The 57,671-nt window shown below is 55.9% G+C and carries 58 protein-coding genes; 39 read left to right on the forward strand and 19 right to left on the reverse strand.

Annotation, left to right across the window (positions count from 1 at the left end; translation table 11 throughout):
- Positions 1-391: 391 nt before the first annotated feature.
- Positions 392-1,081: a FadR/GntR family transcriptional regulator gene (locus tag VGC33_RS21180; protein ID WP_132924143.1), complete on the forward strand. Its 690-nt coding sequence runs from the start codon at positions 392-394 to the stop codon at positions 1,079-1,081.
- 82 nt (positions 1,082-1,163) lie between these two features.
- Here the strand turns inward: VGC33_RS21180 and kup are convergent, their stop codons facing one another.
- On the reverse strand, positions 1,164-3,032 hold the full coding sequence (gene kup, locus VGC33_RS21185) for a low affinity potassium transporter Kup (protein WP_132924142.1): 1,869 nt from the start codon (positions 3,030-3,032) through the stop codon (positions 1,164-1,166).
- 239 nt (positions 3,033-3,271) lie between these two features.
- Here kup and ravA point away from each other — a divergent pair, with 239 nt between their 5' ends.
- From ravA to phoU, 28 genes are all read left to right on the forward strand, one after another.
- Positions 3,272-4,771, forward strand: coding sequence for an ATPase RavA (gene ravA, locus VGC33_RS21190; protein WP_203524211.1), 1,500 nt, complete (start codon positions 3,272-3,274; stop codon positions 4,769-4,771).
- Positions 4,772-4,777: 6 nt separating this feature from the next.
- Positions 4,778-6,247 carry an ATPase RavA stimulator ViaA gene (gene viaA / locus VGC33_RS21195; RefSeq protein ID WP_132924140.1) on the forward strand — a complete coding sequence of 490 codons (1,470 nt, stop codon included), beginning with the start codon at positions 4,778-4,780 and terminating at the stop codon, positions 6,245-6,247.
- 60 nt (positions 6,248-6,307) lie between these two features.
- A complete protein-coding gene (gene asnC, locus VGC33_RS21200) occupies positions 6,308-6,769 on the forward strand; it encodes a transcriptional regulator AsnC (protein ID WP_132924139.1) in 462 nt (153 codons plus the stop codon).
- Positions 6,770-6,858: 89 nt separating this feature from the next.
- Positions 6,859-7,305 (forward strand): FMN-binding protein MioC, encoded by a 447-nt coding sequence (mioC, locus tag VGC33_RS21205; RefSeq protein WP_203524212.1) that lies wholly within the window; start codon positions 6,859-6,861, stop codon positions 7,303-7,305.
- A 376-nt stretch (positions 7,306-7,681) separates the two neighbouring features.
- Entirely contained in the window at positions 7,682-9,571 is a 1,890-nt protein-coding gene (mnmG, locus tag VGC33_RS21210; RefSeq protein WP_203524213.1) for a tRNA uridine-5-carboxymethylaminomethyl(34) synthesis enzyme MnmG, read from the forward strand.
- A 45-nt stretch (positions 9,572-9,616) separates the two neighbouring features.
- Positions 9,617-10,237, forward strand: a complete 621-nt coding sequence (gene rsmG, locus VGC33_RS21215; RefSeq protein WP_203524214.1) for a 16S rRNA (guanine(527)-N(7))-methyltransferase RsmG — start codon at positions 9,617-9,619, stop codon at positions 10,235-10,237.
- A gap of 635 nt (positions 10,238-10,872) precedes the next feature.
- Positions 10,873-11,253, forward strand: coding sequence for a F0F1 ATP synthase subunit I (gene atpI, locus VGC33_RS21220; protein ID WP_203524215.1), 381 nt, complete (start codon positions 10,873-10,875; stop codon positions 11,251-11,253).
- 8 nt (positions 11,254-11,261) lie between these two features.
- Positions 11,262-12,083, forward strand: a complete 822-nt coding sequence (gene atpB / locus VGC33_RS21225) for a F0F1 ATP synthase subunit A (protein WP_132924134.1) — start codon at positions 11,262-11,264, stop codon at positions 12,081-12,083.
- Between the two features lie 50 nt (positions 12,084-12,133).
- Positions 12,134-12,373 (forward strand): F0F1 ATP synthase subunit C, encoded by a 240-nt coding sequence (atpE, locus tag VGC33_RS21230; RefSeq protein ID WP_132924133.1) that lies wholly within the window; start codon positions 12,134-12,136, stop codon positions 12,371-12,373.
- Between the two features lie 63 nt (positions 12,374-12,436).
- Positions 12,437-12,907 (forward strand): F0F1 ATP synthase subunit B, encoded by a 471-nt coding sequence (gene atpF, locus VGC33_RS21235; protein WP_331122753.1) that lies wholly within the window; start codon positions 12,437-12,439, stop codon positions 12,905-12,907.
- A 14-nt stretch (positions 12,908-12,921) separates the two neighbouring features.
- Positions 12,922-13,455 (forward strand): F0F1 ATP synthase subunit delta, encoded by a 534-nt coding sequence (atpH, locus tag VGC33_RS21240; protein ID WP_331122754.1) that lies wholly within the window; start codon positions 12,922-12,924, stop codon positions 13,453-13,455.
- 12 nt (positions 13,456-13,467) lie between these two features.
- A complete protein-coding gene (gene atpA / locus VGC33_RS21245; protein WP_331122755.1) occupies positions 13,468-15,009 on the forward strand; it encodes a F0F1 ATP synthase subunit alpha in 1,542 nt (513 codons plus the stop codon).
- Between the two features lie 50 nt (positions 15,010-15,059).
- Positions 15,060-15,926, forward strand: a complete 867-nt coding sequence (atpG, locus tag VGC33_RS21250) for a F0F1 ATP synthase subunit gamma (protein ID WP_331122756.1) — start codon at positions 15,060-15,062, stop codon at positions 15,924-15,926.
- A gap of 32 nt (positions 15,927-15,958) precedes the next feature.
- Positions 15,959-17,341 carry a F0F1 ATP synthase subunit beta gene (gene atpD / locus VGC33_RS21255; RefSeq protein ID WP_331122757.1) on the forward strand — a complete coding sequence of 461 codons (1,383 nt, stop codon included), beginning with the start codon at positions 15,959-15,961 and terminating at the stop codon, positions 17,339-17,341.
- A 20-nt stretch (positions 17,342-17,361) separates the two neighbouring features.
- The gene (locus tag VGC33_RS21260; protein ID WP_331122758.1) at positions 17,362-17,784 is read left to right on the forward strand and encodes a F0F1 ATP synthase subunit epsilon; all 423 of its coding nucleotides are present in this window, start codon (positions 17,362-17,364) and stop codon (positions 17,782-17,784) included.
- A gap of 338 nt (positions 17,785-18,122) precedes the next feature.
- Positions 18,123-19,502, forward strand: a complete 1,380-nt coding sequence (gene glmU / locus VGC33_RS21265; protein ID WP_331122759.1) for a bifunctional UDP-N-acetylglucosamine diphosphorylase/glucosamine-1-phosphate N-acetyltransferase GlmU — start codon at positions 18,123-18,125, stop codon at positions 19,500-19,502.
- 272 nt (positions 19,503-19,774) lie between these two features.
- Positions 19,775-21,607: a glutamine--fructose-6-phosphate transaminase (isomerizing) gene (glmS, locus tag VGC33_RS21270; RefSeq protein WP_331122760.1), complete on the forward strand. Its 1,833-nt coding sequence runs from the start codon at positions 19,775-19,777 to the stop codon at positions 21,605-21,607.
- 475 nt (positions 21,608-22,082) lie between these two features.
- Positions 22,083-23,774 (forward strand): solute:sodium symporter family transporter, encoded by a 1,692-nt coding sequence (locus tag VGC33_RS21275; RefSeq protein ID WP_414636973.1) that lies wholly within the window; start codon positions 22,083-22,085, stop codon positions 23,772-23,774.
- On the forward strand, positions 23,771-25,285 hold the full coding sequence (locus tag VGC33_RS21280; RefSeq protein ID WP_331122822.1) for a sulfatase-like hydrolase/transferase: 1,515 nt from the start codon (positions 23,771-23,773) through the stop codon (positions 25,283-25,285). Before VGC33_RS21275 ends, VGC33_RS21280 begins: the two co-directional genes overlap by 4 nt.
- Entirely contained in the window at positions 25,260-25,877 is a 618-nt protein-coding gene (locus VGC33_RS21285) for a Crp/Fnr family transcriptional regulator (protein ID WP_331122761.1), read from the forward strand. The genes VGC33_RS21280 and VGC33_RS21285 overlap by 26 nt, the downstream gene beginning before the upstream one ends.
- Positions 25,878-25,912: 35 nt before the next feature.
- Positions 25,913-26,272 carry a YidH family protein gene (locus VGC33_RS21290; RefSeq protein ID WP_331122762.1) on the forward strand — a complete coding sequence of 120 codons (360 nt, stop codon included), beginning with the start codon at positions 25,913-25,915 and terminating at the stop codon, positions 26,270-26,272.
- A 7-nt stretch (positions 26,273-26,279) separates the two neighbouring features.
- Positions 26,280-26,636: a DUF202 domain-containing protein gene (locus tag VGC33_RS21295; RefSeq protein WP_331122763.1), complete on the forward strand. Its 357-nt coding sequence runs from the start codon at positions 26,280-26,282 to the stop codon at positions 26,634-26,636.
- Positions 26,633-27,853, forward strand: a complete 1,221-nt coding sequence (locus VGC33_RS21300) for an anaerobic sulfatase maturase (RefSeq protein ID WP_331122764.1) — start codon at positions 26,633-26,635, stop codon at positions 27,851-27,853. The genes VGC33_RS21295 and VGC33_RS21300 overlap by 4 nt, the downstream gene beginning before the upstream one ends.
- A gap of 167 nt (positions 27,854-28,020) precedes the next feature.
- Positions 28,021-29,061, forward strand: a complete 1,041-nt coding sequence (gene pstS, locus VGC33_RS21305) for a phosphate ABC transporter substrate-binding protein PstS (protein ID WP_331122765.1) — start codon at positions 28,021-28,023, stop codon at positions 29,059-29,061.
- 62 nt (positions 29,062-29,123) lie between these two features.
- On the forward strand, positions 29,124-30,083 hold the full coding sequence (gene pstC, locus VGC33_RS21310; RefSeq protein WP_331122766.1) for a phosphate ABC transporter permease PstC: 960 nt from the start codon (positions 29,124-29,126) through the stop codon (positions 30,081-30,083).
- A 20-nt stretch (positions 30,084-30,103) separates the two neighbouring features.
- The gene (gene pstA / locus VGC33_RS21315; RefSeq protein ID WP_414636975.1) at positions 30,104-30,976 is read left to right on the forward strand and encodes a phosphate ABC transporter permease PstA; all 873 of its coding nucleotides are present in this window, start codon (positions 30,104-30,106) and stop codon (positions 30,974-30,976) included.
- 44 nt (positions 30,977-31,020) lie between these two features.
- On the forward strand, positions 31,021-31,797 hold the full coding sequence (gene pstB / locus VGC33_RS21320) for a phosphate ABC transporter ATP-binding protein PstB (RefSeq protein WP_331122768.1): 777 nt from the start codon (positions 31,021-31,023) through the stop codon (positions 31,795-31,797).
- Between the two features lie 14 nt (positions 31,798-31,811).
- Positions 31,812-32,579 (forward strand): phosphate signaling complex protein PhoU, encoded by a 768-nt coding sequence (phoU, locus tag VGC33_RS21325; protein WP_331122769.1) that lies wholly within the window; start codon positions 31,812-31,814, stop codon positions 32,577-32,579.
- Positions 32,580-32,766: 187 nt separating this feature from the next.
- Here the strand turns inward: phoU and yieH are convergent, their stop codons facing one another.
- Positions 32,767-33,459 (reverse strand): 6-phosphogluconate phosphatase, encoded by a 693-nt coding sequence (gene yieH, locus VGC33_RS21330; RefSeq protein WP_331122770.1) that lies wholly within the window; start codon positions 33,457-33,459, stop codon positions 32,767-32,769.
- A 337-nt stretch (positions 33,460-33,796) separates the two neighbouring features.
- On the opposite strand from yieH, the gene VGC33_RS21335 reads away from it, so the two are divergent.
- From VGC33_RS21335 to VGC33_RS21355, 5 genes are all read left to right on the forward strand, one after another.
- Positions 33,797-34,078, forward strand: coding sequence for a PTS sugar transporter subunit IIB (locus tag VGC33_RS21335; protein WP_331122771.1), 282 nt, complete (start codon positions 33,797-33,799; stop codon positions 34,076-34,078).
- Positions 34,079-34,082: 4 nt separating this feature from the next.
- A complete protein-coding gene (locus VGC33_RS21340) occupies positions 34,083-35,456 on the forward strand; it encodes a PTS galactitol transporter subunit IIC (protein WP_331122772.1) in 1,374 nt (457 codons plus the stop codon).
- A gap of 2 nt (positions 35,457-35,458) precedes the next feature.
- Positions 35,459-35,914: a PTS sugar transporter subunit IIA gene (locus VGC33_RS21345; RefSeq protein WP_331122773.1), complete on the forward strand. Its 456-nt coding sequence runs from the start codon at positions 35,459-35,461 to the stop codon at positions 35,912-35,914.
- 57 nt (positions 35,915-35,971) lie between these two features.
- Positions 35,972-36,256, forward strand: coding sequence for a DNA-binding protein (locus VGC33_RS21350; RefSeq protein WP_331122774.1), 285 nt, complete (start codon positions 35,972-35,974; stop codon positions 36,254-36,256).
- Positions 36,257-36,407: 151 nt separating this feature from the next.
- Entirely contained in the window at positions 36,408-37,094 is a 687-nt protein-coding gene (locus VGC33_RS21355; RefSeq protein ID WP_331122775.1) for a hypothetical protein, read from the forward strand.
- A 79-nt stretch (positions 37,095-37,173) separates the two neighbouring features.
- Here the strand turns inward: VGC33_RS21355 and VGC33_RS21360 are convergent, their stop codons facing one another.
- From VGC33_RS21360 to apeA, 16 genes are all read right to left on the reverse strand, one after another.
- On the reverse strand, positions 37,174-38,406 hold the full coding sequence (locus tag VGC33_RS21360) for a beta-ketoacyl-ACP synthase (protein ID WP_331122776.1): 1,233 nt from the start codon (positions 38,404-38,406) through the stop codon (positions 37,174-37,176).
- Complete coding sequence (locus VGC33_RS21365) at positions 38,403-39,134, reverse strand: 3-ketoacyl-ACP reductase FabG2 (RefSeq protein WP_331122777.1); 732 nt, start codon at positions 39,132-39,134, stop codon at positions 38,403-38,405. Before VGC33_RS21365 ends, VGC33_RS21360 begins: the two co-directional genes overlap by 4 nt.
- A 4-nt stretch (positions 39,135-39,138) precedes the next feature.
- Positions 39,139-39,600 carry a hotdog family protein gene (locus tag VGC33_RS21370; RefSeq protein ID WP_331122823.1) on the reverse strand — a complete coding sequence of 154 codons (462 nt, stop codon included), beginning with the start codon at positions 39,598-39,600 and terminating at the stop codon, positions 39,139-39,141.
- A 10-nt stretch (positions 39,601-39,610) separates the two neighbouring features.
- Positions 39,611-40,795, reverse strand: a complete 1,185-nt coding sequence (locus VGC33_RS21375) for a beta-ketoacyl-[acyl-carrier-protein] synthase family protein (RefSeq protein WP_331122778.1) — start codon at positions 40,793-40,795, stop codon at positions 39,611-39,613.
- Positions 40,796-40,798: 3 nt separating this feature from the next.
- On the reverse strand, positions 40,799-41,362 hold the full coding sequence (gene apeN / locus VGC33_RS21380; protein ID WP_331122779.1) for an ApeN family LolB-like membrane protein: 564 nt from the start codon (positions 41,360-41,362) through the stop codon (positions 40,799-40,801).
- Entirely contained in the window at positions 41,362-43,680 is a 2,319-nt protein-coding gene (gene apeM / locus VGC33_RS21385; RefSeq protein ID WP_331122780.1) for an ApeM family transporter, read from the reverse strand. The genes apeN and apeM overlap by 1 nt, the downstream gene beginning before the upstream one ends.
- Positions 43,652-44,266, reverse strand: a complete 615-nt coding sequence (apeL, locus tag VGC33_RS21390; protein WP_331122781.1) for an ApeL family LolA-like protein — start codon at positions 44,264-44,266, stop codon at positions 43,652-43,654. The genes apeM and apeL overlap by 29 nt, the downstream gene beginning before the upstream one ends.
- Complete coding sequence (locus tag VGC33_RS21395; protein WP_331122824.1) at positions 44,263-44,685, reverse strand: acyl-CoA thioesterase; 423 nt, start codon at positions 44,683-44,685, stop codon at positions 44,263-44,265. Before VGC33_RS21395 ends, apeL begins: the two co-directional genes overlap by 4 nt.
- A gap of 4 nt (positions 44,686-44,689) precedes the next feature.
- Entirely contained in the window at positions 44,690-46,429 is a 1,740-nt protein-coding gene (locus VGC33_RS21400; protein WP_331122782.1) for a glycosyltransferase family 2 protein, read from the reverse strand.
- Positions 46,420-48,213 (reverse strand): ApeI family dehydratase, encoded by a 1,794-nt coding sequence (locus VGC33_RS21405; RefSeq protein WP_331122783.1) that lies wholly within the window; start codon positions 48,211-48,213, stop codon positions 46,420-46,422. The genes VGC33_RS21400 and VGC33_RS21405 overlap by 10 nt, the downstream gene beginning before the upstream one ends.
- The gene (locus tag VGC33_RS21410; protein WP_414636974.1) at positions 48,177-48,776 is read right to left on the reverse strand and encodes a COG4648 family protein; all 600 of its coding nucleotides are present in this window, start codon (positions 48,774-48,776) and stop codon (positions 48,177-48,179) included. The genes VGC33_RS21405 and VGC33_RS21410 overlap by 37 nt, the downstream gene beginning before the upstream one ends.
- Positions 48,777-48,780: 4 nt before the next feature.
- Positions 48,781-49,026: an acyl carrier protein gene (locus VGC33_RS21415; RefSeq protein WP_331122784.1), complete on the reverse strand. Its 246-nt coding sequence runs from the start codon at positions 49,024-49,026 to the stop codon at positions 48,781-48,783.
- 39 nt (positions 49,027-49,065) lie between these two features.
- A complete protein-coding gene (gene apeE / locus VGC33_RS21420; protein WP_331122785.1) occupies positions 49,066-49,329 on the reverse strand; it encodes an ApeE family acyl carrier protein in 264 nt (87 codons plus the stop codon).
- Between the two features lie 17 nt (positions 49,330-49,346).
- Positions 49,347-50,150 carry a lysophospholipid acyltransferase family protein gene (locus tag VGC33_RS21425; RefSeq protein WP_331122786.1) on the reverse strand — a complete coding sequence of 268 codons (804 nt, stop codon included), beginning with the start codon at positions 50,148-50,150 and terminating at the stop codon, positions 49,347-49,349.
- Complete coding sequence (locus tag VGC33_RS21430; protein WP_331122787.1) at positions 50,150-50,872, reverse strand: beta-ketoacyl synthase chain length factor; 723 nt, start codon at positions 50,870-50,872, stop codon at positions 50,150-50,152. Before VGC33_RS21430 ends, VGC33_RS21425 begins: the two co-directional genes overlap by 1 nt.
- A 268-nt stretch (positions 50,873-51,140) precedes the next feature.
- A complete protein-coding gene (gene apeA, locus VGC33_RS23360) occupies positions 51,141-51,518 on the reverse strand; it encodes an ApeA family protein (RefSeq protein WP_524535658.1) in 378 nt (125 codons plus the stop codon).
- Between the two features lie 232 nt (positions 51,519-51,750).
- Here apeA and VGC33_RS21440 point away from each other — a divergent pair, with 232 nt between their 5' ends.
- The 5 genes from VGC33_RS21440 (at position 51,751) to VGC33_RS21460 (ending at position 56,143) form a co-directional block, all read left to right on the forward strand.
- Positions 51,751-52,347, forward strand: a complete 597-nt coding sequence (locus VGC33_RS21440) for a DUF3313 family protein (protein WP_331122789.1) — start codon at positions 51,751-51,753, stop codon at positions 52,345-52,347.
- 196 nt (positions 52,348-52,543) lie between these two features.
- The gene (gene rfbA, locus VGC33_RS21445; RefSeq protein WP_331122790.1) at positions 52,544-53,425 is read left to right on the forward strand and encodes a glucose-1-phosphate thymidylyltransferase RfbA; all 882 of its coding nucleotides are present in this window, start codon (positions 52,544-52,546) and stop codon (positions 53,423-53,425) included.
- On the forward strand, positions 53,422-53,985 hold the full coding sequence (rfbC, locus tag VGC33_RS21450; RefSeq protein WP_331122791.1) for a dTDP-4-dehydrorhamnose 3,5-epimerase: 564 nt from the start codon (positions 53,422-53,424) through the stop codon (positions 53,983-53,985). Before rfbA ends, rfbC begins: the two co-directional genes overlap by 4 nt.
- 4 nt (positions 53,986-53,989) lie before the next feature.
- Positions 53,990-54,856, forward strand: coding sequence for an SDR family oxidoreductase (locus tag VGC33_RS21455; RefSeq protein ID WP_331122792.1), 867 nt, complete (start codon positions 53,990-53,992; stop codon positions 54,854-54,856).
- 9 nt (positions 54,857-54,865) lie between these two features.
- The gene (locus tag VGC33_RS21460; protein ID WP_331122793.1) at positions 54,866-56,143 is read left to right on the forward strand and encodes a rhamnosyltransferase WsaF family glycosyltransferase; all 1,278 of its coding nucleotides are present in this window, start codon (positions 54,866-54,868) and stop codon (positions 56,141-56,143) included.
- A gap of 43 nt (positions 56,144-56,186) precedes the next feature.
- Here the strand turns inward: VGC33_RS21460 and rfbB are convergent, their stop codons facing one another.
- On the reverse strand, positions 56,187-57,245 hold the full coding sequence (gene rfbB, locus VGC33_RS21465; RefSeq protein WP_331122794.1) for a dTDP-glucose 4,6-dehydratase: 1,059 nt from the start codon (positions 57,243-57,245) through the stop codon (positions 56,187-56,189).
- Between the last annotated feature and the right edge of the window lie 426 nt (positions 57,246-57,671).

A 57,671-nucleotide genomic window follows, 5' to 3' on the forward strand; every position in this document is an offset into this window, starting at 1 on the left:
TTGTGTTTCGATACGGTCTTGTGAGTGCCCACACAGATTGTCTGATAAATTGTTAAAGAGCATGGCCGGGGAGGTCTAAATCTCACCTGGCGCGGGTTGCGTATATTACGTTTTCCCGCTGAAGAGTCAAGCTTTTATTTGCTTTAGCAAAGCGCTTTTCCCTTCCCGACCCGGCCCGTCGCAGCGGTTAATCCCGGTCAGTGGAGGCGCATTATAGGGACTTATTAACGTCTGACAAGGCTTTATCCGCAAAAAAATACTGATCGGTTTATTTTTCGACAATGAATGTAAAAAATCAGGGATCGCCGCTGCATTTACAACATTTGTCCCGCCATCGAGACGCGCGAAAGTTTACTATGAAGTGAATTAAATCAGTACAGGACAGGCCACGATGCACTTAACAGCGCAACAGCAAGCCGCACAGCGAAACCTTTCCTATCTTCTGGCCGAGAAGCTGGGGCAGCGTATTTTGGCCGGTGAGTATGTAGCTGGGGATATATTGCCCGGAGAAATAGAGCTGGGCGATCTTTTTGGCGTCAGCCGAACCGCGGTGCGGGAAGCGGTGAAAATATTGGCCGCCAAAGGGATGCTTTTACCCAGGCCGCGTATCGGTACCCGGGTGTTGCCGCGCCATCAGTGGAATTATCTCGACCAGGAATTGCTGAGTTGGTGGGTGACCCGGGAAAACTTCGACGATGTCATGGCGCACTTTCTGATTATGCGCACCAGTCTTGAACCGCAGGCCTGCGCATTGGCCGCCATCAATGCGGCGGAAGACGAGAAGTATAAACTGGTGCTGCTTATGGAAGAGATGAGCGCGCTGCACAAGCGTTTTGACCGGGAGCGTTGGATAAGCGTCGACGCCCAATTCCATCGGCATATTTACGAAATAAGCGGAAATCCGTTTCTTTCCTCGTTTGCCAATCTGTTCAGTTCCATTTACCAGAACTATTTCCGCGCCATCGTCAGCGATGAAGTCGTTAAGTTAGGTTCCCACCAGGCGATCGTAGACGCCATATTGGCATCCGATTCTCCTGCAGCCTTGGCAGCCTGCCAGCGGTTGCTGGCGGAAAATGACTGATAAGGCCCAGACAGCAGCAGCGGTGAAATAGCGAACCGGTATGATATGGCACTAGCCTATAAGTGACACCGGACTGGGGACATCAGATTTCCACCTGGGTGCCCAGTTCAATTACCCGGTTAGGTGGAATCAGGTATTGATCAGGAGCCCTTAGCGCATTTCGGCTCAGCGCAATAAACAACTTGCCACGGATAAGCAGATACCACGGCCGTTTACCCAGAATCAGCGATTCATGGGACATAAAAAATGATGTTTCCATCATCCGGCAGGATAAGCCTTCCAGACCGCACCTGTGGAAAATTTCTTCCATATCAGGGGTCTCTTTGAAGCCGTAATTGGCCACAACCCGCCAGAAAGTCGGCGAAAGCTGTTCAATGGTGACGCGCCGGACGTTATGTACAAACGGCGCATCTTCCGTTCTGAGTGTCAACAGTACCACCCGCTCATGCAGGACCTTGTTATGTTTGAGGTTATGCAGTAACGCAAACGGAATGACATTCATGGCGCGAGACATGAACACCGCCGTACCGGACACTCTTACCGGCGGTGATTTTTCCAATGACGCAATCATGGCCTCAAGGGAATTGCCATGCTCATGCAAGCGGCGCAATAGCCGAAAACGTTCGCTTTTCCAGGTTGTCATGACGATAAACATCAGGAAGCCCAGCAGCAACGGCAGCCAGCCGCCGGAAAATATCTTGAGGACATTGGCGGAAAACATCGGGACATCCATTCCCAGCAGCACCACCAGCAAAATAATCACCAAAAAACGATTCCAATGCCAGTTTTTCACGGCGACGGTACAGGACAGAATGCTGGTGATAACCATGGTGCCGGTCACGGCAATGCCGTAAGCCGCCGCCAGATTGCTTGAGTGCTCGAAACTCAGGATCACCAGCACCACCGCCGTATAAAGCAGCCAATTGATAAAAGGAATATATATCTGGCCGGATTCCATTTCGGAGGTATGGACGATACGCATAGGGGGCAAATATCCCAAACGAACCGCCTGGCGCGTTAAGGAGAAAACTCCGGATATCACCGCCTGGGAAGCAATAACCGTGGCGAGGGTAGCCAGAATCAATAGCGGAATCAACGCCCAGTCAGGTGCCAGCAAAAAGAACGGATTTTTTATCGCAGCGGGGTGCTTCAGCAATAACGCCCCTTGGCCGAAATAATTCAATACCAGCGAAGGTAATACCGCACTGAACCATGCGAGGCGAATAGGCAGCTTGCCGAAATGTCCCATATCGGCATACAGCGCTTCTACCCCGGTAATGGCCAGCACCACTGCGCCAAGTGCAAAAAAGGATACTGCTTTATATTGGATAAAAAAATCCACCGCCCACTTGGGATTTAATGCATAGAGCACTTCAGGATTGATCCAGATTCCCCTGATGCCGAGAACAGCTAAGGTAAAAAACCACAACACCATGACAGGGGCGAATAATTTACCGATTCCGCCGGTTCCTTTTTTCTGTATGGCGAACAATAAGGTCAGAACCAAAACCGACAATGGAACGATATAGGTGTCCAGGGAGGGAGCGGCAATTTGCAGCCCTTCAATGGCCGAAAGCACTGAAATAGCCGGCGTTATTACTACCTCGCCATAGAAGAAGCTGCCGCCGATGAGGCCCATGATAACCAGAACCCAGGTTAAACGGGCAGAAGTGTTCCTGCCGGCCAGCGACATCAGCGTCAATATCCCCCCTTCGCCGGAATTATCCGCTTTCATTACGAAGGTCAGGTATTTAAACGAAACGATGAGTATCAGCAGCCAAAATATCAATGAGAGGAAGCCGAATACTGCTCCCCGCTCAACGCCAAAGCCATAATGACCGGCCAGGCATTCTCTGAGGGTATATAGAGGACTGGTACCGATATCTCCATAAACCACGCCAATTGCGGCTAAGGTGACCGCCGGCAAGGATTGCTTTATCTCTCTGCTCATAACCTCTTCGCGCTGTAGTGTATCCGTAAGCGTTTGGTGGGCTTCGTCCTGAGCTCATCAAAAAGCGCACAGTATGCATGAAACTTGAAGAATACCTAATTTAATATCATCTTTATGAGTATAAAAAACGGTCGGCCAGTCCATCGACCCGCTGATGGACATATCTTTTCTCACCTATCATTCTAAAAATGAGTGGTTTATTGTTCTGGAATCACTCTTTTTGGGTTAACGCATTCATTATGGCTCATTCATCACTTCTGGTTGAGAGAATTTATCGTCTGAGCAATGCTTTGGAAAGCGGACTTTATGAGCGGCAACATACTATCCGTCTCTGTCTGCTGGCGGCATTGTGCGGTGAAAGCGTCTTTTTACTCGGGCCGCCCGGTATCGCCAAAAGCCTTATTGCCCGGCGGATTAAACTGGCGTTCAGCCACGCCAGGGCCTTTGATTATCTCATGACCCGCTTCTCCACGCCGGAAGAGGTATTCGGTCCCCTGTCACTGCAGGCGCTAAAAGAAGATGGTCGTTATGAACGGCTGACCAAGGGATATTTGCCGGAAGCGGAAATCGTTTTTCTCGATGAAATCTGGAAAGCAGGTCCGGCTATTCTGAACACATTATTAACTGCCATTAATGAACGGCGGTTTCGTAACGGTGATAAAGAGCAAGCACTTCCGATGAGGTTGCTGATTACCGCCTCCAATGAATTACCGGATGCTGAAAGCGGCTTGGAGGCCCTTTATGATCGCATGCTGATTCGTCTGTGGCTGCATAAGGTAAAAGATAAATCCAATTTCCACGCCCTGCTGACCCATCCGGCGGAGCCGGGTGGGCAAACCATCCCTGAGTCGGTGAGAATCAGCGATGAGGAGTATCGGTCCTGGCAGTCGCAAATCGATCAGGTCAGCTTATCATCGGAATGCTTCGAATTGATTTATCAATTACGCCAGCGCCTGGACGCGCTGACGGATGCGCCCTACGTTTCCGATCGGCGCTGGAAAAAAGCGCTGCGTTTATTGCAAGCCTGCGCTTTTTTCAGCGACCGGCAAGCCATCGCACCGGTGGATATCATTCTGCTCACCGAATGTTTATGGCATGACCCCGATAGCCTAAGCCTCATAGAGCAGCAGGTGGAAGGGGTGATTCTGGAACACGGTTACCAACAGCAGGCCATGCTGTTAAAAATCCAGGAAATTATCCGGCAAAAAATAGAGCATCGGCATAGGCACAGCGCCAGTGAATCTATAACGGTGGATGCGAAAAAGGGATTGATGGCCCGTCGGCCTGTCTACTCTCTGCCGGAGGCGCTCAATGACAAAACGCTGGTGCTGGTATTACAAACTCCATTGGTTTTACAGGATATACAGGTCACCCATATCGCCGTGGAGCGGGATACTTTACAGCAATGGCTGGTGAAAGGCGGGGCGTTGAAAGCACGACTGAATAACATCGGTTTTGCCCAACCGCTGGAGGCGCGGATAAACGAGCAGCAGCAATTGGAAGTGCTGGATATCAGCCGGCGGGCCTCGTTGCTGGCGCGTGAGAGCAGGCTTTCCACTGAGGAGTTGCCCTCGGAGCTCAATGAAGCCCTGGTCGGTGTGGAACGGCAATTTAACCAGCAACGCAGTCGTTTCAGCGAACACCAATCCTGTCTGTTTATCACTAAAGACTGGGTGGCTAAAATCGAAGCCAGCTTATTGGAAGTCTCACAACAGCTTCAACTGGCCAGACAAGGCTAACCTATCATGCTGGCTTTAACCACGCTGGACATGTTTTTGTCGATTAACGACAGTGAACTGCTGGATAACTTTATCCTGACGCTGCTTGCCAGTCCGCAATTAGCGGTTTTCATGGAGAAATACCCTTCGCTTAAGAAAGCCCTTCTACATCGAACCCCGCTGATAAAGCAGCGATTGGAACAAACGGTAAAAGAGACCAGGGTGCCGCCGGAACTGGCTGCTGAGTTCCAGGCGTTTCAAGAGTGTCAGTTAATGGCGCAGAACGCCTTTAATGCGGCATTGCCGCAGATATTGGCCCGGCTGGAACGGCTGGGTTCGCCTTTTTCCTCTCAGGCCCGGACGTTGACCAGAAACGCAACCCTGAACAACACGCGGCCCGAAAGCAGCTTCCAGGTACTTTTTCTCCAGCGCTGGCGGCTAAGTCTGACCTTTCAGGCCACCACGCTGCATCAGCAGTTGCTTGAACAGGAACAGGATATATTGCTCGAGGAACTACAGCAGCACCTGGCGGCCAGCGCCGCATTGGTGCCGTTACTGGCGGAAAACGACAATTCGGCGGGAAAGTTGTGGGATATGACCGCCGGACAGTGGCAGCAGCTGGATTATCGTCAGCTGGTGCATTATGGCGAATTCTTGCGGCAACAACCCGAGCTGCAGGCCCTGGCTGATCAGTTGGGCCGCAGCCGCCATGCGAAAACCCATGCAGTAGCGGAAGCCACCCAGCAATGGGTTCGATTGATGATCCGCGAACCGGCGATACTTCCGGAGGAAGTCAATGGTATTCATCAAAGCGACGATCTGCTGCGATTGCTGCCTTCCGAGCTGGTTACCCTTGGGATAAGCGATCTTGAGTTTGAGTTTTATCGCCGTCTGCTGGAAAAACGCCTTTTGACCTATCGATTACAAGGGGATACCTGGAGGGAGCGTATCAGTCAGCGGCCGGCACGGAGCGAGCGTATGGAATCGCAGCCCCGGGGACCCTTTATCGTTTGCGTAGATACATCCGGTTCCATGGGCGGCATTAACGAGGAATATGCAAAGGCATTTTGCCTGGCATTAATGCGCATTGCCCTGACGGATGACCGCCGTTGTTATGTCACTCTTTTTTCGACCGGAATGGTGAGCTATGAGCTCACGGCGCCGTCGGGACTGGAACAGGCAATTCGTTTTCTCGGACAAAGCTTCCGGGGAGGGACCGATCTCGTCGCCTGCCTGAGCGCGCTGGCGGATAAATTGGATACTCCACCCTGGAGGGACGCGGATGCGGTGGTGATTTCCGACTTTATTGCGCAGCGGTTGCCAGATGAACTGATTACCCGCATCAGGCATCAGCAGCAGCGGCAAACGCAGCGTTTTCATGCTGTCGCCCTGTCAGCGATGGGAAAACCGGGTATTCTGAAGATATTTGATCATATCTGGCGGTTCGATACCGGTTTAAGAAGCCGGTTGATGCGTTTCTTGCGCCGCAGAAACTAAGCAATGCCTGGCGATATGCCGCGATGACGCGGACCGTTCATCGGCTATACAGAGGAAACCATGTCGGACCTATACCAGATAGATGACCTTGACCGCGCTATTTTAAAGGCATTAATGGCCAATGCCCGTACCGCTTATGCCGAACTGGCCAAGCAGCTTGCGGTCAGTGCCGGTACTATCCATGTGCGGGTGGAAAAGATGAAGCAGGCGGGCATTATCACCGGCGCCCGGGTGGATGTCAGCGCCAGGCATCTGGGCTACGACGTGTGCTGCTTTATCGGCATTATTTTAAAAAGCGCCAAGGACTATCCTTCGGCGCTCAAGAAACTCGAGGATCTGGAGGAAGTGGTGGAAGCCTATTACACCACCGGCCACTACAGTATCTTTATCAAAGTCATGTGCCGCTCCATCGATGCCCTGCAACAGGTACTTATCAACAAGATCCAGACCATTGATGAAATTCAGTCAACAGAGACGTTGATCTCGCTGCAGAACCCCATCAGCCGTACCATTGTGCCTTAAAGGTTATTTCTTATACCCCTATTATCCACAGGTAGATCCCAGGCCGTACACAGCGTACAATATCGGCTCATTTATCAGGTGGGAATAATATGGCCGATGTAACGTTAATCTCCGGCAGTACCCTGGGTAGCGCCGAATACGTGGCCGAGCATATCGCCGGTCTGTTGGAGCAGCAGGGATTCACCACCGAGATTTTGCACGGTCCCGAATGGGAAGAGCTGAGTCCGCAGGGGCTTTGGCTGATTATCACCTCCACCCATGGCGCCGGAGAGTTGCCCGACAACCTGCAGCCTTTATTTGAACAAATGGCCGCCGATCGCCCCTCGCTTTCTGGTGTGAAATATGGCGGTATAGGGATCGGCAGCAGTGAATACGATACCTTTTGCGGCGCCATCGAAGAGGTTGATCGTCAAATGATCGCATTAGGCGCGGCACGGATCGGTGAGATATTGAAGATCGATATCACTCAGCATGAAATTCCCGAGGATCCGGCTGAAGAGTGGGCCAAAAAGTGGATCGGTTTGATTAAATCGTAAAAAATATCTTCTTTTTATGTGTATAACATAGTTTAAAACCGGCTTATAACCGGTAGTTATCCACTGTATAACCTTTGCTCGCTTATTGAGCTGTGCATAAGTAGCGATCTTGATCCCAGCTTATACCGTGCAGGATCACCATTCATTCACAGCAATCGATCGTCCGCAATAAGTTGTTTTTCATGATGAAAAACGGCTTATCCACAGAAGATCGCGATCCTAGTAGTAGAGGTAATAAAGAGATCTTTAAATAAAAAGATCTTTCTTTAATTACTCAGGGATCCCCGGGGCTTGTATCACTTTCAAAGTTGAGTAGAATCCACATTCCCGGAAGATCCAGACGATCCTTTGCTCCCAGAAACGAGGTTTATGCAACATGTTTTATCCCGATCAGTTTGACGTCATTATCATTGGTGGCGGCCATGCCGGAACTGAAGCGGCCATGGCGTCGGCTCGTATGGGATGTAAGACCCTGTTATTGACGCATAATATCGATACCCTCGGGCAAATGTCCTGTAATCCGGCCATCGGCGGCATAGGGAAGGGCCATCTGGTGAAGGAAATTGATGCTATGGGCGGTCTTATGGGAAAAGCCATCGACCGTGCCGGCATTCAGTTCAGGATACTAAACGCCAGTAAAGGACCTGCGGTTCGAGCTACCAGGGCTCAGGCGGATCGGCTGCTTTACCGATTGGCGATCCGGACCGCTCTGGAGAACCAGCCCAACCTCATGATCTTCCAGCAGGCGGTGGAGGATCTGATCGTTGAAAACGATCGGGTGGTGGGCGCGGTGACGCAGATGGGGCTCAAATTCCGCGGACGTTCGGTGGTGTTAACCGTCGGCACCTTCCTGGACGGCAAGATCCATATCGGCATGGATCATTACAGCGGCGGCAGGGCCGGCGATCCGCCGTCCATCGCCCTGTCAAAACGCTTGCGTGAATTGCCGTTCCGGGTCAAGCGGCTGAAAACCGGCACCCCGCCCCGCATCGATGCCCGCACCATCGATTTTAGCGTCCTGGCCACGCAACAAGGCGATAACCCGCTGCCGGTCTTTTCGTTTATGGGGTCAGTGACGGACCATCCCCGCCAGGTGCCTTGTTATATTACCTATACCAATGAACGGACCCATGAGGTCATCCGTCAAAATCTCGATCGCAGCCCGATGTATACCGGCATCATCGAGGGCGTGGGTCCGCGATATTGTCCTTCCATCGAAGATAAGGTCATGCGCTTCGCCGATCGCGATTCCCACCAGATTTTCCTTGAACCGGAAGGGCTCACCAGCAACGAGGTCTATCCTAACGGCATCTCCACCAGTTTGCCCTTCGATGTGCAGATGAAAATCGTGCATTCCATGAAAGGCCTGGAAAACGCCCTGATCGTCCGCCCTGGCTATGCCATCGAGTATGATTTTTTTGATCCCCGCGATTTGAAACCGACGCTGGAAAGCAAATACATCGCCGGCCTGTTCTTTGCCGGACAGATTAACGGCACTACCGGTTATGAAGAAGCCGCTGCCCAGGGCATGCTGGCTGGTATCAACGCAGGGCGCGCCGCCAAGGATTTGGAGGGATGGTTCCCAAGGCGGGATCAAGCCTACTTGGGAGTTCTGGTGGACGATTTATGCACCCTGGGGACGAAAGAGCCTTATCGTATGTTCACTTCTCGTGCCGAATACCGTTTGCTGCTGCGTGAAGATAACGCTGATTTGCGGCTTACCGAAACCGGCAGGGAGTTGGGGCTGGTGGATGACGAGCGCTGGGCGCGCTTTAGCGAAAAACAGGAAGGTATCGAACGGGAACGCCAGCGCCTGCGCGACCTGTGGGTACACCCTCGCACCGATGAAGTGGAAAAGATCAACTCCCTGCTGAAAAGCCCGTTGACTCGCGAGGCCAGCGGCGAAGAGCTGCTGCGCCGCCCCGAAATGACCTATGACATTCTCACGTCATTACCGATGTTTTCGCCGGCGTTAGCCGATGCGCAGTCAGCGGAACAGGTGGAAATCCAGGTCAAATACCAAGGCTATATTTCACGACAGCAGGATGAAATCGACAGGCAGCTGCGTCATGAAAACACCCTGCTGCCGGTTGATTTGGATTACCTGCACGTGGCGGGCTTGTCCAACGAGGTGATTGCCAAACTCAACGATCATAAACCGGGTTCTATCGGCCAGGCGTCCCGCATCTCCGGGGTGACGCCCGCCGCAATCTCGATTTTGCTGGTCTGGCTTAAAAAGCAGGGTTTGTTGCGCCGCAGCGCCTGACATGCTGTTAGGTCAGGCGCTGCGGCACCGTTAAAGGATGTATGCATGTTAGCTAAACTGGATGCCCTGCTGGCTCAGGGGGGAATTATGCTGTCCGATCGGCAAAAACAGCAATTGCTGCTTTACGTTCAGCTGCTCGACAAATGGAACAAGGCTTATAACCTGACGTCGGTGCGCGATCCCGAACAGATGTTGATACGCCATATCATGGACAGCATCGTGGTGAATGCCCATTTACAGGGACAGCGCTTTATCGATGTGGGCACCGGGGCCGGCTTGCCGGGCGTTCCCTTGGCCATTGTCCGACCCGCGTCCCGTTTCACCCTGCTGGACAGCCTGGGCAAGCGTATCCGGTTTTTACGCCAGGTGCAGCATGAGCTGCAATTGGAGAATATTGAAACGGTGCAAAGCCGTGTTGAGGATTATATTCCGCCGGCGCCTTATGACGGTATCATTAGCCGCGCGTTCGCTTCCGTTAACGATATGCTGTCCTGGTGTGAACATTTGGCCTCGCCCGGCCAGGGCCGGTTTTATGCCCTTAAAGGAACGATCCCGGCAACCGAACTGGCGGAACTGCCCGCGGGGTTCGAGATGGAGTCAGTGATAAGACTCGATGTTCCAACGTTGGCGGAAGAGCGTCATTTGGTGATTATGGGGCGGCGCTAAAATTGTTTTTTATCAATAAAAAGTCGAATAGCACCGTAGGGATAATTCAGTCAATGAACAGGTAGTGAAGTAATAATATTTCAAATATTGTTCACTATTATTTAACATTTAAAGATCATCTTTGTGGGCATAAATTTAGTTTTAACTCTAATAGTCACTATAGAAAATATATGTGTCGAAAAATGTCAATGATATTCCCTTATAGGATGGGAAAAAAAACTCCTGGTATTTTCCCTTTGACCGGATTGGCGGCCTATAAAGCCTATTTTATAATAAAAAATATATAACTTAATGATATTTATCATTTTTATTGGAAATGATTTGCTGAAGTCGACAAGGTGTATTGAGCTGACAGAGAGACTTCCTTCTTATAAATGTGATCATGCGCACAGTTTGATATGTAATAATTGCTCAAGCAGTATGAAGTTATGCATGGTATGATTCCTGCGCTTTATAGCGAAAAACGGGCAAAACGAACTGATTTAAATTATTGTTCACCTTTTCGCTACTTATGGATTGAATTCATAGTATCGACCCGTATAATTTGCACGTTTTTAGCTGCTTGACTCATGACGCTAAAGGCAGTTTTATACACCTTCAGTCTGACCAGAACGGGTGCGGAGAGAAGTTAAGTCATGTCCTTATCCCTCTACAGCGGGAAAGTCGCCGGAAAGTTGTTATTTATCCAGCTAATGACTTTTGTTCTGGTAAGCGCACTGTTTGCGCTGTTCAATTCGCATTGGAGCGCTTCCGCCCTGAGCGGTGGGCTGGCGGCTTGGCTGCCGAACATATTGTTTGTGCTGTTTGCCTGGCGCCATCAGGTAAATGTTCCGGCCTCGGGACGTGTTGCCTGGTCGTTTGCCATCGGAGAGGCGCTCAAGGTCGTCGTTACGATAGTCTTGCTTATCGTGGCGCTTGAGGTGTTCAGGGCTGCGTTTGTTCCATTGGGCCTGACCTATTTATCGGTGCTGATTGTGCAGATATTGGCACCGGCCGTAATTAACAACAAAGGGTAAGAGGCATCATGTCTGCATCAGGAGAAATCTCTACTCCACAGGAATACATAGGGCATCACCTGAATAACCTTCAGCTGAACCTGCGTACTTTCGAACTGGTTAATCCCCACAACGGCCCGGCAACATTCTGGACGCTGAACATTGACTCCATGTTCTTTTCCTTGCTGCTGGGCGTGATCTTTATCTGGATTTTCGGTCGTGTCGCCAAAGGCGCCACCAGCGGCGTTCCCGGTAAACTGCAAACCGCCGTTGAACTGATTATCGGGTTTGTTGATGGCAGCGTACGGGATATGTTTCACGGCAAAAGCAAGCTTATCGCTCCGTTGGCGTTAACCATTTTCGTCTGGGTTTTTCTGATGAACCTGATGGATTTGCTGCCAATCGATTTGCTGCCTTATATCGGCGAACATGTTCTCGGGTTACCGGCGTTGCGCGTTGTTCCTTCCGCCGACGTGAATATCACGATTTCTATGGCCTTGGGCGTATTCATCCTCATTTTGTTCTACAGCGTGAAGATGAAAGGCATCGGCGGTTTTATCAAAGAACTTACCATGCAGCCGTTCAACCATTGGGCCTTTATCCCCATCAACTTTATTCTCGAAGGCGTTAGCTTGCTGTCCAAACCGGTTTCATTGGGCCTTCGGTTGTTTGGCAATATGTACGCGGGTGAGTTGATTTTCATCCTGATTGCCGGTCTGTTACCGTGGTGGTCTCAATGGATTCTCAATGTGCCCTGGGCCATTTTCCATATACTGATCATTACGTTACAAGCCTTTATCTTTATGGTGCTGACGATTGTCTATCTTGCGATGGCGTCTGAAGAACACTGATACTTTTTACAATAATGTTGCGTTTAATCTGAAACAAACTGGAGACTGTCATGGAAAACCTGAATCTCGATCTGCTGTACATGGCTGCCGCTGTGATGATGGGTCTGGCGGCAATCGGTGCTGCGATCGGTATCGGCATCCTGGGTGGCAAATTTTTGGAAGGGGCAGCGCGTCAGCCGGATCTGATTCCTCTGCTGCGTACTCAGTTCTTTATCGTTATGGGCCTGGTTGACGCCATCCCCATGATCGCTGTGGGTCTGGGACTGTACGTGATGTTTGCCGTAGCGTAATGTGTACCATTGCGTGTAATTAATACAACATCAAACCGTTAACTTTATAAGAGGCATTGTGCTGTGAATCTTAACGCAACAATCCTCGGCCAGGCCATCGCGTTCATCCTGTTTGTCCTGTTCTGCATGAAATTCATATGGCCGCCGCTCATCGCTGCCATCGAGAAGCGTCAGAAAGAAATTGCTGATGGCCTCGCTTCTGCGGATCTGGCTAAAAAAGAGGTGGACATAGCGCAAGCCAATGCGACCGATCAACTGAAGAAGGCCAGAGCCGAAGCCCAGGTAATCATCGAGCAAGCCAACAAGCGCAAAGCTCAGATTATGGATGAAGCAAAAGCGGAAGCGGAAGACGAACGTAACAAAATCGTAGCGCAGGCTCAGGCAGAAATTCAGGCCGAAACCAAACGGGCTCGTGAAGAGCTGCGTAAGCAGGTCGCGCTGCTGGCTTTAGCGGGTGCCGAGAAGATCATCGAACGTTCCGTGGATGAAGCTGCCAACAGCGACATCATAGATAAACTGGTCGCTGAACTTTAGGGAGGGAGGGGCTGATGTCTGAATTAGTAACCGTAGCTCGCCCCTACGCCAAAGCAGCTTTTGACTTTGCCGTCGAGCACCAAAGCGTTGAACAATGGCAAGCTATGTTGTCGTTTTCCGCCGAGGTCAGCCGCAACGATCAGATGGCTGAACTGTTATCCGGTGCGGTTGCACCAGAAACACTGTCGGAAACGTTTATCGCGGTATGCGGCGATCAACTCGACCAGGCAGGCCAAAATCTTATCAAGGTCATGGCCGAAAATGGACGATTGGCGGTTTTGCCGGATGTGCTGGAACAGTTTATGGAGATGCGCGCCGCGCACGAATCAACTGTGGAAGTGGAAGTCATTTCCGTAAGCCAGCTAAAAGACGAGCAACTGGCGAAAATTACTGCCGCGATGGAACAACGTCTGTCACGCAAAGTTAAGCTGAATTGCAAAATTGATAAGTCTGTCATCGCCGGCGTGGTTATTCGCGCGGGTGATATGGTCATAGACGGCAGCATACGCGGCCGTCTTGATCGCCTGACAGACGTATTGCAGTCTTAAGGGGACTGGAGCATGCAACTGAATTCCACCGAAATCAGCGAACTGATCAAGCAGCGCATTGCTCAGTTTAATGTAGTGAGCGAAGCTCACAATGAAGGTACCATCGTCTCCGTGAGTGACGGGATTATCCGTATTCACGGCCTGGCCGAAGTGATGCAGGGTGAAATGATCGCCCTGCCGGGCAACCGTTTCGCCATCGCCCTGAACCTGGAACGCGACTCTGTCGGCGCCGTGGTTATGGGCCCTTACGAAGATCTGGCTGAAGGCATGAAGGTCAAGTGTACCGGCCGCATTCTGGAAGTGCCGGTTGGCCGTGGCCTGTTGGGCCGCGTGGTCAATACGCTGGGCGCGCCCATCGATGGCAAAGGCCCGATCGAGAACGACGGCTTTTCCGCCGTCGAGGCGATTGCGCCGGGCGTTATCGAACGTCAATCCGTTGATGAGCCGGTGCAGACCGGCTATAAATCCGTGGATGCGATGATCCCCATCGGCCGAGGCCAGCGTGAGCTTATCATCGGTGACCGCCAGACCGGTAAATCGGCCCTGGCGATCGATGCGATTATCAATCAGCGCGAATCCGGCATCAAGTGCGTCTATGTCGCCATCGGCCAGAAAGCCTCTACCGTGGCGAACGTCGTGCGTAAGCTCGAAGAGCATGGCGCGCTGGCCAACACCATCGTCGTGGTGGCCACCGCGTCCGAATCCGCCGCCCTGCAATACCTGGCGCCGTATTCAGGCTGCGCCATGGGCGAGTATTTCCGCGATCGCGGCGAAGATGCGCTAATCATCTATGATGATTTATCCAAACAAGCCGTGGCATACCGTCAGATTTCCCTGTTGCTCCGTCGTCCGCCAGGACGCGAAGCCTATCCAGGGGATGTGTTCTATCTTCACTCCCGTTTGCTGGAACGTGCGTCGCGCGTCAATGCCGAATACGTTGAAGCTTTCACCAAGGGTGAAGTGAAGGGCAAGACCGGGTCGCTGACCGCATTACCGATCATCGAAACCCAGGCTGGCGACGTTTCCGCGTTTGTTCCGACCAACGTGATTTCCATCACCGATGGTCAGATCTTCCTGGAATCAAGCCTGTTCAACGCCGGTATACGTCCCGCCGTTAACCCCGGTATTTCCGTATCCCGTGTGGGCGGCGCAGCCCAGACGAAGATCATGAAAAAACTGTCGGGCGGTATTCGTACGGCGTTGGCCCAGTACCGCGAGCTGGCCGCGTTTTCACAGTTCGCCTCCGATCTGGATGAAGCAACGCGTAAGCAATTGAATCATGGACAGAAAGTGACTGAATTATTGAAGCAGAAACAATATGCTCCAATGTCCGTGTCACAGCAGTCCCTGGTGCTGTTTGCCGCTGAACGTGGTTACCTGGAAGATATCGAACTGGCAAAGGTCGGCGATTTCGAGGCCGCGCTGCTGGCCTACGTAGACCGCGAGCAAGGCGATTTGATGCAACAAATCAACCAGACCGGCGCTTATAACGATGAGATCGAAGGCAAGCTGAAAGGCATCCTCGATAACTTCAAGGCAACCCAGTCCTGGTAACGCGATATGGCCTGTTTCGGCAGGCCATGACGCCATGAGGAGAAGCAGAGATGGCCAGCGCCAAAGAAATACGTACTAAGATCGCCAGCGTGCAAAACACGCAGAAGATCACCAAAGCGATGGAGATGGTTGCCGCATCCAAAATGCGCAAATCGCAGGAGCGTATGGCGGCCAGCCGTCCTTATGCGGAAACCATGCGCAATGTGATTGGTCACCTTGCTTTGGGTAATCTGGAATACAAGCATCCTTACCTGGAAGAGCGCGATGTCAAGCGCGTCGGGTATCTGGTGGTGGCCACCGACCGTGGTCTGGCCGGCGGCCTGAACATTAACCTGTTCAAAAAAGTGCTGACGGACATGAAAGCCTGGAGCGAGAAGGGCGTTGAGTCTGAACTGGCGCTGATCGGTTCCAAGGCGGTGTCATTCTTTAACGCCGTCGGCAGCAACGTGGTGGCCCAGGTCACCGGCATGGGGGATAACCCCACGCTGTCTGAACTGATTGGTCCGGTTAAAGTCATGCTGCAGGCGTATGACGAAGGCCGCCTGGATAAGCTCTATGTTGTCAGCAACAGATTCGTTAATACCATGTCCCAGGTTCCGCAACTGCTTCAGGTCCTGCCCTTGCCGCCCGCGGAAGATGGGGAAGAGCTGAAGAAGAAAACCTGGGATTACCTGTATGAACCCGATCCCAAGGCGCTGCTGGATACATTGTTGCGCCGTTATGTGGAATCGCAGGTTTATCAGGGCGTCGTTGAAAACCTGGCCAGCGAACAGGCCGCGCGAATGGTAGCGATGAAGGCCGCAACGGACAACGGTGGCAATCTTATCAAAGATTTGCAACTTGTTTACAATAAGGCTCGCCAATTCAGCATCACTCAGGAACTCACCGAGATCGTTTCGGGAGCCGCCGCGGTTTAGGTTAGGGTTACGAATTACGTAGAGGATTCAAGATGGCTACTGGAAATGTTATCCAGGTTATCGGCGCCGTGGTCGACGTCGAGTTCCCGCAGGATGCTGTACCTAAGGTGTACAACGCTCTTGAAGTGGAAAACGGTGCCGCCAAATTGGTGCTGGAAGTAGAACAGCAGTTAGGCGGCGGCGTCGTCCGCTGCATCGCCATGGGCACGTCCGACGGTTTGCGTCGCGGCCTGAAAGTGACCAACCTTGAACGTTCGATTGAAGTGCCGGTGGGTAAAGCCACGCTGGGACGCATCATGAACGTGCTGGGCGAACCGGTTGACATGAAAGGCGAAATCGGCGAGGAAGAACGGTGGTCCATCCATCGTCCGGCGCCGAGCTATGAAGATTTGTCCAGCTCGCAGGAGCTGCTGGAAACCGGCATCAAGGTTATCGACCTGATGTGCCCGTTTGCCAAAGGCGGCAAAGTCGGCCTGTTCGGCGGCGCCGGCGTGGGTAAAACCGTCAACATGATGGAGCTTATCCGTAACATCGCCATCGAGCATTCAGGCTATTCGGTATTTGCCGGCGTGGGCGAACGTACCCGTGAAGGGAACGATTTTTACCACGAAATGACCGATTCGAACGTTATCGATAAAGTATCGTTGGTGTACGGCCAGATGAACGAGCCGCCGGGAAACCGTCTGCGCGTGGCGCTGACCGGGCTGACCATGGCGGAAAAATTCCGTGATGAAGGCCGCGACGTGCTGCTGTTTATCGATAACATCTATCGTTATACCCTGGCCGGGACCGAAGTTTCCGCGCTGCTGGGCCGTATGCCTTCAGCGGTGGGCTACCAGCCGACGCTGGCGGAAGAAATGGGCGTGCTGCAGGAACGCATCACCTCCACCAAGACCGGTTCCATCACCTCGGTGCAGGCGGTATACGTGCCCGCGGATGACTTGACCGACCCGTCGCCGGCGACCACCTTCGCCCACCTTGACGCCACCGTGGTATTGAGCCGTCAAATCGCCTCTCTGGGTATCTACCCGGCGGTTGACCCGCTCGACTCCACCAGCCGTCAGCTGGACCCGCTGGTCGTCGGTCAGGAACACTACGACGTGGCCCGTGGCGTGCAGTCCATCCTTCAGCGTTATCAGGAGCTGAAGGATATCATCGCCATCCTGGGTATGGACGAACTGTCAGAAGACGACAAACTGGTGGTGTCCCGCGCGCGTAAGATCCAGCGCTTCCTGTCCCAACCGTTCTTCGTCGCCGAAGTATTTACCGGCTCGCCGGGTAAATATGTTTCGCTGAAAGACACTATCCGTGGCTTTAAAGGCATCATGGACGGTGAATACGATCACCTGCCCGAGCAGGCGTTCTATATGGTCGGTTCCATTGATGAAGCAGTGGAAAAAGGCAAGAAACTGTAACGCTCTGATAGGAGGGTGACATGGCTGCAAATACTTACCATCTGGATGTCGTCAGCGCGGAGCAGAAAATGTTTTCCGGGCTGGTGGAAAAAATCCAGGTGACGGGGAGCGAGGGCGAGCTGGGGATATTTCCCGGTCATGCCCCGCTGCTCACTGCCATTAAGCCCGGTATGGTGCGTATCGTGAAAGAACATAACGAGGAAGAGTATATCTACCTGTCGGGGGGCATTCTCGAAGTGCAACCCAACGTCGTTACCGTTTTGGCCGATACCGCCATTCGTGGCAAAGATCTTGATGAAGCGCGCGCAATGGAATCCAAGCGCATGGCGGAAGAGCATATCAATAATTCCCACGGCGACGTGGATTATGCTCAGGCCTCGGCGGAGCTGTCCAGGGCCATCGCCAAGCTACGGGTCATAGAATTGACCAGAAAATCAATGTAATCAATCCATTGTGTTTAAAAAGCCAGTCATTCACGACTGGCTTTTTTATTGGCTGCCTTTCCGCGGCAGGCACCGGAGAACACAATATCCGGTTCTTATTTCCCGCAGTAAAATAAGTTTGCCCCCCTCTGGTCGCTTAAACGGGTCTTGCCAGTCAATACCGCCGGTAATTGAGGTCTAAACGCCCGTTTTTTCCGCATAGTGCGCAAAAATAGGTAAAATACTCAGGACTCGCGCGGTTATGCGGTCATAAAGTGTTTTTCGGCCCAAAATATGTGGTAATCGCCGCTATGAACGGGTTTACTTTCGTCTATTGAATCAGGTTCATCAGGATGGTTATGTCGAATCGATTGATGAGCGTAGTGATCCTTGCCGCCGGCAAGGGCACCCGCATGTATTCCGATCTGCCCAAGGTGTTGCATCCGTTGGCCGGCAAACCGCTGGTCCGGCACGTCATTGATGCCGCCGCCGCGCTTGGCGCGGCTCGCATTCATTTGGTCTACGGCCACGGCGGCGAGCGCCTGCGGCAAACCTTGTCCGGCCAGGAGCCGGAGCTGAACTGGGTGCTGCAGCCCGAGCAACGGGGCACCGGCCATGCCATGCAGCAGGCTGCGCCGTTTTTCCAGGATGATGAGGATATCCTGATGCTGTACGGCGACGTGCCGCTGATTGCGCCGTCAACGCTTGAGCGGCTGCTGGCCGCCAAGCCCGACGGCGGTATCGGCCTGCTGACGGTTACCCTGGACGACCCCGCCGGTTACGGCCGCATCGTGCGTGAAGACGGCAGGGTAAGCGGCATCGTCGAGCACAAAGACGCCGACGAGACGCAGCGGGGCATTCGGGAAATCAATACCGGCATCCTGGTGGCCAACGGCGCCGATCTTAAGCGCTGGTTAAGCCGGTTGACCACCAATAACGCCCAGGGTGAATATTATATCACCGACATTATCGCCCTGGCCTGGCGCGAGGGACGGCATATCAACACCGTCAACCCGGACCGGCTAAGCGAAGTTGAAGGGGTGAATAATCGTTTGCAGCTGGCCGCCCTTGAGCGGGTTTATCAGCGCCGGCAGGCGGAAAATCTGCTATTGGCCGGGGTAATGCTGAGCGATCCCGCGCGCTTTGATCTGCGCGGGGAGTTAACGCATGGGCGCGACGTCACCATCGATACCAATGTCATTATCGAGGGGCGGGTATCCTTGGGCAATAACGTGGTTATCGGGACCGGCTGCGTGTTAAAAGACTGCGTCATTGACGATAACGTGGTTATCAGCCCCTACTCGGTGATTGAACAGGCTCGGCTGCGGGCGGATTGCACGGTCGGGCCGTTTGCCCGCCTGCGGCCTGGCTCCGAGCTGGGAGAGGGCGCCCACGTCGGCAATTTTGTTGAAATGAAAAAAGCGCGCCTGGGGCGCGGTTCCAAGGCCGGGCACCTGAGCTATCTTGGCGACGCTGAAATAGGCGCCGGGGTGAATATCGGCGCCGGCACCATTACCTGCAATTATGATGGCGCCAATAAGCACCAGACCGTGATTGGCGATGATGTTTTTGTCGGATCGGATAGCCAACTGGTGGCGCCGGTTACCCTGGGCCGCGGCGCCACCATCGGCGCCGGCACCACGGTGACGCGCAATGTGGCGGAAAATGAACTGGTGCTCAGCCGCGTGCGGCAGGTGAACATTACCGGCTGGACCCGGCCGGTCAAGAAGAGTCGTTGACGATACCGCGTGCGGTTTGTCGAATCAGTGCATGAACGTGATGCGGGCATGATGCGTAATGAGAGTAAAGCCTGGCGCTGCGGGAAGGGCGCCTTTACGATCGTGGCCATCATGCCCGCAATCGCTGTTTTGTCAGCCATTTTCACGAGAGTGGCTGACAAAACATAATAATTCCCGGTTCTACAGGCTCGGGAAAACCGGAAAAATCCGGTATCTGTCAGGTCACAGACATCGAAACGGCGGACCATGCCGTTCATTTAGGAATAACACTGATGTGTGGAATAGTAGGCGCGGTTGCGCAGCGTGATATTGCCGAAATCCTGTTAGAGGGATTACGCCGGCTTGAGTATCGTGGGTATGATTCCGCCGGCCTGGCGGTGGTGGACAACGAGGGGCATCTGCAACGGCTGCGCCGGGTCGGCAAGGTTGCCGCGCTGTCGCAGGCGGCGGCGGAGCATCCGCTGACCGGCGGCACGGGCATCGCCCACACCCGTTGGGCTACCCACGGGGAACCCTCTGAAAATAATGCCCATCCCCATGTCTCCGGGCATATCGTGGTGGTGCATAACGGCATCATCGAAAACCACGAACCGTTGCGTAGCCTGCTGGTGGAGCGGGGCTATCACTTCGTGTCCGAAACCGATACCGAGGTTATCGCCCACCTGGTGCACTGGGAACAGCGCCAGGGCGGGGGCACGCTGGCGGAAGTGATCCTGCGCGTGATCCCGCAGCTGCGCGGCGCCTACGGCACCGTGTTCATGGACAGCAAGGACCCAAGCGTGCTGGTGGCGGCGCGATCCGGCAGTCCGCTGGTGATTGGGTTGGGTGTGGGCGAGAACTTCCTGGCGTCCGATCAGCTGGCGTTGCTGCCGGTTACCCGCCGGTTTATGTTCCTGGAGGAAGGCGATGTCGCCGAAATCACCCGCCGCGCGGTGCGCGTCTGGGATACCCACGGCAAGCCGGTGCAACGGGCGGAAATTGAATCACAGGTAAAATATGACGCCGGCGATAAGGGTATCTATCGCCATTACATGCAAAAAGAGATTTTTGAACAACCGCAGGCGATTAAAAATACCCTGGCGGGCCGTTTTTTACATGGCCAGATCACCTTATCCGAACTGGGCGAGGCCGGCGATCGTTTGCTGGAGCAGGTACGGCATGTGCAAATCATCGCCTGCGGCACTTCTTACCATTCGGCCATGGTATCGAAATACTGGTTCGAGGCGCTGGCCGGCGTGCCTTGCGATGTGGAGATCGCTTCCGAATTCCGTTATCGTAAATCCGCCGTGCGCCCGGGCAGCCTGATTATTACCCTGTCGCAGTCCGGTGAAACCGCCGATACCCTGGCGGCCCTGCGCCTGACCAAGACCTTGGGTTATCTCGGCTCGCTGGCGGTGTGCAACGTTGCCGGCTCCTCGCTGGTGCGCGAATCCGATCTTGCGCTGATGACCCGCGCCGGGACGGAAATCGGCGTGGCTTCCACCAAGGCGTTCACCACCCAGTTAACGGTATTGCTGATGCTGGTGGCGCGCCTGGGCCGTCTGAAGGGTATGGATATCCAGGTTGAGCAGCGCATTGTGCACGCGCTGCAGGCCTTGCCGGCCCGAATCGAGCAGATGCTGGCGCTGGATAAGCCGATTGAACAGCTGGCGGAAGGGTTTTCCGACAAACATCATGCCCTGTTCCTTGGCCGCGGCGAGCTTTATCCCATCGCCATGGAAGGCGCGCTGAAGCTCAAGGAAATCTCCTATATCCACGCCGAAGCCTATGCGGCGGGTGAACTGAAACACGGTCCGCTGGCGCTGATCGACGCCGACATGCCGGTAATAGTTATTGCTCCCAATAATGAATTACTGGAAAAACTCAAGTCGAACATCGAGGAAGTGCGCGCCCGCGGCGGCCTGTTGTATGTATTCGCCGAAGAGAATGCCGGCTTTACCGACAGCGAAAATATGAAAATCATCCCGCTGCCGCACGTGGAAGAGATTGTGGCGCCCATCTTCTATACCGTGCCGATGCAACTGCTGGCCTACCACATTGCGCTGATTAAAGGCACGGATGTCGATCAGCCGCGTAATTTGGCGAAATCGGTGACGGTGGAGTAAACACGAGTCCGCGGCGGCACTTTTTGCCGCCGCTTCCAGGTTATTACCTCGCGCGAAATCCCCCTTTTATTGCAAATGCGAATTTTAAATAAGCTTAATTAATTTACGCATGGCTATTTACGAGAAACCTATTGTGCCCTAGAAGAATATAACAATAATGATTATGTGAGCGGGGTCATGCCGGTTTATGACAACGGTCATAAAAATAGGGTGCTGAAAAGTGTAAAACATCTCTCATGCCAACAGTACGCCATCACCTGGCTTTTATGGCCTGCGATGGCATTATCCCGGATAGGTTCGGTAATAAATGCCGCCTCGAGAGCGGCAATGATCCGCTCGTCGCCAGAATGTACTGATTGAAATAATCATCAAGGCTTAAGTCGTAAATTTCTTGGATTAATTGACCGCCCACTATTCTGATTTTTTGGAAGGGTCTCCTATATTCTGATGTTTATATCACTAAAAGGTGCGGCTTATGAATAGCCTACAGATATTTTCTTTTGTGTTTTTTACGTGCCTTGTCGCTATTGTTACCTGGTGGAAAGTCAGGAAAAATGATACGCATACCCGACAGGGTTATTTCCTGGCGGGTCGCTCCTTGAAAGCGCCAATAATCGCCGCGTCGCTGATGTTGACCAATCTTTCAACGGAACAATTGGTCGGCCTGAGCGGGCAGGCCTATAAATTCGGGATGTCGGTGATGGCGTGGGAGGTGATTTCGGCTATTCCCCTGGTCCTGCTGGCGCTGGTGTTTTTACCGCGGTATTTGCAGCGTGGCATTATTACCATTCCTGATTTTATCGAAGAACGTTACGATAAAACCACGCGTATTATGGTGGACTGCTGTTTTCTAATCGCCACCGGCGTGTGTTTTTTACCTATTGTATTGTATTCCGGCTCGCTGGCGTTGAACAGTCTGTTTCATTTCAGCGATCTTACCGGCCTGAGCCAGGGCAGCGCGACGATTGTCATGGTGATTTCCCTTGGAGTAATAGGCACCCTGTACGCGGTAATTGGCGGGCTGCGCGCAATTGCCGTCGCTGATGTCGTCAACGGCATCGGCTTGGTGATAGGCGGGCTGATGGTGCCTTTCTTCGGGCTGATGGCGCTCGGAAGCGGCAGTTTTATCGCCGGCCTCAATAAACTGACGGTGGATCACGCCGAGCGCCTGAATTCCATCGGCGGCGCCCATGACCCGGTGCCCATCGGCGCCGCTTTAACCGGCCTGGTGCTAGTGAATACTTTTTATTGGTGTACCAACCAGGGCATCGTCCAGCGGACGCTGGCCGCCAAGAACCTGGCTGAAGGACAAAAAGGCGCGCTGCTGACGGCGCTGCTGAAAATGCTCGACCCGATAATCCTGGTCTTGCCCGGCGTTATCGCCTGGCACCTGTATCAAGGACTGCCAAAGGCGGATATGGCCTACCCGGTGCTGGTCAACCAGATCCTGCCCGCGCCCCTGGTCGGTTTTTTCGGCGCCGTACTGTTCGGCGCCATTATCAGCGTGTTCAACGGTTTTTTGAACAGCGCCAGCACTTTGTTCAGCATGGGCATTTACAGCCGCATCATCAATCCCGGCGCCACTTCCCGAAAACAGGTGCTGGTTGGGCGTTATTTCGCCCTGATTCTGGCGCTGGTGTCGGTGGTGGTGGCCCCAGGTATTGCCAATGCGCCTGAAGGATTATATAGCTGGATGAAGCAGCTTAACGGGGTGTATAACGTTCCCCTGGTTACCATTATCATCATGGGGTTCTTTTTCCCCCGGATTCCGGCCATGGCGGCCAAGCTGGCGCTATTGTTAGGTATTGTCAGCTATATCCTGATCAATTACGTTTTCCATTTCCCTATCCATTTCCTGTATGTGCTGGCGATAACGTTTTGCCTGAACGCGTTGGTCATGCTGATTATCGGCAAAATTGCGCCACGCGCCACCCCGTTTGTCTTTCATGATTCCCTGGCGGTGGACATGTCGCCTTGGCGCTCGGTAAAGGTTGCTTCCGCGGGCGTTATAGCGGCGATGATTTTTATCTATGCCTTCCTGGCCCGCTTCGGCGGCTGGAATAGCGCCTGGTTATGCTGGATAGCCGGCATAACCGTTATCGGCATTGCGGGCTGGCTGGCGTTTGCCGGCGTGAAAAAAAATAAACCCAAGGAGGAAATTGCCTGATGAAACCCAATATCATCTTTATCATGACCGATACGCAGGCCACTAACATGGTTGGGTGTTATACCGGCCTTCCCCTGCATACCGACAATATTGATGCGCTGGCCGGACGCGGAATCAAATTTAATTCGGCGTTTACCACCGCGCCGCTGTGTACCCCTGCGCGCGCCGGTCTGTTTACCGGGCTGTATTCCAATCAAAGCGGCCCTTGGACCAATAATCTGGCGCCAGGCAAGAATATGCGCACCATGGGTAATTATTTTCAGGATGCCGGCTGGCACACCACCTATATCGGCAAATGGCATCTCGACGGCCACGACTATTTCGGCACCGGCGTCTGTCCGCCGGAATGGGACGCGGAATATTGGTACGACGGCGCGAATTACCTCCATGACCTGTCTGAAGAAAATATCAGCTTATGGCGTAACGGGCTTAATTCCAAACAGGAACTCGAGCAACATCATATTGATGATGAATTTACCTGGGGCTATCGCATCAGCCAGCGCGCGATAGGTTTTCTTGATAAGCAGCGTGTACGGCGGGAAAAGCCGTTCCTGTTGGTGCTTTCTTATGATGAGCCGCATCATCCCTTTACCTGTCCGCCGCGCTATCTCGACCGTTTTGCCGATTTCCATTACCCGCTGGGCGCAAAAGGGGCCGATGATCTTAGCCATAAACCGATGCATCAGCGTCTGTGGGCAAAGGCGATGCCGTCGCCGGTAACGGACGACGCCACCTACCATCATCCGATTTATTTTGCCTGCAACGATTTTGTCGATGACCAGATAGGGCGGGTGCTGAACCACCTTACCGCCGATGAATGGGAAAACACCTGGATAGTCTATACCTCCGATCATGGCGAAATGATGGGGGCGCATAAGCTTATCAGCAAAGGTTCGGCGGGCTACGACGATATCTGCCGCATTCCTTTTATTATCCACGGGCCCGGCCTGTCGGCGCGGGAGATCGATACACCGGTAAGCCATATCGATCTGTTGCCGACATTATTATCGATCGCCGGCATCCCGGTGCCGCCGTCCCTGCAGGGCGAAAGCCTGCTGCCGGAGCTGTCGTCGGCGGAGCGGGAACGGCAGCGGTCGGTCATGGTGGAATTTAACCGCTATGAAATAGAACACGACAGTTTCGGCGGGTTTATTCCGATGCGCGCCTGGGTCAGCAACGATTGGAAACTGGTGATAAACCTGTTTGACGATGATGAACTCTATGACCGGCGCAACGATCCCGAGGAACTGGTAAACCTGATTGACCGGGAGGAATATGCCCAACGGCGCGATGCGCTGCATGATAGCTTGTTAGCCTATATGGACCGCATTCGCGATCCGTTTCGCAGCTATCGCTGGGCCATGCGACCATGGCGGCCGGACAGGCATGAGCAATGGTTGGGCGCGTTTCGTCCCAAACCGGATGATTACGTCTCGCCGGTGGTCAGGGATTACGACACGGGACTGCCGACCAGGGGAGTGAAAATTGAGGAAAAAAGACAAAAATTCTGATGGGCAGGATGAGAGCCTTGCCGTTTTTGCGGAATTGACGGGCAGCGAGCACGCCATGTTTACCCGGCTTGATCAGTTGCCGAAGCAAACGCGCATTTATCCCCAGGAGGATGAGGCGCTGTCTTTTTATTACCTGCACAGTGGATTGGTGGGGCTTTATCATATGCTGGAAAACGGCAAGGTTTGCCTGATCCGTCTGTTTGGTCCCGGTGATTTTTTTGGTTACCGCAGCCTGTTCGGTTACACCTTTTATCATTGTTCCTCGCGCGTGCAGCGTACCGCTTCGGTAACGCGCATTACGCCCTATCAGCCGCGGCAGTTTTTGCATCTCTATCCGCGGCTGAACGACTTTCTGTTCAGGCGGATGGCGCGGGATCTTGGCGAGGCGGAAAAACGTCTTGCCGGCATGGCCTACGATAAATCCCAGCAACGGGTAATGCTGAGTATTCATTACTTATTCCGGCAATGGCCGGGCTATGAATGGACCTGGCGTGAAATTGCCGAATATGCGGGATGCGAAACGGAAACCGCCATCCGCCATGGTGGCGAACTCAAGCTACAGGGATTGTTGCCCGATGAATTTGCCGGTTAACGCGCGGCAGGCCGCCAACGGAGGCGAATAACGCTATGTATTTTGGCAATAAAGAGTGGCAACGGCGGGGTAAAAATCCCGATTACCGATTTTCCCTGGCGAATGAGCGAACATTTTTAGCCTGGATCCGCACCGCGCTGGCTTTTTTAGCCGGCTCGATAGCCATCGATCAGCTGACGCCGGATTTTGCCTTGCCGGCGATCCGGGTGATGTTGGCCATTCTGCTGGCGATTGGCGGCGGAGCCATGGCCCTGGTGGCGTTAAGGCGCTGGGCTGAAAATGAACAGGCGATGCGGCTGGAGGCACCTTTGCCCTATACCCGGCTATTACCGGCGGTCGCTTTTTTCCTGGTGTTGATAGCGCTGTTATTTATCCTGTTTATAGTTTTATATTGAGGCCTGTATGGAGTCTGCGACGGCGACGAATAACCGGGACCCTGGATTGCAGCCGGAGCGGACGCGCCTGGCCTGGTCCCGAACGCTGTATGTGCTGGTGATCGAAAGCCTGCTGTTTATTCGCGTGGGATGGCTTAAACACCTGCCGTTGATTACCGGCGCGGGGGTGATGCTGGTTTGTCTGGCGGCGGTCATGGTCGGCGTAAAACGCTATGCCCGGTCGGCGCAACCCTCCCCCCATCGCGCGTTTACTCTGCAACAACGGCACTGGTTATTCCGCTTTATGTCCTTTATCCTGCTGATAGCGTCCGCCATGATGTGTTTTTCGGTACTCAATACCTGCCTGGAGTCGCGGTTATTATGAAACGCCCTTTTTCCCTGATGGCGAAACCCACCAGTTATCAATGCAATATCCGCTGCGACTATTGTTTTTATATCGACAAGAAAGATACCGTTATTCCCCACGGGGCGGCGTCGTTAAAGCATATGACGGATGAGGTGCTCAGGGAGTATATCAAGCAATATATCGGCGCCAGCGCCGGGGACGAGGTGATGTTTGCCTGGCAGGGCGGCGAACCGACCCTGGCCGGCATGGATTTTTATGCCGCCGCGCTGCGCTATCAGCAGCGCTACGCCCGTGGAAAACGGATTTCCAACTGTATGCAAACCAACGGCATACTGATAAACGATCCATGGGGCCGTTTTCTTGCCGATAATCATTTCCTGATGGGCATTTCCGTGGACGGCACCGCCCGGCTGCATAATGAATATCGCCATTCCGCCGGCGGCCGGCCGGTCTTTGACCAGGTCATCAACGCCATTCAAATTTTTAAGAAATATAATATTGATTACAACGTGTTATGCGTGGTAAACGATAAAACCGCCCAGGCTCCGCTGGAGATTTACCGGTTTATAACCCAAGAACTGGGCGCGCACCATGTGCAATTTATCCCGGCCGTGGAACAAACGTCGTCCGCGGCGGGGCGTGGAGAATTGATTTATCCCCACGCCGCGGGCGAGAAAACGCTGACGCCGTGGTCGGTGAGCGGCGCGGCCTACGGCGCGTTTATCAATACCCTGTTTGATTATTGGGTGCGGCATGATGTCGGCGCGGTGTTCGTGCAGTTATTCGATAATGCGCTGGCGGCCTGGTGCGGCGTTACGCCGAGTCTGTGCGTGATGCAGCCCACCTGCGGCCAGGGCTTGGTCGTCGAGCAGAACGGCGATATTTACAGCTGCGATCATTTTGTCTACCCGGAGCATAAACTGGGCAATCTGCTGACGGAAAATCTGGCCGAAATGGTCAATGGCAAAAAACAGCGGCGGTTCGGCCAGCTAAAAGCCAATGTGGCTACGCCATGCCTGTCCTGCGAGTATCGGTTCGCCTGTCACGGCGGCTGTCCGAAGCACCGTATTCACCGTGTCGGGGGTCAGTGGCATAATCATCTTTGCTCCGGCTATAAAGCTATTTTTTCCCATATTGCGCCCTATATGGCGTATATGGCCGGCGAACTGGCGCACCATCGGCCCCCGGCCGGCATCATGCGCAATATTGGCAGGATTGCGGGGTGCGGTGGGTGAAATAAACCGCTATCATGGGGTAAACAGAGGCACCCGGCCTACTGTCATAAAAACGTCATATTACCGACATGTATCTGTAACCTAATTGTCCTATTTTCCCTCCTGCAGCAATTATAATTGAAGAAAACGGCCATGGGCCGATTTTAAAATATCCCACAGGAGGGATTATGAAACTGATGCATACCACCGTTGCCAGTGTTGTAGCAGCTACGTTCGCCCTGGCGAGTCTTTCTTCGTTCGCTGCCGCAAACCTGACCGGTGCCGGCGGCACATTCCCCGCCCCGGTTTATGCTAAATGGGCCGATACCTATCAAAAAGAAACCGGCGTAAAAGTTAACTACCAGGGCATCGGTTCTTCCGGCGGCATCAAACAGATTATCGCCAATACCGTCGATTTCGGCGCGTCCGATGCTCCATTAAGCGATGCCGACCTGAAGAAAGAAGGATTATTTCAATTTCCGACCGTGATTGGCGGCGTGGTGCTGGCCATCAACGTACCGGGAATCAAAAGCGGCGAACTGACCCTGGACGGCCATACCCTGGGTGAGATTTACCTGGGCAATATCAAAAAATGGAACGACCCGGCCATCACTAAACTGAATCCGGGCCTGAAGCTGCCGGATCAGAACATCGCCGTGGTGCGCCGCGCCGATGGTTCCGGCACATCGTTTGTGTTCACCAGCTATTTGGCCAAGGTGAACGCCACCTGGAAAGAAAAAATCGGCGCCGGTTCCACGGTTAACTGGCCGGTCGGACTGGGCGGCAAGGGCAATGACGGCATCGCCGCCTTCGTCCAGCGTTTACCGGGTTCCATCGGTTATGTGGAATACGCCTACGCCAAACAGAACAACCTGGCCTATACCAAGCTGATTTCCGCCGACGGCAAGCCGGTGATGCCGACCCAGGACAACTTCAGCGCGGCGGCGAAAGGCGTCGACTGGCAGCAGTCTTTTGCCCAGGACCTGACTTACCAGAAGGGCAACAATGCCTGGCCGATCACCTCCACCACGTTTATTATGTTGCATACTACCCAAACCAAGCCTGAGCAGGGCCGTGAAACCCTGAAATTCTTCGATTGGGCCTACAACAAGGGTGCCGACCAGGCTAATGCCCTGGACTACGCCACCTTGCCGAAGGACGTGGTTGAGCAGGTCCGCGCCGCCTGGAAAGCCAATATCAAAGACAGTACCGGTAAAGCGCTCTACTAAGTCCGTGCGTTTCGTCCCTTCCCTTACGGGGAGGGATTACGAACCAACTAAAAGAGTATTCTATGGCTGACAATACGCCGGCACAGCATGCCCCTGGCAAACAAGGCGACCTGATATTCGGTACGTTGGTCAGGTTGGCCGCGTTGATTACCTTATTGATGTTGGGCGGAATTATCGTTTCGCTGATTGTCGCTTCGTGGCCGAGCCTGGAAAAGTTCGGTTTCGCGTTCCTCTGGACCAAGGAATGGGATCCGCCCGGTGAAAAATTCGGCGCGCTGGTTCCTATCTACGGCACCCTGGTCACCTCTTTTATCGCGTTGCTGATTGCCGTTCCGGTCAGCTTCGGCATTGCGCTGTTTCTTACCGAACTCGCTCCCAACTGGCTGAAACGGCCGCTTGGCGTCGCCATCGAGCTGTTGGCGGCCATCCCCAGCATTGTCTACGGCATGTGGGGATTGTTTGTTTTTGCCCCCCTGTTCGCCCAGTATTTCCAACAGCCCCTGGGCGATGTGATGTCGACCATTCCGTTTATCGGCGTTCTGTTTTCGGGGCCGGCGTTCGGTATTGGCATTCTGGCCGCCGGTATTATCCTGGCCATTATGATCATTCCCTACATTGCCGCCGTCATGCGCGATGTATTTGAACAAACCCCGGTGTTGATGAAGGAATCCGCCTACGGCATCGGTTGCACCACCTGGGAAGTGATCTGGCGTATCGTGCTGCCCTTCACCAAAAACGGCGTAATCGGCGGCGTGATGCTGGGACTGGGAAGGGCGCTGGGCGAAACCATGGCGGTGACCTTTATCATCGGCAATACCAACCAACTTGACAGTATTTCCCTGTTTAGCCCCGGCAACAGTATTACCTCGGCGCTGGCCAATGAGTTCGCCGAAGCCCAGGCGGGTTTGCATACCGCCGCGCTGATGGAGTTGGGGTTAATCCTGTTCGTGATTACCTTTATCGTGCTGGCCTGTTCCAAATTCATGATAATGCGCCTGGCGAAAAACGAGGGGGTCAAATAATGGCGACCGTGGAACATGATATGACCCATACCGCGCCGCAAATGGAAGCCCGGCGTAAAATGCAGTCCTGGCGGCGGCAAAAGAACCGTCTGGCGCTGTTTTTGTCCATGGCCACCATGGCCTTCGGCCTGTTCTGGTTATGCTGGATTTTGCTGACCACGGTTAGCCGGGGCTTCGACGGTATGTCGCTGGCGCTGTTTACCGAAATGACGCCGCCGCCCAATACCGCCGGCGGCGGCCTGGCCAATGCCCTGGCCGGCAGCGGCCTGTTGATTCTTTGGGCCACTATTTTCGGCACCCCCCTTGGCATCATGGCGGGGATTTACCTGGCGGAATACGGCCGCAAATCCCTGCTGGCGGAAGTGATACGCTTTATTAACGATATCCTGCTGTCCGCGCCGTCCATCGTTATCGGTCTGTTTGTCTATACGCTGGTGGTGGCCAAAATGGAGCATTTCTCCGGCTGGGCCGGGGTGATAGCCCTGGCGCTGCTACAGGTGCCGATTGTCATCCGTACCACGGAAAACATGATGCGCCTGGTGCCCGATACGCTGCGTGAAGCGGCCTACGCGTTGGGCACGCCGAAATGGAAAATGATTTCCGCCATTACGCTTAAGGCCTCGGTGTCCGGCATCATTACCGGCGTATTGCTGGCGGTGGCGCGAATCGCCGGCGAAACGGCGCCGCTGTTGTTTACCTCGCTCTCCAACCAGTTCTGGAGCACCGATCTGATGCAGCCCATCGCCAACCTGCCGGTGACTATCTTTAAATTCGCCATGAGCCCGTTTGCCGAATGGCAGCAGCTGGCCTGGGCGGGCGTGCTGCTGATTACGTTGTGCGTGCTGTTGCTGAATATCGTCGCCCGGATTATTTTTGCCAAAAAAACCTATTAAGCGCCAGGCGCAGACGCGTCTTTGAAAGAAAGAGAGAGTGTTGCATGAGCAGGATCAACAATGCCAACGGCAGCAAAGTACAGGTCCGCGATCTGAATTTTTATTATGGTAAATTTCATGCGCTGAAGAATATCAGCCTGGATATTGCCCGTAACCAAGTGACGGCGTTTATCGGTCCGTCCGGCTGCGGTAAATCCACGCTGTTGCGCTGTTTCAATAAAATGTACCAGCTTTATCCGGAACAACGCGCCGAAGGGGAAATCCTGCTGGATGGGGACAATATCCTTACCGATAAGCGTGATGTATCCCTGCTGCGCGCCCGTGTCGGCATGGTTTTCCAGAAGCCGACCCCCTTCCCGATGTCGATTTATGACAACATCGCTTTTGGGGTGCGCCTGTTCGAAAAGCTATCGCGCAGCGAGATGGAGGAACGGGTACAGTGGTCGCTGACCAAGGCGGCGTTGTGGAACGAAACCAAGGATAAATTGCACCAGAGCGGCTACAGCCTGTCCGGCGGCCAGCAGCAGCGTTTATGCATCGCGCGCGGTATTGCCATTCGCCCCGATGTGCTGTTGCTTGACGAACCCTGCTCAGCCCTGGATCCGATCTCGACCGGGCGTATCGAAGAGCTGATTTCAGAATTAAAAGCGGATTATACCGTGGTGATTGTGACGCATAACATGCAGCAGGCGGCGCGTTGTTCCGATCACACGGCGTTTATGTATCTGGGCGAGTTAATCGAATTCAGCGATACGGACAGCATTTTCACCGCGCCGAAGAACAAGCAAACCGAAGATTATATTACTGGCCGCTATGGTTAATAACGGGATATATCATGGAAAACCTGAATCTCAATAAGCATATTTCCGGCCAGTTTAACGCCGAGCTGGAACACATCCGCACCCAGGTAATGGCGATGGGCGGCCTGGTGGAGCAGCAGCTTACCGATGCCATCAGCGCGATGCACAGCCAGGATGAAGAACTGGCCAAGCGCGTGGTGGCCGGCGACGCGAAGGTCAATGCGATGGAGGTGGCCATCGATGAGGCCTGCGTGCGCATTATTGCCAAGCGCCAGCCCACCGCCAGCGATTTACGCCTGGTGATATCGATCATCAAAACCATTTCCGAGCTGGAGCGTATCGGCGACGGCGCGGATAAAATCTGCCGCACCGCGTTGGAGAAGTACTCTCAGCAGCATTTGCAGATGCTGGTCAGCCTGGAGTCGCTCGGACGTCATACCGTGCAAATGCTGCATGACGTGTTGGATGCCTTTGCGCGCATGGATTTGGATGAGGCCATCCGCATCTATCATGAAGATAAAAAGGTCGATCAGGAATATGAGGGCATAGTACGCCAGCTGATGACCTATATGATGGAAGACCCGCGCACCATTCCCAGCGTCCTTACCGCGCTGTTTTGCGCCCGCTCCATCGAGCGTATCGGCGATCGCTGCCAGAACATCTGTGAATATATTTTCTATTTTGTGAAAGGACAGGATTTCCGCCATGTGGCCGGCGACGCGTTGGAAACGCTGCTGGCGGGTAAGGATGGAACGCCGCCGGCGCCACCCGCCCCGCCGGCAACGGCGCCCACCGGGGAATGATATTTATTCAGGGGCGTAGTTAACAAAACGGTGGTTTATACCGGCTTGGCCACGTTGTCTGCAATAAACGGAGCATAAGGGACTCAATCGGAGGAAATCAACGTAGTGTTTCAGGACCTTTATGGGTGGTTTAATTGTTAGCCTTGGTCAGTCTGTGGTTATTAGCCTATAACGCTTAATATACTTATCACCGCGCGGTATCCCCGGAAACCCGGGCGCCGGTAAGTTTCCAGCCCTGTTTGCGCCATAACCCCGGCAATTGCCCCATATCATCGAAACGGGTGACCAGCGGATGGTCAATCGGCGGATTATGCGGGTCGGCGCAATAATAAAATACCGGGATGCCGGCGGCGATGCCGGCCTGGGTGCCGGATACCGAATCCTCGACCAAAATACACCGCTCCACCGGCAGCCGCAGTTGGGCGGCGGCATGGTAAATTACCGCCGGGTCGGGCTTCCAGCGCTGGACATCGTAACCGCTGTACAGATGATGCGTAAAAAACGGCAGCAGCGCCGTCAGGCCGAGAGAGTGTTCCATTTTACTGACCGGACCGTTGGACACCACCGCCACCGGCACGTTGATAAGCTGCAACAGTTCACGCACGCCCTCGATGGGAACCAGGCGTTCATCAAACAGGCGGGCCACATGGGCGCGGTATTCGGCTTCCAGGATATCCGCCCGCTGGGACAGGCCGTGCTGCGCTTTCATACGGTCGAAGATTTCATTAAGCTTTACCCCTTTGAAATTCTTGATGGCCTCGGTAAGCGTCAGCGCGATGCCGTAATGAGCGAACAGCAACACATAGGCCTCGCAGCAGAGGATCTCGCTGTCCACCAGCGTGCCGTCGCAATCGAATAATACACATGTTTTTTCGCTCATTAATCATGTCCTTCTGCTGTTCCCGGAATGTCTGGTCCTACTTTACCTTATCAGGGCGGGCAAGCGATCGGTTAACCCGTCGCCGCGCCGGCTTTTTTAGGCGGCGATGGCGGTCACAGCTTTTCGCCGGTAAGACATAGAGAGTAATTTTACACATGGCGTAAATACGGTTATTTTTTTTATTTTATAAAAATACATATAAATCAATCATAAGATAGATAAGTCCGGCCGGGTAGATGAGGTGTCGCTATTTTAGTGTGTAAAATTACACACTGATCACATTTAGCGATTCATTAACATGTTTTAATTATCTCACTTCTTAACGTGGGAACTCACAATGAAACATATAATGATCTGCTGCGGCGCCGGCGTCGCCACCAGCACCGTGGCGCTGAAAAAACTGGAAGCCTACCTGCAGGGCGAACAGTTGCTGGATAAAGTGCGCATTTCCCAGGGTACCGTGGCGGAAGCCATCACCCGGGACGATGTGGATTTTATCGTTTCCACCTCGCCGGTAAAGGTGTCTGTCCCGGTAATCAACGCTTTGCCCCTGTTGACCGGCATGGGAACCGACAAAGTATTCAGCCGCGTAAAAGAATTGATTCTCGCCGAGGGTTAATGCCATGTTTGTTATCGATTATATCGTGAGCATGGGGGCCTCGGTGATGATGCCCCTGATCTTTATCCTGTTGGGCTTGCTGCTGCGGTTATCCATCGCCAAATCGATCAAGGCCGGGCTAATGGTGGGCATCGGTTTTATCGGGTTGAGTATTACCGTCAACCTGATGATTGACTCGTTAACGCCTGTCAGCCACGCCATTGTCGAACGCTTCGGCCTGAACCTGACCGTACTGGACATGGGATGGCCCGCCGCCGCCGCCGTTGCCATGGGCACCCGGGTGGGCGCGCTGGTTATCCCCGTGTGCGTCGCCATCAACATCCTGATGCTTTACACCAAGACCACCCGCATTCTGAACGTGGATATCTGGAATCTGTGGCACCACGCGTTCACCGGTTCGCTGGTGGCCATTATCACCGGTAACCTGTGGATGGGCGTGCTGGCCGCCGGCCTGAACTGTATCGTTACCATGGTGATAGCCGATCGCACCACCGCCGATGTGGAAAAATACCTTAACCTGCCCGGTATCTCGGTGCCGCACGGCTTTTCCGCGTCGTTTGTGCCCGCCGCCTGGCTGGTTAACGCGATCGTCGACCGCATTCCCGGCGTACGTGATATAAAAATCGATACCGAGGTGATACAAAAACGTTTATCGATACTGGGCGATCCGGCCTGCCTGGGCGCGATTATCGGCGCCATACTGGCCATTATCGCCGGGGTGGATGTCAAAGCCATCCTGCAAACCGCCATTACCATGGCCGCGGTGATGACCATTATCCCCCGGATGGCAAAAATGCTGATGGAAGGGGTGTATCCCATCAGCGAGCGTATTCAGGAAATTGCCCAGTCCCGGGCCGGTTCGTTCGGCAAGATTTCCATTGGGCTGGATTCCGCGGTTAGCGTCGGCCATCCTGTTACCCTGTCGGTGTCGATGCTGATGATCCCGATTATGCTGGTGCTGGCGGCGATTATCCCGGGCAATCAGTTCCTGCCGTTCGCCTCGCTTACCGGTCTGCCGTTTGCCTTTGTGCTGGTTACCGCCGTATGCCGGGGCGATATGTTCCGCACCCTGCTCACAGGCCTGCTGACCCTGAGCCTGGCGCTGTTAATCGGCACCAGCCTGGCGCCGCTTGTCACCAGTACCGCCGTCAGCACCGGCTTCTCGTTACCCAATGGCGCCACCAGCATCAGCAGCGTTGACTATGCCGGCGCCATGTTGCCTTGGGTAATAATCCAGGGGTTTTATTTCAAGGCCATCGGCGTCGGCGCGCTTATCCTCTGCACCCTGCTGCTGGCGGTATGGAACCGCAAAAAAATCCTCCATGAGAATCAGCTGGCGGCGCAAACGGACGCCGCCGGAATAGAGGCGGGAGAATAATCATGATGTTCAGCCCCAAGCGTGTTTTTATCATTACCCGGCCGGTAAGCCGCGATGAACTGCTGACCCGGATGGCCGACAGCCTGTATGCGGACGGATTGGTGAAAGAGAGCTTTTGTCAGGGAGTGCTTGACCGGGAGGCGGTTTATCCCACCGGCATCGATATGGAGACGCACAGCATCGCCATCCCCCATACCGAGTTTGAACATGTGGTCACCACCGGGTTTGCCATCGCGGTAAACCAGGCGGGGGTGGAATTCCACCGCACCGATGATCCGGAACAGGTGGTTAAACCGGCCGTCGTGGTGCTGATGGCCATTGATCCGTCGTGTGAAAAAGTGGCCATTATCCAATCCCTCTTTACGTTACTGGGTGATATTGCGCAGGTTAACAAAATCGGCGTAAATTCTCCGGAGGACATCGCGAAACTGTTCACTGAATCCATCACGACCCGTTAGAATGAAGCCGGAATCTCCCTACGCCTTCAGAGATATGCGATGTTAAGAATAAGCCAGGTGATTGAGATAGCAATGGTCAGCCGTAAGACCGTTTATAACGCGATCAACAGCGGCCGCTTGAAATATCAGTTGGTGAACCTGGACAACCGTCAGGTGCGTATGTTCCATGAACATGACGTGCTTGACGCGTTTCCCAAAGCCAACCGTACCTCGCTCGACGTCCAGGCGTTACAGCAGGAAATTGCCTCGCTGAAATTTGCCTTGGCGGAGTTGCAAAAAGCGGTTGAGGCCATGGACCCTTCCATCCAGGTGGAGATGATTGCGACTAAGCCTAAAAAATAATCGTCCGGTGTTTTTTCCGCTATTTGATATTGTTTAAATATTATTAACTTTAAATTATAATGGCGAAAAAGTGCATGTACATCGGTGATATTTTGATATCAAATAATATGCGAGGAAAAACGATTATTTTTTATCACCATCAAGGTTTATTATGTGGGATTTATCGGTAAATGATAACACAAGGCATGATACCGCTTCTTATTATAAAGATGATGGTTGCCATAACCAGCGACATGTCTTATCCGCGTCCAGAGCGATCGGCAATAGCCAATCATCGATTGCGCCGCTCCTCAATTCATCTATAAGTGAATCCTCGGCTAACCAGCCGGTTTTCCGTCGTGTCATGCAACGCCTGTCGGCCATGCTGGCGCATGTCGGCGGCTATTTTCATCGTGGATATCGGCAGTTAACCAGTGGCGCCAGGGATCCGGTCCATCCCACGATGAATACCATGATTCCATTACTTGATGAGCCGTCATTGCATTATGCTAAATATATCATCAATGATTTTTCGATTCCTTTGTCATCTCCGGAAAATAAACCTTTGACCGTCGAGGAGTTGGTTTATTTTATCGGTCTTGCCGTTATACGTCTGGCTGAATCGCATGCGTCGAAGATAGCCGATAGCCGGGCAATGAAAAATGCCTGTAATATAATAAATCATCATGCTGATCATCCGGGTATGGGCATGCTGAGGTATATAGAGCGTTGTTGTAAAGGGCGGAAAGGTGTCGCCGCGGCGCTGGTCGTTCAAGCCGTGGAAACAGGCCGTAAGGATTTGTCTCATACCGGATATCAAGAATATATTGATTCCGTGCATGCGTTGGCCGCGTTGTGAGACTATTTTCTCGCCAACGCCGCGACCGACGGCGTCAACCTGCCGGGCACCGGCTTTGTTCGTGGGCACGCGGGCTGTGTCAATCTGCCCAGCGTTTGATAACTAATGAGGTATTGATGCCGCCGAACGCGAAGTTGTTGGACTGGATATAGCCGGTATCGATTAACCTGGGCTGACCGGTAATGTAGTCCAGATCGCCGCATTCCGGGTCCGGCTGGCGCAGGTTGAGCGTGGGGGCGAACCAGCCTTCGCGCATCATTTCCAGGCTCATCCAGGCTTCCAGCGCGCCGCAGGCGCCCAGGGTATGACCGAAATAGCTCTTAAGCGAGGATATCGGAGTGGTATTGCCGAATAACGCGGCGGTGGCCCGGCTCTCGGCAATATCGCCGCGCTCGGTGGCGGTGCCGTGCGCGCTGATATAGCCGATGTCCCCGATGGATACGCCGGCGTTCTGCAACGCTTGCGCCATGCAGATTTGCATGGTGGACTGCTGCGGCTGGGTTATATGGCTGGCATCGCAGTTGGTGGCGAATCCCACCAGCTCGCCGTAAATGGCGGCGCCCCTGGCCAGGGCGAAATCCAGCGCTTCCAGTACCAGCGTGCCGGCGCCTTCGCCAATCACCAGTCCGTCCCTATCCTTATCAAAGGGGGCGGGCGTGAGTTTCGGGCTGTCGTTGAGCTGGCTGGTGGCGAACAGCGTATCAAAGGCCGCCGCCTCGGAAGGACACAGCTCCTCGGCGCCGCCGGCCACCATCACCGTTTGATAACCGTGCCTGATGGCTTCATAGGCATACCCGATGGCCTGGCTGCCTGAGGTGCAGGCGCTGGAGGTGGGGATCACCCGGCCGCGCAGCCCGAAAAACAATCCGGCATTGACCGCCGTGGTATGCGGCATCATCTGCACGTAGGTGGTGCCGGTGATATTGTGGGTGTGTTTTTCCGTGAGCATAGTGGCAAAATCGCTGATGGGTTTGGTGCTGCCGGTGGACGAGCCGTAGGCAATGCCGGTTTCGCCGCCGGTGAGGATGGCGTCATTGAGCAGACCCGCCTGTTCCAGCGCCAGCTCGGTGGCCCGGGTTGCCAGCAGCGATACCCGGCCCATGGAGCGGATGCGCTTGCGGGTATAATGCTCGGGCAGCACAAAATCGGGCAGCGGAGCGGCCAGCAGGGTATTCAGTCCGTCGAACTCGCGCCATTGCGGCATGCCGACCACCGCGTTTTCCTGGCGCTTGAGGCCTTGCGCCACCGCCTGCCAGCTTTCGCCGAAGGCGGTGACGCCGCCCATGCCGGTAATCACCACGCGGCGGTTCATAGCAGGCCTCCGTTAATGGAGATCACCTGGCGGGTGACATAACCGGCAATGTCCGACATCAGGTAGCCGGCAAGCCCCGCCACTTCGTCCGCCCGCCCCATGCGTTTCATCGGGATAAGGCTCATGGCCTGGTCCAGGGCGCTCGCTTCCAGGTCGATCATGCCGGTGTCAATCAGCCCCGGCGCGATGCAGTTAACGGTGATATGCCTTTTCGCCAGCTCAACCGCCAGCGCCTTGGTGGCGCCGATAATGCCGGCTTTGGCCGCGCTGTAGTTGACCTGCCCCCGATTGCCGGTCAAGCCGGATACCGAGGACAACGTAATGATGCGCCCGCCGGCGCGCAGGCCGATCATCGGCATCACGCAGGGCTGCAGCACGTTGTAAAAGCTGTCGAGGTTGGTATCCATCACGCTGTCCCAATCCTCCCCGCTCAGCGCCGGGAAGGCGCCGTCGCGGGTAATGCCGGCGTTGCTGACCACGCCGTAATATGCGCCGTGCCGATCGATATCCGCGCTTATTTCCCGGCGGCAGGCGTCCCGGTCGGCAACGTCAAAAGCGATGAGCCTGCCTGCGCCGCGCAGCGCCTTAATCCGATGCAGCGTCTCTTCCGCGCCGGCCCGGTCATGATGATAGTGGACGATCGCCAAAAAGCCGTCCTGCGCCAGCCGGTAGGCAATGGCGCGTCCTATTCCCTTGCTGGCTCCCGTCACCAATACCGAGCGTGTCATCTTTTTATTCCTTTAATAATTGGTTGATTTCATTTTCTTCGGGCTGATAGGTATTCAGCCGACCGGTAGCCAGAGTTTCACCGGCCCGCAGTATCTCGCATTCAAAGCTGCCGATACGTTCATCCCGCAACAACAGGCTGATGCAGATATCCAGCTCGCTGCCCTGGGGAAATACCGGCTGGGCGCAGCGTAGGGCGCGCGCGCCCAGCAGCAGGCCGGGCCGGGGAGGTTCGCCGCGCCGGCGTCCGTGCCAGCCTGACCAGACGCCGATGGTTTGCGCCATCATCTCCAGCGCGTACCAGGCGGGCAGATCGCCGTTCATATCCAAAAAGGGTCGCAGCACGCCCGAGGCGCCAACGGTAACCCGGCAGCGGGCATGCTGTTCGCCGATAGCGCACAGGCTTTCGACCAGCACCATCGGCGTGTCGTGCGGCAGATAATGCGCGGCGGGCATGGCATCGGCCATGGCGGGAATTTCAGGCAGCATGGATTCCCTCGCTATCGCCCAGGATAAGGCTGGTATTATTGCCGCCGAAGGCAAACGAGTTGGACATGATATAGCGCCGCGTCAGGCGGGCGGGCGCGTCCAGCAGGCCGAACCGCGCCAGGCCGGGGTCGGGGGTAGCGGCGGAGAAATCCTGCGGCGGCAGCGGCAGGGAGCCGGTCAGCAATAACCAGCAGAGCGCCGCCTCGATTGCCCCGGCGGCGCCCAGCGTATGGCCGGTCAGGTGTTTGGTGGAACTGCAGGGCACCTGTTGGCCGAACAGCCGGTTGATCACCAGCGCTTCGATGCGATCGTTAAGCGGGGTGGCGGTGCCGTGCAAATTAATGTACCCGATATCCGCCGCCGCCAGGCCGGCGTCCGCCAGGGCCATTTCAATGGCGCGGATGGCTCCGCTGCCCTCGGGGTGGGGGGCCGACATATGCCAGGCGTCGGAGGACTCGCCCATGCCCATCAGTGCGATCCCGCCCTGGTCCCGGGTCAGCAGCAGCAGCGCCGCCCCCTCGCCAATGCTGATGCCGTCGCGTTCGGCGCTGAATGGGCGGCAACGTTGCGCGGATAACGATTCCAGGCTGTCAAAACCATTGATCGGCATCCGGCTCAGGCTATCGGCGCCGCCGACAATGGCCACGTCCGCCATGCCGGTTTCAATCAGCCGCCGTCCGCTGATAATCGCCCGCGCGCTGGAGGAACAGGCGGTGGAAAGGGTATACGCCGGACCGTCCAATTGCAGGAAGGCGGCGAGAAAACGCGCCGGATCCCCTAATTCCTGCATTTGATAAAAATACCCCGGCGACGTTTTCCCCTGCGCGGCGGCGGTGACCTGCCGGTCGCATTCATCCAGCCCCGAGGTGCTGGTGCCCAGCACAACGGCCACGCGGTCCGCGCCGAAGGCGGCCACGGCATCATCCACCTGGGCGCGGATCTGCGCCAGCGCCCCCAGCAGCAGGCGGTTATTGCGGCTATCATGCCGCTTCAGCCCGGCGGGTATTTCAGGCAGCGGCCCGCTGACAGCGCCCAGCCAGCAGGGCCGCCTGTGCAACAGCCAGTCATGGCTCAGTTTCATGCCCGGCGCCACGCCGCGCGTAAGATTGGCGCCGATCTCCGCCATATCGTTACCCAGCGCATTTAGCATGCCGACCGCTGAAATTGAAATCATCGTTTAGTCGTCCAGATGTTGAATGGCTATCTGATAGTGAAAAATCGCGTTACTCAACGCGACAGGCTGACGCCGGCCCGCGATGATCTCATAGTGTATCTCGGTTACGCTATTGCCGCCGGGATCCGCCAGCACCCGCCGATCCGCCGTATCCACCAGCGTCCAGCCCCGAGGCAGGACCTTATGCCAGGCCTCTGCCGGCCAATAGCTTAGCATGATATCCGCCAGTACCTGGCCGGCCGGCGGCAGCCGCGGCAGGACGACCGATTGCTCGGTATGGATGCCCTGCCGGTCGTAGGTGACTTTAAACAGGCGAATGCCGAGCGACGACAGTCCCACCAGGGTCAGCTGCCCGCCGTCGGCATTGAGCAGCACCAGCAGGGATTGCGCGCGTCCCTCTACCGTGGCGGTCAACAACTGCTGTTCGCTGATGGCCGGTGTTATGCCGGGCGCGGGCAGCCGCACGGACACCCCCGGTTTCAGCCAGGCCGACGGCGCTTTCGGCCCGGCGGCGCAGGCAACCAGCAGCAGGGCCGGCAGCAGGGCCAATAGGGATAACGCTTTCATCAATGATCCCCCCGCCCGTGCGGCAATGCCAGCGGCGATAGTAAAAAGGCGGTAAATATACCGCTGCATAAAACGATGCCGAAGCTGGCGATGGCCTGGGTATGGCTGAACACCAGCATGCCCAGCGTCAGGGTGGTGGTCATCACCGCCAGGGTAACGGCCAGCATCGAGGTGGTGGGCGTGCCGCGCGGATTGGCGAAAAACAGCTGGTAGTTGATACCGATACCCAGCACCAGCACCAGCGCCAGCATGGAAAATAAATTCAGCGCATGGCCGCTTAACGCCAGCACCGACAGCCCCGAACCCAGGGACAGCAGCGTCGGGATCAGGCTCAACAGGCCCTGCCGTAAGCCCTGGCGCGCGATAAAACTCACCGCTATGACCCCAATCGACGCCAGCAGCAGCCAGCCAAGCTTATGTCGGTAGGCGGCGAACATCTCATCGAAGTCCGCCTTGCGATCGACCCAGCCGACGCCGGGCTGCGATTGGGCAAGGCGGCGCAGCGCGGCGCCGTCGGTCACGCCGCTTACCGGAACCAGCACCGCGCTTTGCCCGTCGGCCAGGGAAAGCCATAACAGGCGCCAGCCTTCGCTGGCCACGCTCGCCAGCCAGTCCGCGGGCGATACCGGCATAGGACTGAGATCGGGCGCCGCGGCGTCCACCCCGATTTGCCCCAGCCGCGCGACCACCGTCGGCGCGGCCCGGGTCAGCAGCGCCAGATCCTGCCGCTGGCGTTGTTGCGACGACAGCGGCGGCAGACGATAGCCCGCCAGGGCGCCCCGGCGTTGCGCCTGCGCCAGGGCGGGCGCCAGCCGTTCCAGTCGTTGCAGGGTCTGTTCGGCGCTGTCGCCGGTCACCACAAACCATTTTTGATCCTGCCCCTGGCCGGATAGCAGGGCGATCTGCTCTTCCTGCTGATGAATTTGCCGAGGCGGCGCCTGTAGCTGGGCGATATCATCGTCAACCCGCAGTTGCGACAACCCGGCCAGGGTAAATACGGCCAGGGCCAGCGGCAGGCCGACGCGCAGGAGGCCGCGGTGCCGCCAGGCGGACAGCCAGGCGCGGATAAGCGGCTGCGCCGGGGTGGGGCGCACCGGCAAGCGCCGGGTGAGCAGCGGGTACCAACAGACCACCGTCAGGCAGGCGGCGGTGAGGCCGCAGGCGGCGAACACCGCCAGTTGGCGCAGGCCGGGGAAGGGAGCCAGCATCATGATAAGGTAGGCGGCCACCGTGGTCGCCAGCGCCGCCAGGAGCGCCGGCAGCACCTTGCGCAGGCTGGCCATCGGCGTATTTTGCCGGCCGTGCACCAGGCGCTCCGTCAGGTAGTAAAGCGTGTAGTCGGCGGATATGCCGACGATGCTGATGCTCATCATAAGCGTCATCAAATGCAGCCCGCCAAACAGCAGCAGGCAGGCCACGGTGCCCGCCAGCGCGCCGACGGCCACCGACAGGGCGCAGCACAGCAGGGGCAGCGGCGAACGGAATACCAGACCGACCAGCAGCAGCACGCCGATAACCGTCGCCACCCCCAGGGTGGAAATATCATGTTTGGCCTGCTGGCTGGCGTAATCACTGTAAAACAGCGTGCCGCGGGACAGCAGTCGCGCGCCCGGCCAGCGTGTTTCCAGCTGTTCACGCAGCTGCGCCAGTTGCAGGACCGCTTGATGAGCCGAGCGCATATCATAGGATGAGGCGGCCAGTTCGCCATGGATCAGATACCAGCCGGCCCCCTGCGCATCCCGGCTCATCAGCCAGCCCTGGTCGAGGGTCAGGCGGCCGGCGGATTGTTGCAGCGCCAGTTGGGACCCGCGTACCAGCAGCAGCGGATCGTGCCGCAGCTCCTGGCCGCCCACTCCGGCAAACGCCGAGTAGAGCTGGCCGGCGATCCAATCGGCCTGGGCGCCGCCGCCTTGTTGCAGCCGCGCCCGCGTCTGGTCGTCAATCATGGCGTTGCGATGCTGGAAATAAAACTGTCCCCACTGCTGTTGCTGCCGTTCGGTCATCGGGCCTTTTACCGTGCCCATGCCGGGCATGGCGGCCACCTGTTGCGCCCACCATGCCACCGGCGCCAGTCCTTGGCCGTCGGCGGGGCTGACCATCCAGACCAGTTGCCGGTCGAGGCGCTGCATAAAACCGTCATACACCGGCGCGGGCAACTGGCCCATGGCCTGGCGCGGCAGTAACGCCAGGACGCTGCCGTTAATCTGGCTGCGCGGCAACAGCAGCGCCAGCGCCAGCAGCAGCCCCAGGCAGAACAGCAGCCAGACCGCCGCCGCGCGCAGGTAACATTTACTGAACAAAGCGTTGCCGCTCGTCATGGGTCAGCACCTCGGGCTGGGTGCGCTGCCGGCTGAAGGTGATGGCGGTGCTGTCTCCCTGTTTATCCAGCAGCAGGATATGATCAAGATAGGTCTGGCCGGAAAGCGTAATGGACGTGAACAGCTTATCCAGCGGCGAGGTTTTGGGCACCAGCGCCAATTGCCAGTTTTCCTGGCCTTTATCGGTAAATTCCAGGGTAAAGTTTTGCTCCAGCACCGCGCGATCGGCCTGGAACAGCGCGCGCAGCAGATGGTTAAACCGGAACATTTGCGGATTACCGGCGGCGGTAACCACCTCCGGCGGCTGGTTGCCGGTGATTTGCACCATTTTGCCGTCGTTAAGGATCAGGGTCAGCAAAAACGGCTGTTGTTGCTGCCACCAAAGGCCGTATTGCCGGGCGATAAGCAGTTCGCCCGATGAGTGCAAGGGACGGGCGATACCGCTGATGCCGCGTTGCTGTTCAAAATGCGCGCGCACGACAGGCTGCGCGGCAAAACGCTGCTGCAGTGCGTCAAGGGTGACGGCACGGGCGTTTACGGCGGCAAGGCAACACAGCAGCAGCAGGCTTAGCGACGGCTTTTTCATTGCGCCATCCCCATACGTTGCAACAAGACCCGCGGACTGACAAAACAGAGTTCACGGCTCTGGCGTTCCACCGCTACCTGGATGGTGTAGCCGGTGGTGGTTTTGTTACCGCTCGTCCGGTCAAAAATGCTGTAGCCGATGCGCAGGCGGTTCTCGTACTCCTCAACGCGCGCCTGAACCCGGACCGGCTGCTCAAACGTCAGCGGCGCGCGGTATTTGACGCGCGCGTCCACCACCGGCCACAGATAACCGGAGGCTTCCATCTGCCGGTAGCCGTAGTTGAATTGATTGAGCAGCGCTTCGCGCGCAATTTCCATATAGCGCAAATAGTGGCCGTGCCATACGACGCCCATGGCGTCGACATCATGGAACGGGACGGTCATGTCTATTTCCGCGCTAAAACGCGGATCGGTTAACAGCATGTCAGGCCTCGGGTGGCTGCGGCGCCTGCTGGTCGGGCAGACGCCAGAAATCGAAAAAATTAAACCAGTCGAGCGGCGAGCGCAGGCAATAATGCTGCAATCGCGCCGCATACCTGTCGACGGTCTGCTGCAGCGCCTGTTGCCGCTGTTGACGCGGCAGCTCTAACCGGTCGGCGAAATGTTCATAATAGATTCGCAGCTTGCCCTGCTCTTTCAGGGCGAACATCAGCGCCACCGGACAGCGCAGGGCCGCCGCCAGCACGAACGGGCCCTGGGGAAACGGCGCGGGCCGGCCGAGAAACTCACTCCATATCACCCGCCGTCCGGCGCCCCGCCGCGGCGCCTGGACCGGGGTACGATCGCCCACTATCGCCACCCATTCCCCCTGATCCAGCTTCTGGCGCAGCAGGATGGCGGTTTCCGGCCCGATATCCGTCACCGGAATCAGATTGATGCCCGCATCAGGGTTGATCCGCTCCAGCAGGGCCCTGAAGCGCTGCGCATGGGCGCTGAACACCAGCGCATTAATCCTGACCCGCCCGCCGCCCTGCGCCAGCGCCCGGCACACTTCAATATCGCCCAGATGGGAGGCCAGGATCAGCAGGCCGCGCTGGCGGTCGATGTCCGGCTGCGCCGGGGACTGTTCGGCAAAATCAATGTGTTCCCCGAGCCTGATATCGCCTTGCCAGCTGGCCAGCTTATCCAGCATCGCGTCGCCGAATCGCAGGAAATGGCGAAAGCTGGACAGGGGATGAGGCAATACCACGCCCTGCAGCGCGGCGGTCTGTTTCACCCGTTGCAGATATTGCCCGGACGCGCGGCGCTGGGCCCGGCCGGTGAGCCAGAAATAACCGATCACCGGATAGAGCAGGGCGTTAAACAGCCGCCTGCCGCCGTAACGGTAGGCGGCCAGCATAACGCGCATGCCGGGGGCGCCGTGCCGCTCGGCCACGGCGGACCAATGAGGCTGTGGCGAACGCCGCCGCCAGTTGCGCAGCAGCAGGGTGGGAATACGCGGCAACATGCCGAAAAATAGCCGGGTATGCATCCAGGAAATGCGGCAGTTATCGCGCAGGCCGTCAAAATGGGACACCCCGTCCGGGGGGTAGATAACCCGGGTCGGCACAAACCTGCTTTCATTGCCTTGCCAATACAGGCGAACCATCACGTCGGTATCGAAATCCATGCGTCCGCCAAGCCGGACCCGCCGCGCCAGCGCCAGGGTGGCGGCGATGGGGTAAACGCGAAAGCCGCACATACTGTCTTGCAGCGACAGCGACAGCGTTTCGATCCACACCCAGACGTGGGTAATATAGCGGCCATACAGCCTGGCGCGCGGCACCGAGCCATCATATACCGGCCGGCCGGAGATCAGTTTATCCGGTTCCTCGGACGCGGCGCGCAGCAACAGGGGAATATCCTCCAGCTGATGCTGGCCGTCGGCGTCCACCTGCAGCGCATGGCTATAACCGGCCTGCGCCGCCAAGACGAGCCCCGCCATGACCGCCCGGCCCTTGCCTTGATTTGTCGCCAGGCGCAGCAGGGTAATATCGGATTGCCCGGCGCAAAGCCGCGCAAGGATCTCCCCGCCAGGAGCATCGCTGCCGTCGTCGATAATAAAACAGTGCAAGCCGTAAGACCGCAGGCGCGTCAATACGCCGGCCAGCATGGGAGCATGGTTGAAACAGGGGATGATGATACAGGTCGCCGGCACCGCGGCGCGGGTGTCTGTCAGTGACATAGCGTTATCTTTCCGCTGCTGATGGTGGGCTCGTCCTTAAGGCTTGTATCGCACAGCGTATAGCGAAAGAGCAATAACCGGCGCGGCGCCTGCCATTCCAGATGCAGGCGCAGCGTTTGGCCTGGTTTAACCGGCCGCTGGAACTTCATATTTTCAATGCCGCTGAAGCGCGCGGCGGATGCCGGTTCATCCCCTTCGGGCAGATGCAGGGCCAGCAGTTCGCGAAAATAGTGCATCGCCCAATCCATCTGCGCCACCCCCGGTAATATCGGCTGCGCGGGAAAATGGCCGCGAAACCAGAACAGGGCCGGATCCAGCAGCAGCAGCAGCTCGGCCCGGCCCCCGGACAGCGCCTGGCGTGAAATCTCAATGGGAAGCATCATGAAAAACAACGCCTTGAGCCTGTCTCCGTCGTATTTTCCCCGGGGAGTGCGCGGCAGCGCGCCCACCACGCGCCAGTAACGCGGCACGGCCGCCGGCTCAAGCCAGGCGCCGAGCGCGCGCCGGTATTGCCGCACCAGCGCGGGCAGGGAGCCGGCCGCCAGCAGCGCAATCCCCGCGGGTGATAACACCATCACCGCGCCAAGCGCAAGGCGGCCGTGCCGGGTCAGCGGCAGCGCCACCGCTTCCACAACCTCCGGCAGCGCATTTAGCCGCTGTTCAATATCAGCCAGCGACAGCCTTTTTTCTTCAATTTTCACCACCCGGTCGTCACGTCCCGCCAGGGAAAACTCACGGCCATCTTCGCCGAATTGCAGCCTATCATCCAGTATTTGACCCTCTGGCGCGGTTATCAACGCCGACACCACCCGGGTCCGGCCCTGGGCGGCGTGAAATTCGACGCCCGCGAACGGTTGCCATAAATCGTTTTCGCCATGGCGACGCCGCCAGGCGACTACCCCGGTTTCGGTGGTGCCATAAATGTCGGTTATCGCGGTCGAAAGCCATCGCCCGGCGGCCAGGGCGTCGGGCCAGGACAGCGGGCCGCCGGCGGAAAATACGCCGATGCAACGCGGCGCGGGCAGCTGCGGGTCGAGCCGCGCCAGGAAGGCCGGGCTGCTGATAAACAGCACCGGATGACCGGCGCATTGGCGGATGAACTGTTCCGGATAACGCGCGGTTTCCAGGGTAAAGGGCAGTCCCAGGCTCATCGGTAAAAAAATGGCGAAGGTCAGTCCGTATAAATGCTGGTGGGTAACGCTTGATATCACCCGGCACCCGGCAAGCGTATCAGCACCGACGCGTTCGCGCATCAGCGCCGCCAGCCAGCGGGATTCAGTTGCCAAGGCGCCAAGCGTTTTGGTCACCTCTTTTGGCCGGCCGGTGGATCCAGAGGTAAACAATACCAGCCTGACGTCTCCGGCCAGCGGCGGCAGGGGCAGGGTGGCCGGCTTTTGCGGTTGCCTGGGATCAATCAGGGGGCAATCCAGGGTCAGCGGCAGGCTGCTGATGACGCCGTCGAATAAATGCCGTTGTTCCGCCAGCAATGCCTGCCGATTATGACCGGGAATGACCGGCGTTTTGCCGCCGTGCCACAGCGCGAGAAGCGCCACCAGAAAATCGTAGCCGTCATCGAAGCACAGCGCCCATCGGCTGCCGCCGGCATCGGCCATGGCGTGCCATAATACCGTCACGTCATGACGCAATTGTCCCAAATCCAGGCAACGGTCCCCCCGCCAGGCGACGGGCGTGGCGTCGGGGCGTTCGCGGCTCAGCCAGCGCGCGGGCGCAATGACGTTATGCGGCGCTAGCGGCCGGGCTGTATCTGTTTCCTGATTATCCATTCCATTCCCATCAGCAGCCCCATCAGCAGATAACTGACGACACCGTTGTAGAGCGCCCATAAGGGCATGTCGCCATACAGGCAGGTAAAAAGCGCCGCGCCGCCGTTAACCACAAAAAACAGGCACCAGGCCTGCGTCACCCGCCGGGTATAGGCTATGGCCCGCGGCGGCAGGGCGGGTTCCCGCAGCCGGGCCAAACGCTCCACCAGGCTGGCCCGGCTGAACAGGGATGCGCCGAACAGCAGCAACATCAGCATGTTCATCATCACCGGATACCAGAGCAGCAGATGATGGCTTTTCAGCAGCCAACTGGCCGCGCACAGCAGGATGCCGAACAGCGCCAGCGCTTTGGCCAGCCAGCCCAGGGCCGGCAGAAGACCCCGCAGCACCAGCAGGCGCAGTAGAAAAACGGCCGCCAGCGCCAGCGCCATCAGATCGGATCGCCCCTGGGTGATGCCGTACCAAACGGCGAGGGGATAGAGTATCACCGCCGCCAGGCTGAACAGGCGGATCGCCCTGAGCGCCAGGACGCGGGTCGGGACAGCCACGGACCCTGACGTCACGATGTTATTCCGCCAATAACGCGGCCACCGCATCCACCACATCCTGCACCGTGCGTACGGTTTTAAACGCCTCGGGCTTGATTTTTCTGCCGGTTTTTTTTTGCAGATGCACCACCATATCCACGGCGTCGATGCTGTCGAGATCCAAATCCTCGTACAGCCGCGCCTGCGGCGTGATCAGTGCCGGTTCGATATCAAACAAAGCGATCAGCAATTGCGTCACGTCTTGGTAAATTACGTGTTTATCCATCTGTGGGCCTGTTTTTATAAGCGTTGCTTTGATGAATATTTATCCGGCTGCGCGTTGCGACTGAATAAACGCCGACAACGTGGCCACCGAAAAAAAGTGCCTGCGTATTTCCTGGTTTTCCGCCGAAAGCACGACGTTATAACGATTTTTTACCGCCAGTCCCAATTCCAGGGCGTCGATGGAGTCCAAGCCCAGCCCTTCGCCGAACAGCGGCGCGTCGGTGTCGATATCGTCCCTGCCGATGCCTTCCAGATTCAGGGTATCGATGATCAACTGTTTAATATCCTGGTTAAGTTGTTCCATTATATCATCTCAAAAGATTAACTATTCTCCGGCGCCAGCACCCCGGCCAGATGCCGGGTCAGACGCCGTGCGGCCAGCGCGGGCGATTGATCTCCGCCGGCAAAAAAATCACCGGCGGAAAATCGCGCTTTGACCTCAACGGTAAACTGCGGTTTGGTCCGCGGGATCTGATACCACTTGCTGCCCTTGCTTAGAAACAGCTGGCTGCAGTGGATATGGACAATACGGATATCGCACGCGCTGCGTACCGCCAGGTTTGCCGCGCCACGCTGCAGCTTCATCGGATCGCCTGGGCGCGAGCGGGTTCCCTCCGGAAAAATCAGCAGGCTGTCCCCCGCCCGCAGGCGTTTTTCGCTTTCCTTAAGCAGGATCTCCGCCTGCGCGTTAATCAGGTAATCCGCCGCCCTGATGGCCCCGCTGACATAGGGATTATCCAGCAGCGCCCGCTTGACCACGCAATCGCATTGCGGCATGACCGAGGCCAGCAGCACGTAATCCAGCAGCGTCGGATGATTAGCCAGCACCAGGTTGCCGCGATCTTCGCGCAACAGCTGCGCGCCGTGGATGCGGTAATCCAGTACCCCGAGCCGCCGCGTTACGTTCAGAAATAGCCGAAAGCTCGCTGAAATAACCCGGCGCGCGCTCTCCGTGCGCGCGTGCGGGTCTTTTTCCCACAGACACAGGATATGAAACCACGCCGTCAGCAGCAATCCGCCGATTCCGAATAACGCGAAGCAGCCGCCGGTCATCAGCATGCGCCAGACAAACTTCAGCTGATTATCGGGCCGGAGAACTGCGGGTGTCGCCACGCGGGTACTCATCAACAACTCCAGTGCCAGCTCAGGCGCTCGCCGGTAAGGGTAAATGCCGTTGCGCCGCTTAACCAGCCGTGCAGGAAAGCCAGGCTTTGCGGCAGTATACGGGGAGAGGCCGGCTCATCCCGCCGCCGCGATTGGCAGCTCAGCGTGGCGGCCGGCGTCAGCAAAAGCGCCACCGCGTAGGGATAATTCGGGGTCTGGCCCGCCAGGTAAGGGCGATAAAACGCCGGGATGTTATTGTCGAAGTCCACCAGCAGCACCCGCTGGTAACCGCTTTGCAAAAAAAGCTGCGCTTCAACCAGGCCCTGCTGGAAACTGTCTTCCCCGGCGGAAAGAGAGGTTGATACCAGCGGCGCTTTCGCCACGATCGTCAGGCTGCCGACGGCGGCGTTATGCACCGACATGGCGAAATCGGTGGGCGACGGCGGCGCGAGCCCCGCCAGCGCGTCGAGTATACGCTGGTTGCGCTCGAGTTCGCCGTGACGGCTGGTAAAAATTACCGCATCGGGCTGATGGCGCCGCAGCAACGCCAGGCCATGGTCCACCGCCAGCCGGCTGCCGGCGCTTAGCCGCCTGGCGGTCATCATCGGCAGGTGCCGGCAGGGCGGCAGCGGCGCGTCTTGGGCGATAAGCGGCGCGCCGGCGCTCCACCGTAGCCAGTCGTCCGGCCCGGACAAGCCGGGCGCCGAAGCTTGCCAGTCAAGGATGGTTATCGATAATTTCATATATTCTCACTGGCATAATACTTACCGATCTCTTATCTATCATAGCCGATTCGCTGTTGCCACGTTTACATTTGTTTACAATGCATAACTGCGCCGGTTGCCGAAAATCAACGCAGGGCGGCGGGTTAATGGGGCTGGTGGGCAAAACGGGGCCGCCGCGGCGAAAATTCGCCGGGGTGCGTGGCATGTTGCCAGTAATAAAGAACCGGGTGAACGTCAATATCCACCGAACGGGCCGGTTATATCGCGGCCCGCCGGTAATATTAACTTATTGCGCGGTGGCGGCTAAATTCAGCTGGATATCTTTATCGAGATTTTTTATCCAGTTATTATAATTACGATGAATATGGCCTCTGCCGTCGGCCAGCAGGTTTTTGCTGGCGATATAATTGATTTTATACTCTGTCGCGCTGTAGACGATTTGAATATCGGCCTGGTGGTCGCGCGGGTTAAGGCGGCCGTTAATGATACCGGGCTGGGCCGGCGTCATTTTCCATTGATGGGCTGAACCTGCCTGCAGAATAGCGTTTTTTACCCGATCAAGTATGTCCGCTGTGGCGCAAACATCATAAACAACCGGACCGGGGATGTAAATATCGCTATTCAGGGGTGGAAAAACGTCCGTAAATACACCGGCATCAATCATAGACGCCGTTTAATCACGTTTTGGCAAAGGATTCAGGCCAGCAGCCCTCGGCGCGGGCGTTTTATCCGGCTACCAGATCGCCGCGGACAACCAACGGGCCATGACCGCCGCTGATCAGCGCCGTGCTCGCCACCGCCACCGCCCGCGTCCGGGGTCGCTTTCTCCGGCGGTGGATGATAATTTGTTCGGCATCTGCGCGGCGAAGCGGCAACTTATCCTTATCGGAGTCAATATGCGTAATCAGCCCAAGCGGGCGGCGGTCCTGGCGGCGGCCCTGTTGTTAACGGCCTGCGGCACCACCATGCCGACCAAACCGAGCGGATTCCTGAGTTCATACGAACGCCTGACGGCGTCTCCCGACGGCGGCCAACGCACGCTGCGCACCCCGTATGCGCTTGATCCGGCGCATACCTTTATCACCAGCGTGGAATGGCGGGTGAAATCATCAAACAATCTGTCTTTGGAAGAACGCACGCGGCTTTTGGACGCACTGCGAGCGGGGCTACAGGCGCAGATCAATCGTCTGCCGGCGACGGCTGGGGGACGACCGGCGGAGGTTCGCGCCGCGATCACGGATATCGCCACCGTCTCTGCGTCATTAAACGTGCTGAGCGTGGCGATGTTTGCCGCGCCGCTGGATCGGGGCGGCGCGTCGGTGGAAATCGAGGCGCTGGATAGCGGCACCCATCAGCAGCTGGCGGCCCTGAACATGGGGTATTTCGCGCCGCTTGGCGATTTCAAGGCGCGGTTCAGCGCCCTCGCCCCGGCGGCCATTGCGCTGGATAAGGCCTGCGTCGAATTCGGCCCGTTGTTACGCCCCGGCATGTGAGTTAATAATATATTGGCGGCGGGCTGCTATATATTCCATTAGGATACGGTATATTAAAAGGGTGTATATTTAGAAATAAGTTATCTCTTAAAACAAAGCTGGCTAATATTTATCAAAATAATAATTTTTGCTATTTCAGTAAATTCTATCCACACCCTAAGGACAGGACGCGACGTAAGCGTTGAGGACTCAACCAATGAAACGGAAAGGAATCATTCTCGCCGGCGGCGCGGGTACTCGCCTGCATCCCGCCACCTTGGCCATATCAAAACAGCTCCTGCCCGTATTCGATAAGCCGATGATCTATTATCCGCTAAGCACACTGATGCTGGCGGGAATCAAAGAAATATTAATTATTTCCACTGAACAAGACACGCCGCGTTTTAAACAGTTGTTAGGCAGCGGGGAACAATGGGGAATAAATCTCAATTATCTGGTGCAGCCTTCTCCCGACGGACTGGCACAGGCATTTATCCTGGGAGAATCTTTCCTGGACGGCACCCCCTGCGCTCTGATCCTCGGCGATAACATCTTCCACGGCCATGATTTGCCGAAACTGCTGAAAAAGGCCATGTGCTGCGAGAGCGGCGCATGCGCTTTTGCTTATCACGTCAACGATCCGCAACGCTACGGCATCGTGAAATTCGGTCCGGAAGGCAAAGTCGTCAGCCTGGAGGAAAAACCGCCCAACCCCACCTCCACCTGCGCGGTAACAGGATTGTATTTTTATGATGAGCATGTCTGTGAATTGACAAAAACATTATCGCCCTCGCCGCGCGGTGAATTGGAAATTACCGATTTGAACCGGCTTTATCTGGAAAAAGACGCGCTGACGGTGGAAGTCATGGGCCGGGGATATACCTGGCTGGATGCGGGCACCCATACGGCGTTACTGGAGGCCGGGCAGTTTATCGCCACGCTTGAAAGCCGGCAGGGATTAAAAGTCTCCTGTCCGGAGGAAATTGCTTATAAACAGCGGTGGATCGACGATCGGCAATTAGCCGCGCTGGCAAGGCCATTGATGAAGAACAGCTACGGACAATATCTGAATTTTTTACTCGAAGGGAATACAGCATGAATTTCACCCCCCAGACTATTGCCGACGTACTGCTGGTCGAACCCACCCTGATTAAAGATGAACGCGGTTATTTTTATGAAAGCTTCAATCAGGAAAATTTCCAGCGGGCCGTCAATCGCGACCTGCGATTTGTCCAGAGCAATGAGTCCTTTTCCGCGCAAAACGTGATCCGCGGGCTGCATTACCAGATCGGCCGGCCGCAGGGCAAACTGGTGCGGGTGGTGGCGGGGGACGTGTTTGACGTGGCGGTGGATCTGCGCAGGCAGTCACCGACCTTCGGCCGCTGGACGGGGGCGCTGTTGTCCGCGGATAACCACCACCAGCTGTGGATCCCGGAGGGCTTCGCCCATGGATTCCAAGTGCTGTCCGCCACGGCAAAACTGCAATATATGGTGACCGATTACTGGTGCCCGCAATATGACCGCTGCATACGTTTCGACGATCCGGACATCGCGGTGACATGGCGTCAGGCCATGGCGCCGGAGGGCGCGTTGTTCAAACCGACATTATCCGTCAAAGACCAGCGCGGCGACCTTCTTGCCGATGCCGAGGTATTTTAACGATATGGAAAAAATATTCCTCACCGGCGGTACCGGCATGTTAGGTACCTATGTCGCCACAACGCTTAACGATCGCGGCTACGAGGTTATCGTTGCCGAGCGCCGCCATTTCAACCTGGCCAACTACAAGGCAATTTATGCCTACGTGAAAGAAGCCGCGCCGGAGGTGATCCTGCACTTTGCCGCCGAAACCGACGTGGATTTATGTGAGCGTGAACCGGCGCGGGCCGGGATTTGCAATCATCTGGCGACGGAACAAATCGCCAGGGCGGCCCAAGCCTGCGGCGCCTGGTTGTTATATATCTCCTCGTCGAACGTTTTTGGCGCCGAAGGCAAGATAAACTATAACGAACTGGATATTCCCCTGCCGACTAATTATTACGGGCGCTCAAAACTAAACGGCGAAGAAGCGGTAAGGGCCCTCTGTCCGGATAATCACCTGATATTACGCGCCGGCTGGATGATCGGCGGCGGTCCGGGCAAAGATCATAAGTTTGTCGGCAAGATTATCCAGCAGATCAAAGCCGGGGCTACCGAACTTAAAGCGGTAAGCGATCGTTTGGGCAGTATTACCCACGCCGGCCAGCTGAGCGATTTTATTATTACCGCGATGGCCAATCGGCAGACCGGCACTTTTCATTTTGCCAGCCATGGCACCATCAGTCGGTTTGATATCGCCCGAGCCATCGGCGAGATATTAAAATTCCAGGGCAGTATTGTGCCGGTGGAGTCGTCCAGGTTTCCGTTATCGGCGCCGCGTCCCTTTTCCGAGGGGATTCAATCAATCTATCTTCCTTCGTTAAGCGCGACCTGCAAGCCGGGATATTGGCAGGAAGATCTGGCAAGGTATGTCGCCACATTCCAGGGATGAACGGGCATTATGAACAGTAAATTACAGAATTTCTTTCAGTCGGCCAGGAAATTTGGCTATGGCAACGCGCTGATATTCGCCTTATATAAACTTTTCCCACGCTTCTTCGTCTTATTGCATCAAAAGGTCAATGCCGGCACCAATAGCGTGTGGCCGGAAATGGCAACCATGGACCCGGTGATTTCCGCCGGCGCCGTGCTGGATTATACACCCTGGGCTGCTTATGGCGGCGCGGCGGTGGCGGTGCGCCACAGCGATAACCGGCCCACCTTTATCTGGTTTGTTCCCGATTGGACAAATGTCTGGGGCGGCGGCCATTATACCTTATTCCGTTTTGCCAACCATTTTGCTAAAAATGATACCCGCAATATTGTATTTATCTATAACAACTTACGCCACAAGTCACCTGGGCCTTTGCAGGAAGAGTTAAATCATGCCCTGCCGGGGTGTTTACTGGAAGTGATGATCGACCCCGCCCTGCTTCCCGCGTGCACCGGCGCCATCGCCACCACCTGGCAATCCGCATACCAGGTGCGGGCATTCCCTTTTGCGCGGGAAAAATTTTATTTTATGCAGGATGATGAAAGCCTGTTTTATGCCTACGGCACGGCGTCCATGCAGGCCAACGCCACCTATGGTTTTGGTTTTATCGGCATTACCGGCGGGGGCTGGCTAAAGCATTGCTATGAATCCCATGGCGGCAGGGCCCGGAACTACCTGTTTGCCGCCGATCGCAACATTTTTTATCCGGCGACCGGCATTACCAAGGTACGCAAAACGGTGTCCCGGCTGTTTTTTTATGGCCGGCCCTCCACGGAACGCCGCTGCTTCGATCTGGGCATGGCGTCGCTGAAAAAAATAGCCGGCCATTATCCCGATGTCGAAATCGTTATCGCCGGCCTGGATTTAAAGGCGCGTCCGCCGTTCCCGGCCACCCTGATGGGCAATCTGACGCTTAAGGATACCGGTGAGCTGTATCGCACCTGCGATCTGGGCATGGCGTTTTCCGGTACCAATCTGTCGTATCTGCCGGTGGAGTTAATGGCATCCGGCGTGCCGGTTATTTCCAATAACGGACCGCAGGTGGAATGGTTTTGCCGCCATGGCGTCAACGCCTGGCTGGCGGATCCCACCCCCCAGGCGATGCTGGAGGCGTTTACCGCACTCTATAACGATAGCACGCTGCGGCAAACCCTGGCGGACGGCGGTTTGGCCGCCATGGCGCCGCTGGACTGGGAATCGCAGATGACCAAAATCTATGACTATGTCACGGACAATTTACCATGACGGATTAAGGCGGTTTATCGTTGCCCGCCGACGCAAGGCGGGTTCAACGGTAATGTTTCTCGACCCATTGGGTATAAGCGCCGCTGGCGACGTTGTCGACCCAGTCCTGGTGGTCCAGATACCATTGCACGGTCTTGCGGATGCCGGTCTCGAAGGTTTCCGCCGGCCGCCAGCCCAGTTCGGCTTCTATCTTGGCGGCGTTAACGGCATACCGGCGATCGTGCCCCGGCCGGTCTTTGATAAACTGGATTTGTCCGGCATAGGGCTTGCCGTCCGCCCTGGGTCGCAGCGTATCGAGCAGGAAACAGATTTTGGTTATCACATCGATATTGGTCTTTTCGTTCCATCCGCCGATATTATACGTCTCCCCCACGCGGCCGGAAGCCAGGACGCAGCGGATGGCGGCACAGTGATCCTTCACGTACAGCCAATCCCTGATTTGCCGTCCGTCGCCATAGACCGGTAGCGATTTGCCGGCCAGGGCCTGGTGGATCATGAGCGGAATAAGCTTTTCCGGGAAGTGATAGGGGCCGTAGTTGTTCGAACAATGGGTAATGACCGCCGGCAGGCCGTAGGTATGATAATAAGCCCGCACCAGATGATCGCTCGCCGCCTTGCTGGCGGAATAAGGACTATTGGGTGCAAAGCTATCGGTTTCACGAAAGGCCGGCGCGCCGGCGGCCAGGGTGCCGTACACTTCGTCGGTGGATACGTGAATAAAACGAAAGCCGTTCTTAACGGCGTTATCGGCGCAGTCCAGGTATAACCGCACGCTGTCGAGCAAATTGAAGGTGCCGACCACATTGGTCTGGATAAACTCGCCGGGACAGAGAATGGAACGATCGACATGGCTTTCGGCGGCAAAATGAATCACGCACCGGGGCATATAGATTTTAAGCAGGCTATCGACCACATCGCGATCGCCGATATCGCCGCGGATAAAGATATAGCGCGGATCGTCGTCCAGTCCCGCCAGGTTTTGCCGGTTGCCGGCATAGGTCATTTTGTCGAGATTGATTAGCCGCTCGTCGTGCTGCGCCAACCAGTCAAGAATAAAGTTAGCGCCGATAAATCCCGCCCCGCCTGTAACCAATATGCTCATAGCCTTATATTTTCCTGAAAGTAACGGCGAAAAATAACCCTATATTTCCCAATGAGGTCCAGCGATGGATACCGTCCGGAGTCCGTGGGTACGCCAGGATATTCCGGGCACGATAGGCGCCTGTTAATATCGCGGCCTTATGCCCAATGGCCTACTGCGGATGCCTTCTGTCCAAATAATCCCGCGCCATACCCATAAATTAACAACCTCAATTAAATAATGAGGTAGGTATCATCTTGTTGAAATGCTAATACAGTCATTACCGGAAGAGGAGGTATTGACTTATTTTTAAAGACAAATAAGATGTTGCGCTTAAATCAATTGGTCTCGCGCCTCTTAATCTCCACAATGATGACACGGACACGAGGCCTTATTTAATTATTAGGGTCAAAATAATGTCTGATATTATTTTTTATCCAATTTATC

It is taken from the genome of Acerihabitans sp. (assembly GCF_036398755.1).
Lineage (GTDB): Bacteria > Pseudomonadota > Gammaproteobacteria > Enterobacterales > Enterobacteriaceae > Acerihabitans.

Bases quoted from the DNA above. Each gene is read 5' to 3' on its own strand.
- atpB (WP_132924134.1), top strand. From the start codon at position 11,262: ATGTCTGCATCAGGAGAAATCTCTACTCCACAGGAATACATAGGGCAT.
- phoU (WP_331122769.1), top strand. From the start codon at position 31,812: ATGGAAAACCTGAATCTCAATAAGCATATTTCCGGCCAGTTTAACGCC.
- mioC (WP_203524212.1), top strand. From the start codon at position 6,859: ATGGCCGATGTAACGTTAATCTCCGGCAGTACCCTGGGTAGCGCCGAA.
- VGC33_RS21290 (WP_331122762.1), top strand. From the start codon at position 25,913: ATGTATTTTGGCAATAAAGAGTGGCAACGGCGGGGTAAAAATCCCGAT.
- VGC33_RS21425 (WP_331122786.1), bottom strand. From the start codon at position 50,150: ATGAGTACCCGCGTGGCGACACCCGCAGTTCTCCGGCCCGATAATCAG.
- rfbB (WP_331122794.1), bottom strand. From the start codon at position 57,245: ATGAGCATATTGGTTACAGGCGGGGCGGGATTTATCGGCGCTAACTTT.
- ravA (WP_203524211.1), top strand. From the start codon at position 3,272: ATGGCTCATTCATCACTTCTGGTTGAGAGAATTTATCGTCTGAGCAAT.
- atpA (WP_331122755.1), top strand. From the start codon at position 13,468: ATGCAACTGAATTCCACCGAAATCAGCGAACTGATCAAGCAGCGCATT.
- VGC33_RS21300 (WP_331122764.1), top strand. From the start codon at position 26,633: ATGAAACGCCCTTTTTCCCTGATGGCGAAACCCACCAGTTATCAATGC.
- asnC (WP_132924139.1), top strand. From the start codon at position 6,308: ATGTCGGACCTATACCAGATAGATGACCTTGACCGCGCTATTTTAAAG.
- apeN (WP_331122779.1), bottom strand. From the start codon at position 41,362: ATGAAAGCGTTATCCCTATTGGCCCTGCTGCCGGCCCTGCTGCTGGTT.
- rfbC (WP_331122791.1), top strand. From the start codon at position 53,422: ATGAATTTCACCCCCCAGACTATTGCCGACGTACTGCTGGTCGAACCC.
- pstC (WP_331122766.1), top strand. From the start codon at position 29,124: ATGGCTGACAATACGCCGGCACAGCATGCCCCTGGCAAACAAGGCGAC.
- atpI (WP_203524215.1), top strand. From the start codon at position 10,873: ATGTCCTTATCCCTCTACAGCGGGAAAGTCGCCGGAAAGTTGTTATTT.
- yieH (WP_331122770.1), bottom strand. From the start codon at position 33,459: ATGAGCGAAAAAACATGTGTATTATTCGATTGCGACGGCACGCTGGTG.
- apeL (WP_331122781.1), bottom strand. From the start codon at position 44,266: ATGAAAAAGCCGTCGCTAAGCCTGCTGCTGCTGTGTTGCCTTGCCGCC.
- glmS (WP_331122760.1), top strand. From the start codon at position 19,775: ATGTGTGGAATAGTAGGCGCGGTTGCGCAGCGTGATATTGCCGAAATC.
- VGC33_RS21460 (WP_331122793.1), top strand. From the start codon at position 54,866: ATGAACAGTAAATTACAGAATTTCTTTCAGTCGGCCAGGAAATTTGGC.
- VGC33_RS21345 (WP_331122773.1), top strand. From the start codon at position 35,459: ATGATGTTCAGCCCCAAGCGTGTTTTTATCATTACCCGGCCGGTAAGC.
- VGC33_RS21455 (WP_331122792.1), top strand. From the start codon at position 53,990: ATGGAAAAAATATTCCTCACCGGCGGTACCGGCATGTTAGGTACCTAT.
- VGC33_RS21360 (WP_331122776.1), bottom strand. From the start codon at position 38,406: ATGAACCGCCGCGTGGTGATTACCGGCATGGGCGGCGTCACCGCCTTC.
- pstS (WP_331122765.1), top strand. From the start codon at position 28,021: ATGAAACTGATGCATACCACCGTTGCCAGTGTTGTAGCAGCTACGTTC.
- VGC33_RS21400 (WP_331122782.1), bottom strand. From the start codon at position 46,429: ATGTCACTGACAGACACCCGCGCCGCGGTGCCGGCGACCTGTATCATC.
- apeM (WP_331122780.1), bottom strand. From the start codon at position 43,680: ATGACGAGCGGCAACGCTTTGTTCAGTAAATGTTACCTGCGCGCGGCG.
- VGC33_RS21365 (WP_331122777.1), bottom strand. From the start codon at position 39,134: ATGACACGCTCGGTATTGGTGACGGGAGCCAGCAAGGGAATAGGACGC.
- VGC33_RS21375 (WP_331122778.1), bottom strand. From the start codon at position 40,795: ATGATTTCAATTTCAGCGGTCGGCATGCTAAATGCGCTGGGTAACGAT.
- VGC33_RS21370 (WP_331122823.1), bottom strand. From the start codon at position 39,600: ATGGCCGATGCCATGCCCGCCGCGCATTATCTGCCGCACGACACGCCG.
- VGC33_RS21335 (WP_331122771.1), top strand. From the start codon at position 33,797: ATGAAACATATAATGATCTGCTGCGGCGCCGGCGTCGCCACCAGCACC.
- VGC33_RS21180 (WP_132924143.1), top strand. From the start codon at position 392: ATGCACTTAACAGCGCAACAGCAAGCCGCACAGCGAAACCTTTCCTAT.
- atpG (WP_331122756.1), top strand. From the start codon at position 15,060: ATGGCCAGCGCCAAAGAAATACGTACTAAGATCGCCAGCGTGCAAAAC.
- VGC33_RS21430 (WP_331122787.1), bottom strand. From the start codon at position 50,872: ATGAAATTATCGATAACCATCCTTGACTGGCAAGCTTCGGCGCCCGGC.
- rfbA (WP_331122790.1), top strand. From the start codon at position 52,544: ATGAAACGGAAAGGAATCATTCTCGCCGGCGGCGCGGGTACTCGCCTG.
- atpH (WP_331122754.1), top strand. From the start codon at position 12,922: ATGTCTGAATTAGTAACCGTAGCTCGCCCCTACGCCAAAGCAGCTTTT.
- glmU (WP_331122759.1), top strand. From the start codon at position 18,123: ATGTCGAATCGATTGATGAGCGTAGTGATCCTTGCCGCCGGCAAGGGC.
- viaA (WP_132924140.1), top strand. From the start codon at position 4,778: ATGCTGGCTTTAACCACGCTGGACATGTTTTTGTCGATTAACGACAGT.
- rsmG (WP_203524214.1), top strand. From the start codon at position 9,617: ATGTTAGCTAAACTGGATGCCCTGCTGGCTCAGGGGGGAATTATGCTG.
- VGC33_RS21260 (WP_331122758.1), top strand. From the start codon at position 17,362: ATGGCTGCAAATACTTACCATCTGGATGTCGTCAGCGCGGAGCAGAAA.
- pstA (WP_414636975.1), top strand. From the start codon at position 30,104: ATGACCCATACCGCGCCGCAAATGGAAGCCCGGCGTAAAATGCAGTCC.
- VGC33_RS21355 (WP_331122775.1), top strand. From the start codon at position 36,408: ATGTGGGATTTATCGGTAAATGATAACACAAGGCATGATACCGCTTCT.
- VGC33_RS21275 (WP_414636973.1), top strand. From the start codon at position 22,083: ATGAATAGCCTACAGATATTTTCTTTTGTGTTTTTTACGTGCCTTGTC.
- VGC33_RS21295 (WP_331122763.1), top strand. From the start codon at position 26,280: ATGGAGTCTGCGACGGCGACGAATAACCGGGACCCTGGATTGCAGCCG.
- atpD (WP_331122757.1), top strand. From the start codon at position 15,959: ATGGCTACTGGAAATGTTATCCAGGTTATCGGCGCCGTGGTCGACGTC.
- mnmG (WP_203524213.1), top strand. From the start codon at position 7,682: ATGTTTTATCCCGATCAGTTTGACGTCATTATCATTGGTGGCGGCCAT.
- apeA (WP_524535658.1), bottom strand. From the start codon at position 51,518: ATGATTGATGCCGGTGTATTTACGGACGTTTTTCCACCCCTGAATAGC.
- kup (WP_132924142.1), bottom strand. From the start codon at position 3,032: ATGAGCAGAGAGATAAAGCAATCCTTGCCGGCGGTCACCTTAGCCGCA.
- pstB (WP_331122768.1), top strand. From the start codon at position 31,021: ATGAGCAGGATCAACAATGCCAACGGCAGCAAAGTACAGGTCCGCGAT.
- atpE (WP_132924133.1), top strand. From the start codon at position 12,134: ATGGAAAACCTGAATCTCGATCTGCTGTACATGGCTGCCGCTGTGATG.
- VGC33_RS21340 (WP_331122772.1), top strand. From the start codon at position 34,083: ATGTTTGTTATCGATTATATCGTGAGCATGGGGGCCTCGGTGATGATG.
- VGC33_RS21440 (WP_331122789.1), top strand. From the start codon at position 51,751: ATGCGTAATCAGCCCAAGCGGGCGGCGGTCCTGGCGGCGGCCCTGTTG.
- VGC33_RS21405 (WP_331122783.1), bottom strand. From the start codon at position 48,213: ATGGATAATCAGGAAACAGATACAGCCCGGCCGCTAGCGCCGCATAAC.
- VGC33_RS21415 (WP_331122784.1), bottom strand. From the start codon at position 49,026: ATGGATAAACACGTAATTTACCAAGACGTGACGCAATTGCTGATCGCT.
- apeE (WP_331122785.1), bottom strand. From the start codon at position 49,329: ATGGAACAACTTAACCAGGATATTAAACAGTTGATCATCGATACCCTG.